Genomic DNA, 55,782 nt, shown 5'->3' with positions numbered 1-55,782 from the left:
TCGGCAGCGCCCGGCGCGGCGAGGGGCTGCGCGAACTCGGCGCCGACGAGGTCGTGGTCGGCCTGGACGGCGTCCGGGCGCCCGTCTTCGGCGTGCTGGACAACGTGGGCGGGCCGCTGCTCGCGGAGGCGTTCTCCCTGGTCGAGCCCGGAGGCTCGGCCCTGTCCATCGGCAAGGCGTCCCGCCGGCCGACCAGCATCGACTTCGAGCGGGAGCGGCTGGCAGGGGGCGACAGGCGGCTCGAACCGTTCGTCGTGCGGTCGCCGTTCGGCCCGGACCTGGCGTATCTGGCGGGCCTGGTGGCCGCGGGGCGGCTCGACCCGCAGATCGGCTGGCGCGGCCCGTGGGAGCGCGCGCCGGAGGCGGTGGCGGCGCTGCTGGGCCGCCGGGTGCGGGGGAAAGCCGTGCTGGACGTCAAGGGTCAGGGCTGACGCGCCGTCCCGGAGGACTTCGGGACGGGCTCGGACGAGGACTTCGCGGCGGGCTTCGCCGGGGGCTTCGGGGCAGTCTTCGCGGCGGGCTTCGCCAGGGACTTCGGGGCGAGCTTCGGCGGGGTCTTCGTGGCGGTCTTCGTGGCGGTCTTCGCGGCGGTCTTCGCGGCGGTCTTCGGCGGGGTCTTCCCGGTGGACTTCGGCGGGCACTTCTCGGCGTACGGCCCGGCGCCATCCCCCGGGCCGTACGCGGTCAGGAAGCGGTCCCGGAAGGTGTCCATCCGCCACACCGGGGTGTCCCGCCCCGGCCTGAGGCCGTCCTGCCATCCCCAGCCGGAGATCCGCTTCAGCACGGCCGGGTCGTGCGCGACGATCGCGACCGGCACGTCCCGACTGGCGTGGTCGCCGCTGACCCGCGCGAGCGGCTGGTGGTCGCCGAGGAAGACGAGCACGGTGTTCTTGTCGCCGTACCTCACCACGTAGTCGATGAGGCTGGTCAGCGAGTACTGGATGGACCTGCCGTACTCGGTGCGCACCTGCGTGGAGTCCGTGAACACGTCCTTGGGGTCCTTGCCCGCCTTCTTGATGCCGTCGTAGACCGAGCCGTCCCCGACCTCGTCCCAGCCGATCATCCTGGGGATGGGCGCCCAGGGCTGGTGGCTGGAGGTCAGGATGATCTCCGACATCAGCGGCTTGTCGTGGCGCCTGCCGTGCTCCAGGCGCTCGAAGGCGGTCAGGGCGTACTGGTCGGGCATGGTCGACCAGCTGAACTTCGGCCCCCGGTAGCCGAGGTTCCGGGAGTCGTAGACGTGGTCGAGGCCGTAGAACCTCGCCTCCGGCCAGTTCTTGGTGACGCCCGGCATGATGCCGACCGTCCGCCAGGCGCCGGTGCGCTGGAAGGCGCGGGTGAGGGACAGGTGGTCGCCCGCGGTGACGGTGCGGTAGCGGTTCTGGTTGTCGATCCACAGGCCGGACAGGAAGGTCGAGTGGCCGAGCCAGCTGGAGCCGCCGTACGTCGCCGAGGTGAGCCAGCCGCTCTTGGCGGAGTATCCGGCGGCGCGCAGCTCCTTCGTCTTCTCGTCGAGCAGCGCGTCCACCCCGGGCGCGATCAGCGGGTCCTCGATCGCGCTGCGGCCGTAGCTCTCGATGAAGGTGAAGATGACGTCCTTGCCGCGCAGCCCGGTCAGCAGCCGGTCCCCCGGGGTGTCGCCGAAGGTGTCGACCGCCGCGACCTTGGCGAACTCCCGCTCGTCCCGCAGGGTGGCCTTCACCCGCTGCACCCGGTCCTCGACGCGCTGGGTGGTGCTCCTGGAGGCGACCGGCAGGCCGGCCACCTGCACGCCGAATGTCGCGCACACGACCCAGGCGGTCCCGAGCACCAGGACCGTGCGCGTCGCCACGGCGCTGTTCCGGGCCATCACCTCGCCGAGCCGCAGACACGCCAGGGCCATGAGGGCGAGCAGGACGAGGACGAGGACCCCGGCCCCGATCGCGGCGGCCGTCGCGGTGGCCGAGCCGAGGGAGTCCTCGAGGTACGACTGGGCGTCGTCCAGCAGGATCCAGTCGAGCACCACGTTGAACCCGCGGCCGAGGAACTCGTTGAAGCCGATGTCGAGGAGGTTGAGTACGGTCAGCAGGCCGAGGAACACCCCCACGAGCACCGCCGCCACCCGCCTCGGCCTCCGCGGCAGCATCAGCAGCACGGCGGCGCCCACGACCGCCTCCACCGGGATGTGCGCGAAGGCGCCGGGCGTGACGAGCGCGAGCCGGTTCGGCAGGAGGAGGGCGCCGAGCACCAGCGCGGCGGAGACGGCGGTCGTCCCCCACGCCACGGCCCGCGCCGCGACCCGGCGCGCCTTCGCCTTGTCACGGACCGGCAGTTGACGAAAGCGTGTGAAGGGCGGCACCCCGAAGTTCCTTCCGTACGCGCGAAGCCTGATGGTGGCACGGCGGACCGGTCTCGGGAGGTCGGAGCCGCCACTGTCCCTTACGGCTCGCGGGCGGCTCCGGTTCAAAAGTGCGGTCCAAGGCGCCGCGTTGGGTTCCCGACTGTCATGCCCACGGCTACAGTCCAGAAATGGGAGCGCTCCCATATGCTCCCGTACCCCCGAACCCCCTCGTGCTCACGGACCCACCGACGAAGGCCCCGAAGGAGTCCCCCATGGCACCGTACGTACGCACCCTCGCGGCCACGGCCGCCTCGCTGGCCGTGACGGCGGCCCTCACCACCACCGCCGCCACCGCCGCGCCCACGCCCTCGTCCCCGTCCCCGTCCTCCTCCGCGCCCGCGCGGGCGGCGGCCGCGTGCTCGGCCAACGGCTTCTGCGAGGACTTCGAGTCCCAGACCGGGACCGTGCCCTCCGGACGCTGGACCACGAGCGTGGCCAACTGCTCGGGCACCGGCACCGCGACCGTGGACGCCACCGTCGCCCACGGCGGCACCAAGTCCGTCCGGGTGACCGGCAGGGCCGGGTACTGCAACCACGCCTTCGCCGGCACCTCCCTGTCCGGCGTGCCGGGCGGCTCCGAGCTGTACGCGCGCTTCTGGGTCCGGCACACCACCGCGCTCCCCGCCCAGCACGTCACGTTCGCCGCCCTGCGGGACACCAACGACGGCGGGAAGGACCTGCGGATGGGCGGGCAGAACAAGGCGCTGCAGTGGAACCGGGAGTCCGACGACGCCACCCTGCCCGCGCAGAGCCCGGCGGGGGTGGCGCTGTCCACCCCGCTGCCGGTCAACACGTGGACGTGTCTGGAGTTCCGGCTCGACCGCTCGGCGGGCCGCCTGGACACCTGGGTCAACGGCTCCCTCGTCACCGGTCTGGTGGTGGACGGCACCCCGACCCAGGACGTCGACCAGCAGTGGCTGGCGAGGGGCGGCTGGCGCCCCGCGCCCACGGACCTGCGGCTGGGCTGGGAGAGCTACGGCGAGGGCGATGACACGCTCTGGTACGACGACGTCGCCGTCGGGACCTCGCGGATCGGCTGCGGCTGAAGTCAGAGCCGAGGCCGGGCTGAGGCCGAGCTGAGGCCGAGCTGAGGCCGAGCTGAGGCCGAGCTGAGGCCGAGCTGGGGTCAGAGTTGGGGTCAGAGCTGGGGTCAGAGGGGCGGGCTCTCGTTCTGCGCGCGGTAGCCGCCGGGAGTGCACCCGAACGCGCGGCGGAACGCGTCGATGAAGGCGCTGGCCGAGGACCACCCGCAGCGGTGCGCGACCGCGGTGACGGTGACGCCGTCGGAGAGCAGCAGCAGCGCGTGGTGCAGCCGCAGTTGGGTGCGCCACTGAGGGAACGTCATCCCCATCTCCGCCCGGAAGAGCCGGGTGAGCGTACGGGCGCCGGCCCCGGCGCGGGCGCCCAGCTCGGCCAGCGGGCGGGGGTCGGCGGGGTCGTCCTGGAGGATGGCGCACACGGCGGCCAGGCGCGGGTCGCGGGCCGTGGGCAGGTGCAGGGGCTGCTGGGGGGCGTGCCGCAACTGGTCGAGCAGGACCGCGAGCAGCCGGCGGGACTCGGCAGCCTCCGGGTCGGCACCCGGGCGGCTGTACTCGATGATCAGCTCGCGCAGGAGGGGGCCGACCGCGAGCACGGCGGGCCGGTCCAGGCCCAGCGGGTTGGCGTCCATGGGCAGGCCGACGCCGTGCAGCACGGTGCGCCCGTAGGCCCGGTGTTCGTGCAGGGTGCCGACGGGGACCCAGATGGCCCGGGTGGCCGGCGCCACCCAGCTTCCGGCCTCAGTGGTCACCGACAGCACCCCCCGGCCCGCGTAGACGACCTGGTGGACCTCGTGGCGGTGGGCGGACACTCCGGTGCCCGGCGCCAGGAAGCGGGTCGTCGTCGGCGTGTGCGACACCCGGACCGGGACGGCCCCGCCGGGGGCTTGGCGGGAGCGGCCGGGGGCTTGGCGGAATACCGACATCACCTGGCAGTTTATCGGAAGTGCGCCAGCCGCCGCCCGCCGAGGATCGTGGGGGTGACCAAGAAGGACCACTCAGTTTCCAGACCCGTCGTCATGATGGCCGTCGGCCACGCGACCGTGGACTTCTACCAGGGGGCCGTGCCCACGCTGGTGCCATTCCTGGTGGCCGAGCGCCACTACGGCTATGTGGCGGCGTCCGGCATCGTGCTGGCGGCCACGCTGCTGTCCTCGATCGTGCAGCCGTTGTTCGGGGCGCTGACGGACCGCTGGACGATGCCCTGGCTGATCCCCGCGAGCTCGCTCGGCGCGGGTCTCGGCATCGCGCTGTCCGGGCCGGGCGACTCGTATGTGCTCACCTGGCTGGCGGTCGCCCTCTCCGGCATCGGGGTCGCCGCCTACCACCCCGAGTCGGCGCGGCTGGCCCGGACGGCGAGCCGCGGCAGCCATGTGGCGATGGGCTGGTACTCCCTCGGCGGCAACATCGGCTTCGCCCTCGCGCCCGTCGCCGTGTCCCCGGTGCTCTCCTCCGGCGGGCTGGACGCGTCGTGGTGGCTGGTGGCGCCCGCGGTGGCCGGGGTGGCGCTGACGGCCTCGGTGATCCGGTCCCTGGCCCGGCGCGCGGCGGTGGAGCGGGCCGCCGGGCGGGGCGCGGGCCGGGACGACTGGCCGGTGTTCGTGCGGCTCTCGGCGGTCGTCGTCTGCCGTTCGATCATCTTCGTGGGGCTGAGCGCGTTCATCGCCCTGTACGCCCAGCAGCGGGTGCCCGGCGGCTCCGCGACGGGGTCGGCGGCGCTGTTCACGCTGTTCGCCGGGGGCGCGGTGGGCACCGTCCTGGGCGGCCCGCTGGCCAAGCGCTGGGGGCGGGTCCGCACGCTCCGCGCCGCCTACGGCGCCGGGGTGCCCGCCGTCGCCGGGCTGGTGTTCATCCCCGGGCCGGCCCTCTACGTCTTCGCCGCCCTGACCGCCGCCGCCCTGTACGTGCCGTTCTCGCTGCAGGTCACCCTGGGCCAGGACTACCTCCCGAACCGGGTCGGCACGGCCAGCGGCGTCACCCTGGGTCTGGCCGTCAGCGTGGGGGGCGTGGCCAGCCCGGGCATCGGGGCCCTCGCCGACCTCGTCGGGCTGCGCGCCGCGCTCGCCCCGCTGATCGCCGTGTGCGCCCTGGCCTGGCTCGTCGCGGGCACGCTCACCGAACCGGACGCCGACACCGACGCCGGCTCAGGGCCCGCGCCCCGTTCCGCGGTCGAACCGGGGGCCGAAGCCCCCGGCGCCCGCTGATCGAACGGCTCCTCACGCCGCGGGGAACGGGCGGTCGCGCCGGGCGTCGTGGAGGACCGAGCCCCACCACTGGAGCTGGTCCAGCATCGCCTTGGCCGCGGCGGCCGGGCCCTGGGGCTCGGTGAGGGTGCCGTCGGGGCCGAACAGCTCGTAGTAGCGGGGGAAGGAGACGTAGTCGCGGACCGTGTGGGCCTGCAGCTCGTTGAACACCTGCCGCAGTCCCTCGATGGCCAGCAGGCCGCCGCTGGCCCCGCTGTAGCCGACGAAGCCCACCGGCTTGGTCTGCCACTCGGTGTAGTGCCAGTCGATCGCGGCCTTCAGCGCGGCCGGGTAGGCGCGGTTGTAGTCCGGTGTCACCACGACGAACGCGTCGGCCGCCGCGAGCCGCGCGGTGAGGTCCGCCATCTCGGCCGGGCGGCGGAGGTTCGGGTCCATCGCGGGCGGCACGGGCGGCAGGGCGAGCGGCAGCGAGGTGTCGGCCAGGTCGATGAGGTCCACGTCGAACCCGCCGTGCGCCCCGGCCTGTTCGGCGAACCAGTTCGCGACCGTCGGGCCGAACCGGCCCTCCCTGACGCTGCCGAGGATCACCGCGAGCTTGAGGTTCTGGCTGGACATGGGTGGGTCACTCCTTGCGTGAATTCCTGGGCGGCCGGGTGGTCGCCGGTGTGGCCGGGAGGGCCACGCCCTCAAACCTGCCGGGCCGCGCCGGGGCCAGGAAGGCCGGGCGGAGACTGGTAGTGGCAGGGCCATCATCCGGCTCAAAGCGGCTGCTACGTTCGGGGCGTGAGCGACAACGAGCTGGGCATGTTCCTGCGCCTGCGCCGGGAAGCGGTCACCCCCGCCGAGGTGGGGCTGCCCACCGGCCCCCGCCGCCGCACGCCCGGCCTGCGCCGGGCCGAACTGGCCACCCTGGCCGGGGTCAGCGTGGAGTACGTGACCCGGCTGGAGCAGGGGCGCGACCGCCGGCCCTCCGCGCAGGTGCTGTCCGCGCTGGCCGACGCGCTCCGCCTCACCCCCGCCGAGCGCGTCCATCTGCACCGGCTGACCAAGGGCGCCGAGAGCGGCTTCACCTGCCGGGGCGACGCGGGCCCGGCCCGCGCGGTCCGCCCCACCGTGCGGGCCCTGCTGGACCGCCTGGAGCCCGCCCCGGCCGTACTCGTCAACCGGCTCAGCGAGATCCTCGCCCACACCTCCGGCTACGAGCGGCTGGCCGGCCCCGTCGGCCTGCTGGACGGCGACCCGCCCAACCTCACCCGCTTCGTCTTCACCGACCCCCGCGCCCGCACCGCCTTTCCCGACTGGGCCCGCGTCGCCGACGACCAGGTCGCCGCCCTCAAGCAGGGCCCCTTCCGCACGGACCCCCATGTCGCCCATCTCGCCGACGAGTTGACCGTCACCGCCGGCGACGCCTTCGCCGAGCGCGTGGCCACCCTGCCCGGCCTCCCCAGGGCCAGCGGGATCACCCGGCTGTGCCACCCCGAGGCGGGCGGGCTGCGCCTGGCGTACGAGACCCTCGACCTGCCCACCGACGACGACCAGCGACTCATCGTCCACCTCCCCGCCGACGACGCCACCTCCGCGGCCCTCGACCGACTCACCGGCCGCCACCCGGGGGCGCTGCGGGCGGTGGCCGGCTGAGGTTCCCCGCCGCCGCCCTCGTCCGCCACGATGGGCGTCATGTGGTGCGCTCCGACGACGACCGGCGCGCTGCTGACCCAATTTGGTGTGCAGCGCGGAGAAAGCCGGCTTCACGGGTCTCCTGGTGGTGCTGGCCCGCACCGCGGACGCCCCGGCGCAGTTGCGCCAGCCGGGCCCCTCGGCGGCTGCCACACTGATCGCGTGTTCGACTTCGGGATCGAGGGTTACCGGCCGCACTGGCTGAGCGGCCCCCGCGCGGTCGGGAAGGCCCACGGGGCCCGGCTGCGGGCCCTGGCCGGCCGCACCCTGACCCGGCTGTGGGTGGTGTGGGACGCGGCGGACGACGAGTGGTTCCCGGACTGCCCCGTGCTGCTCGACTTCGACGGTGAGCAGGTGGAGGTCAACCACTGGAAGCTCGACCAGCTGTCCCTCACCTGGAACTCCATCGAGCCGCGCCGCCCCATCCAGTGGCCGGGCTTCTCCCTGCGCTGGCGCGACGACGCGGTGCCCGAGGCGGCAGCGCCCCTGCTCGGCAGCCCCCTGCGGGACGTACAGCTCCTCGAATGGACCGGTCACGACGCGGCCCGGGGCACGGTCGAGGTCGGCTTCGTTTTCGCGCGGGGCCGGATCACCGTCCACAACGCCCTCGACGAGAACGGTCTGTCCTTCGACCCGCCGGATCCCCGGTCCCGGCCGTACCCGGTCGGCTGATGCACGGGGGGCGCTCCCCCGTGGCGGAATAATCCCGGGTGCCCGGAGAGCTGGGAAGACAGGAGCCGACAAGGACAAGGGTGTGCGGATGCACGGTGAGTACAAGGTGCCGGGCGGGAAGCTCGTGGTCGTGGACCTCGGGGTCGAGGACGGGAGGCTGCGGGACGTCCGGGTCGCGGGTGACTTCTTCCTGGAACCCGACGAGGCGCTGCTCGCCATCGACCGCGCGCTGGAGGGCGCGCCCGCCGACACCGACGCGCGCGGGCTCGCGGCCCGGATCGAGGCGGCCCTGCCGGAGGACGCGGTCATGTTCGGGTTCACGGCCGAGGCCGTGGGCGTCGCCGTGCGGCGGGCGCTGGCGCACGCCACCGACTGGACGGACTACGACTGGCAGTTGATCCACGAGGGTCCGCAGTCGCCCGCGCTGCACATGGCGCTGGACGAGGTGCTGACGGAGGAGGTCGCGCTGGGGCGGCGGCCGCCGACGCTGCGGGTGTGGGAGTGGGCCTCGCCCGCCGTGATCATCGGTAGTTTCCAGTCGCTGCGCAATGAGGTGGACCCGGAGGGCGCGCGGCGGCACGGCATCGAGGTGGTGCGGCGGATCAGCGGCGGCGGGGCGATGTTCGTGGAGCCCGGCAACACCATCACGTACTCGCTGTACGTGCCCGAGTCGCTGGTGTCCGGCCTGTCCTTCGCCGACTCGTACGCGTATCTCGACGACTGGGTGCTGGGCGCGCTCGGCGACATGGGCATCGCGGCGTGGTACCAGCCGCTCAACGACATCGCGACGGACGCGGGGAAGATCGGCGGCGCCGCGCAGAAGCGGGTGGTGACCGGGTCGGGGGCGGTGCTGCACCACGTGACGATGTCGTACGACATCGACGCGGACAAGATGCTGGAGGTGCTGCGCATCGGCCGGGAGAAGCTGTCGGACAAGGGGACCAGGAGCGCGAAGAAGCGCGTGGACCCGCTGCGCCGGCAGACCGGGCTGCCGCGCGCCGCCGTCATCGACCGGATGATCGACTCCTTCCGGGAGCGGTACGGGCTCGCGGGCGGCACGGTGACGGAGGAGGAGACGGCGCGGGCGCGGCGGCTGGCGAAGGAGAAGTTCGGCTCGCCGGAGTGGACCGCGCGGGTCCCGTGACGGGACCGCCGCCCCCGCTCAACCGGCCGACGCCGGGATGAGGCGTCCGCGCCCCCGCTCAGCCGGCCAGCGCCGGGATGACGCGTTCGCCGTACGCGTCGATGGTCGCCTCCTTCGCGTCGTGCATGGCGTAGACCGCGAACTGGTCGACGCCCAGGGCCCGCAGGGCGCGCAGCTTCTCGATGTGCGCCTCGGGCGGGCCGAGCAGGCAGAAGCGGTCCACGATCTCGTCGGGGACGAAGTCGGTGCTGGGGTTTCCGGCGCGGCCGTGGTGGCTGTAGTCGTAGCCGGCGCGCTCCTTGACGTACGCGGTCAGGGACTCGGGGACGGCGTCGGAGTGTTCGCCGTAGCGGCTCACCAGGTCGGCGACGTGGTTGCCGACCATGCCGCCGAACCAGCGGCACTGTTCGCGGGCGTGGCCGAGGTCGTCCCCGACGTAGGCGGGCGCGGCGACGCAGATGGTGACCGCGTCCGGGTCGCGCCCGGCCTCGGCGGCGGCGGTCCGTACCGCCCCCACCATCCACTCCGTCAGATACGGGTCGGCGAGCTGGAGGATGAAGCCGTCGGCCTTCCGACCGGCGAGGGCGAGCGCCTTGGGGCCGTAGGCGGCCATCCAGACGGGCAGCTTGCCGCCGGTGACCCAGGGGATGCGCACGGGGGTGCCGTCGACGACCGCCTCCCGCCCCTCGGCCAGGCCGCGGATGGCGTCGATGGCCTCGCCGAGGCGGGCGAGGGTGTTGGGTCTGCGGCCCGCCACCCGCATGGCGGAGTCGCCGCGGCCGATGCCGCACACGGTGCGGTTGCCGTACATCTCGTTGAGCGTGGCGAAGGTGGAGGCGGTGACCTCCCAGGTGCGGGTGGACGGATTGGTGACCATGGGGCCGACGATCAGCCGCTCGGTGTGCTCCAGCACGCGGCTGTAGATGACGAACGGCTCCTGCCACAGCACGGCCGAGTCGAACGTCCAGCCGTGGCTGAAGCCGGCGTCCTCCGCGCGCTTCATCAGGCCGACGACCGCCGACGCCGGCGGATCGGTCTGCAGGACGAGTCCGAAGTCCATACCCGCTCCCAGCTAGTCCAGGTATTGGCAGGTGTCGCGCGGGAGGTACCGTCCGTGGCCCGCGCGCCCGGTGAACCGCCGCCGGTCGATGACGGTCTCGCCGCGCGAGAGCACGGTCTCCACCTGTCCGGTGATCCGCTTCCCCTCGTAGGCGGAGTAGTCGACGTTCATGTGGTGGGTCTCGGCGGAGAGCGTCTGCTGGGCCCGCGGGTCGTAGACGACGAGGTCGGCGTCGGCCCCGGGGGCGATGGTGCCCTTCTTCGGGTAGAGGCCGAACATCCGGGCCGGGGTGGCGCAGGCGATCTCGATCCAGCGGCGGCGCGAGATGTGGCCCTCGACGACCGCCTGATGGAGGAGGTCCATCCGGTTCTCCACGCCCGGCAGCCCGTTGGGGATCCTGGAGAAGTCGCCGCGGCCCAGCTCCTTCTGGCCGGTGAAGCAGAAGGGGCAGTGGTCGGTGGAGACGACCTGGAGGTCGCCCGTGCGCAGACCCCGCCACAGCGCGGCCTGGTGCTCGCGCGGCCGCAGCGGGGTGGAGCACACGTACTTGGCGCCCTCGAAGTCCGGCTCGGCGAGGTTGTCCGTGGACAGGAAGAGGTACTGGGGGCAGGTCTCCCCGAAGACGGGCAGCCCCTTGTCGCGGGCCTGGGCCAGCTCCGCCACGGCTTCCTCGGCCGAGACGTGGACGACGTACAGCGGGGCGCCGGCCACCCGGGAGAGCTGGATCGCGCGGTGGGTCGCCTCGGCCTCCAGCAGCACCTTGCGGACCTCGCCGTGGTAGCGGGGGTCGGTCCTGCCCTCGGCCAGGGCCTGTTCGACGAGGACGTCGATGGCGATGCCGTTCTCGGCGTGCATCATGATCAGCCCGCCGTTGGCCGCGCCGCGCTGCATGGCGCGCAGGATCTGTCCGTCGTCGCTGTAGAACACGCCCGGATAGGCCATGAAGAGCTTGAACGAGCTCACCCCGAGCCCGACGAGGGTGTCCATCTCCTTGAGCGAGGACGTGGTCACATCGGACATGATCATGTGGAAGCCGTAGTCGACGGCGCACTTGCCGTCGGCCTTCTCATGCCAGGTGTCGAGCCCCTCGCGCAGGGAGTGGCCCACCGACTGGACGGCGAAGTCCACGATGGTGGTCGTCCCGCCCCAGGCGGCGGCGCGGGTGCCCGTCTCGAAGGTGTCGGAGGCGTGGGTGCCGCCGAAGGGCAGCTCCATGTGGGTGTGCGCGTCCACGCCGCCCGGGATGACGTACTTGTCGGTCGCGTCGATCGTACGGTCGGCCGTCCAGCCCTGGGCGTACGCGCTGTCGGGGGCGGCGAGGGCGGCGACGCGGCCGTCCTCGACCAGGACGTCGGCCCGGGTCTCCTCGGCGGCGGTGATGACAAGGCCGCCGCGGATCACGGTGCGGGACATCAGGGTGCGCTCCTTCCGACGTCTTCGGCCACTTCCTCCGAACCGTCCGCCATGGCCTGCGCCGTGCGCAGCGCCGCCGCGAGGACCTCCGCGCCCTCCTCCGCCTCGGCGGCGGTCAGGCTCAGCGGCGGGGCGATGCGCAGCGCGCTGGTGTTGTGGCCGCCGCCCTTGCCGATCAGCAGCCCGCCCTGACGCGCGGCCTCCAGGACGGCCGAGGCCGCCTCGGGCGAGGGCCTGCCGGTGCCCGGCTCGACCACCTCGATGCCGATCATCAGCCCCCGGCCGCGCACCTCGCGTACGACGTCCAGGCCGGCGCAGGCGGCGCGCAGCCGCTCCATGAGCAGTGCGCCCACGCGGCGCGCGTTGCCCTGGAGGTCGTGTTCGAGGAGGTGGGTGAGGTTGGCAAGGCCGGCGGCCATGGTGACCGGGCTGCCGCCGAAGGTGGAGATGGAGTTGGCGCCCAGGCAGTTCATGATCTCGGCGCGGGCGACGACGCCGCCGATGGACATGCCGTTGCCGACGCCCTTGGCGAAGGTGAGGAGGTCCGGCGGGCCGGAGGCGGCGTGCGCCTGCCAGCCCCAGAAGTGGTCGCCGGTCCGCCCCCAGCCGGTCTGCACCTCGTCCGTGATCCACAGGATGCCGTGCCGGTCCAGGACCTCACGGAACGCGGCGAACAGCCCGTCCGGCGGGGAGGTGAACCCGCCGACGCCCTGCACCGGCTCCGCGATCAGCGCCGCCACCTGGCCGTGCGCCTGGCCGAGGACGTCCTCCAGATCGGCGACACACGCCTTGACGAACTCGGCGTCCGACAGCCCGGCGTACGGGCCGCGGCCGCGCACCCCGCCGTGCACGAACAGCGTCTGCAGCGCGGACAGGCTGGTCGGCGACCAGGAGCGGTTGCCGGTGATGCCGACGGTCGAGAACGACCGGCCGTGGTAGCTGTTGCGCATCGCCAGGATCTGGTTGGAGCGGCGGTACGTGGTGGCCAGCAGCAGGGCGGTGTCGTTGGCCTCCGTGCCGGAGGTGGTGAAGAACACGCGCGGGTCGGGGATACCGGACAGCTCCGCGACGCGCTCGGCCAGCTCCACCATGGGGCGGTCGAGGTAGAGGGTGGAGGTGTGCAAAATCCGCGCCGCCTGCTCGCTGACCGCCTTGGTGACCTCGGGGAGGGCGTGGGCGGTCATGGTGGTGAGGATGCCGCCGAAGAAGTCGAGGTAGCGGTTGCCGTCGGCATCCCAGACGTGGCGGCCCTCGCCGTGGGTGATCTCGATCGGCCGCTCGTAGTAGAGGGCGAGCCAGTCGGGCAGGACGGCCCTGTGCCGCTCGTACAGCTCGCCGCTCACGGTTTCACCAGCCCGTCGTACGCGTCGGGCCGTCGATCCCGGTAGAACGCCCACTGCCGGCGCACCTCGTCGATCAGGCCGAAGTCCAGGTCCCGGACGATCAGCTCCTCCTCCTTGTCGCTGGCGGCCTCGCCGACGAGCCGGCCGCGCGGGTCCACGAAGTAGCTGGTGCCGTAGAAGTCGTTGTCGCCGTACTCCTCCACGCCGACGCGGTTGATCGCGGCGACGAAGTACTCGTTGGCGACGGCGGCGGCCGGCTGCTCGAGCTGCCACAGGTACGCCGACAGGCCGCGCGAGGTCGCCGAGGGGTTGTAGACCAGTTGGGCGCCGGCCAGGCCCAGCTCGCGCCATCCCTCGGGGAAGTGGCGGTCGTAGCAGATGTAGACGCCGACCTTGCCGACGGCGGTGTCGAACACCGGCCAGCCCAGGTTTCCCGGCTTGAAGTAGTACTTCTCCCAGAACCCCTTGACCTGCGGGATGTGGTGCTTGCGGTACTTGCCGAGGAAGCTGCCGTCCGCGTCGATCACGGCGGCGGTGTTGTAGTAGAAGCCGGACTGCTCCACCTCGTACACCGGCACCACCATCACCATGCCGGTCTCCCGGGCCAGCTCCCGCATGCGGCGGACCGTCGGCCCGTCCGGGACCGGCTCCGCCCACCGGTAGTGCTCGGCCTCCTGCACCTGGCAGAAGTACGGGGCGTTGAACACCTCCTGGAAGCCGATCACCCGCGCGCCCTGGGCGGCGGCCTGCCGGGCGTACTCCTCGTGCTTCGCGATCATCGATTCGGTGTCGCCCGTCCAGCTGCACTGGACGAGCGCGGCACGTACGACATTGGCCATGATCAGCTCCCTCGCGGGCGTCTACGCACGTAGATCCGGGCTGTGGGAAGAACGTAGAAGCGCACGGACCACTCTGGCAATACCGCGGCGGTTACTCAACGAAGACGCCCATGTTTCGTGTTATGTCAGGCGACGTCGGTACGTCGGCTTCCGGCCTCGGGGCCGCTGCACCGGCTTCCGGCCTCGGGCGGGGCCGCTGCACCGGCTTCCGCCCTCAGGCGGGGCCGGGTACGCCCGGCAGGCCCGCGACGCGCAGGGCGTGCGCGAGGTCGTGGTGGCTGCTGGAGGACACCCCGCTCGCGGCGTCCAGCAGCAGCGGCACCAGCTCGGCCGGCGCGTCGGCCGCGGCCCGCGCCGCCTCGTCGGGCCTGCGCGCCCTCACCAGCGCCTCGAGCAGGAACGCCGCTTCCGCGCGGCCGCCCGCGGCCAGCAGGGCGAGCGCGGTCTGCGCCACCTCGGTGACCGGGCGGGCGACGCTCTGCCGCAGCAGCCGCGCGCCGTCGTCGCCCCGCCCGGCGGCGGTGAGCGCCCGCGCGGCGGCGGCCAGCGCGGGGGGCGGCAGGCAGGCCGCCGCCCACAGCAGGGTGGCGACGTCCGCCGCGAGGCCGGCGCGCTCCAGCTCGGCGGCGAGCAGAGGGAGCCAGGACGCGGGCCGCGCGGCCGCCTCGCACAACAGGACGTGGGCCTCCCCACCCCGCCCCTCCGCCCGCAACCGCGCCAGCCGCCCCACGGCCTCGACAGCCCCCCGCTGCGCCTCGGCACCTCCCGCGGCCTCCCCGCGCCGCCGCGCCTCGGCACCTCCCACGGCCTCCCCGCCCCGCCGCGCCTCGGCACTCCCCGCAGTTTCCCGCGCGGCGTGCCGCCGCGCCTCGTTACCTCCCGCAGCGTCCCGCGCGGCGCCCCGCCCGGCTTCCTCCTCCCGCGCTTTGCTCCGTCCGCGCCGCCGAGCGCCGCTCTGCCCCTCGTACGCCCCGGCGAACCGCGCTCCCCGAGGCGTGGCCGGGGGGCCGGCCGCGCCCGGGGGTGCCACCGGCTCCCCGCCCACTCCCCGGGCCGTGGCCCGCTCCCCGTCCGGTACCCCCACGGCCTCGCCGGGCGGGCCCGCCACCGCCCCCGCGAACCGCGCCCCGCGCGGAGGCGCCACGCCGGCGGACTCCTCCACCCCGGCAAACCGCGCCCCACGCGGCCGAGGCCCCCCGCCACCCGCGCCGCCGGGGCCCACGGCCCAGTCACCGTGCTCGGCACCCGCCGCGCCGGGGCCCGCCGGCACCCAAGGGCCGGGGGCCGCGCCCTCGGCCCACCCGGGCGCGGGCTCGGCGGGCGCCTGCCCGCCGTCCGATTCGTCGGACGGCGGGGCGAACCGCAGGCTGCGCGGGCCGGCCGGCGAAGCGGAGGTGGCGGCCAGCGCGGCGAGGCGGGCGCGGAGTTCCTCGCAGCGGGCGGTGGCGCGTTGGCGGTCGTCGCGGGCCCAGGCGAGGTCGGAGGAGAGTCGCTCGCGGGCCTCGGCGTCGTCCTGGGCCGCGGCGGCGCGCACGGCGGCGTGGAGTTCGCGTTCGCGCCGGGCCGCGTGCCGCTGCTCGCGGAGCATGGCCTGGAGCCGGTCCCGGAGGGCTGCGCGGTCGCCGACCGTGGTGTCGTGGGCGGTGACGGAGGCGCGGTAGAGGACGGCGGCGCGGGCGGCGGCCTCCTGGGCCGTGTGGGGACCGCGCTGGGCGGAGAGGTCCTGGAGGAGGGCCTGAACGAGGTCCCAGGGCGGCACCTCCCGGCCGTCCAGACAGGCGCGTACGCCCTCCGGGTCGCGCTGCGCGAAGACGGCGTACCAGCCCTTCGCCGGGTCCAGCCGTCCGGTCAGGGCGCGGAGGTAGCGCGCGAACTCCACGACCTCGGCCGGGAGTCGACCGCCTGCCATGGTCATCCCTCTCCCCCCTGGGCGCATCCCCCGACGAGTCCCCCGCCACGTTCCCCGACGAGCCCCCCGCCGAGTCCCCGAGGCCCCGAGTCCCCAAGGCCCCGAGGCCCCGAAGGCTCCGGCGTATCCCCCGCCGAGTTCCCCGCCGAGTTCTCCTCGGTGCGCACGCATTCGACACCCTGCGTGTTACGGGAACGGTTACGAACGTGCTACGGGCGTTTTTCCGGCTCCGCACACACCGGCCGGACCGCACCTGTCCGCCCGGTGTGTGCGCTGCGCCCGGCCGCGCCGGGCGCGGCCGTCACTTCTGCGGGGTGACCACCATCGCCGAGCCGCCCCCGCGCCGTACGGTCTCCGCCGCGGCCAGCCAGCGTCCGCCGGGCAGCCGCTGTACGCCCGTGGCCGCCCCGATCTCCGGGTTCTGCTTGAAGGAGTGGCCCAGCGCCGTGAGCTGTCCGCGCACCGGGCTGTTCCACAGCCCCGGTTCCAGCTCGGTCTGCGCGGCGTTGCGCTGGCTGGCGCGCGGCGCGGCGATCGCGTCGACCAGGGGCATGCCGCGGTCCAGGTGGTTGAGCAGGGTTTGCAGGACGGTGGTGATGATGGTGGCGCCGCCGGGCGAGCCGAGGGCGAGCACCGGGCGGCCCTTGTCGGTCACGATCGTCGGCGACATGGACGAGCGCGGCCGCTTGCCGGGGCCGGGCAGGTTCGGGTCGTGGACGGCGGGGTTGGCGGGCGCGAAGGAGAAGTCGGTGAGTTCGTTGTTGAGCAGGAAGCCGCGGCCGGGCACGGTGATACCGCTGCCGCCGGTCTGCTCGATGGTGAGGGTGTAGGCGACGACGTTGCCCCACTTGTCGGCGACCGTCAGGTGCGTGGTGTTCTCGCCCTCGTACGTGGTGGGGGCCGCGGTGCCGCCGCTGTCGCAGCCGGTGGGCCGGCTGGGGTCGCCGGGCGCGACCGGGCTGGTCAGCACGGAGTCGGCCTTGATCAGGCAGGCGCGGGAGTCGGCGAACCGCTGGGAGGTGAGGCCCTTGGTCGGCACGTCCTCGAAGGCCGGGTCGCCGACCCAGCGCCCCCGGTCGGCGAAGGCTATCCGGCTGGCCTCGATGTAGCGGTGCAGGTAGTCGCGGTCGCTGAGCTTGGTGAGGTCGGTCTTCTCCAGGATGTTGAGCGCCTCGGCGACGGTGGTGCCGCCGGAGGAGGACGGGGCCATGCCGTACACGTCGAGGCCGTGGTACGAGGTCCTGGTCGGGGCCTGGCGCTTGACCTCGTACGCGCGCAGGTCGCGCTCGGTGAGGTCGCCGGCCCGTACGACGCGCCGCGCGGCGGGGTCCACGGGCGGCTTGCGGACCGTGTCGACGATGTCGCGGCCCAGCTCGCCCTTGTAGACGGCGCCGACGCCCTTCTTGGCCAGCAGCGCGTAGGTGCGGGCCAGATCGGGGTTGGTGAAGGTGGAGCCGACGACGGGGAGTTCGCCGCCGGGCAGGAACAGCTTGGCGGTGTCGGGGAAGTCCTTGAAGCGGGCCTGGTTGTCGGCGGTCTGCTGGCGGAACGTCGCGTCGACGGTGAAGCCGTCGCGGGCGATGCGCTCGGCGGGCTTCAGCACCTGGGCGAGCGAGCGGGTGCCCCAGGTGTCCAGCGCGGTGTCCCAGGTGGCGGGGGTGCCGGGGGTGCCGACGCTCAGCCCGCTGGTGACGGCGTCGGCGAACGGGATGGGCTTGCCGTCCTTGTCCAGGAAGAGCTTCTCGTCGGCGCTGCGCGGGGCGGTCTCGCGCCCGTCGAGGGTGAACACCTTGTGCTGCTTGGCGTTGTAGTAGACGAAGTATCCGCCGCCGCCGACGCCCGCCGAGTACGGCTCGGTGACGCCGAGCGCGGCCGCGGTGGCCACGGCCGCGTCGACCGCGTTGCCGCCGTGCCGCAGCACCTCGATGCCGGCCGCCGAGGCGTCGGCGTCCACGCTGGAGACCGCGCCGCCGTAGCCGACGGCCACGGGCGTCTTGGCGGGCGTCTTCCCGGGCGTCGGGGCGGCCGAGCCGGCCGGGGCCGTCCCGCCCGCTGCGCCGGCGTGCGCCCCCGCCGGGGCGATGCCGAGGGCGAGGACCAGACCGGCCGTGGCGGCGAGGGCCGGCAGTCGGCGCAGCGCGGTGGACGTGGCGGTGGACGTGGCGGTGGTGGCGGCTGGTGTCGAAGACGACGCGGCTGGTCTGGCGGCGTGTTGCATCCGGACCTCCATGCAGGCGACAGGGGGCCGGAGCCTACCCGTGATCGTCCCGGATACGACAGGGGGCGCGCGAAGGGCGAGCGCGCCCGCATGCTCGAACAGACACCCGGTTCGCGGCTACGATGCGCGGCCATGACTGACACCGTGCAGGACCTGATCGCTTCCGCCGCGGCCCTGGTCGTGGGCCTGGCCCTCGGCTGGGCCGTGCACTCGGCCCACGCACGCCGCAAGCGGACGCGCGAGCAGCGGTTCTTCGGTCTGCCGGACGGCTCCGAGTGCGTCCTGGTGACGCACCGCGACAGCACCTCCGCGCACTGGAGCATCCCGCGCCATGACGCGCTCGCGCTGCTGGGCCTGGCCGCCGTCATAGAGAACTGCGGCGCGCACGCGGAGGTGGCGCCGCACGACACCGGGTTGCAGGGGTTCGGGGCGCGCACCGAGTTCTGCGTCGGGGACCCGACCGCGCACCGCAGGCTGGCCGCCCATATGGCGAATCTGCTGCCGGGTGTCGCGGTGCACCAGGGCGACGAGACCCAGGAGCGGGGCGCGTTCACCATAGGCGGGACCGAGTACCGGCCGGAGCCCGGCGCGGTGGAGCATGTGCTGCTGGCCCGGCTCACGGCGGCCGACGGCGGCCGCCCCGTCTTCCTGGCGGCCGGTCAGCGCCCGGTCACCCACCGGGCGGCGATCCGCCACCTGGTGCGCAACCGCGCCCGGCTGGCCCGCAAGTACGGCGCGCAGGGCTCCTTCTGCCTGCTGCTGAAGGTCGTCAACTCGCAGGCGTACGGCCCGGATGTGGTGGAGCTGGTCGCGGACGTCACCAAGGCCGCGACCGCGGCCCCGGGCCGCTCGCGCGCCGCGCACAAGTCGGAGTGAGCGCGTTTGCGCTCAGGCGGGGAAGCCGGGGGTGTGCCACAGCTCGCCGGTGGCGGTGACCGCCAGGGCCTCGTGGGTGTCGAGGGCGGCGGTCCAGGCGCGGGCGCCGTGGCCCATCGCGAAGGCTGCCGTGGCCAGGGCGTCGGTCCAGGTGAGGCCGGGGCCGGTCAGGGTGAGGGAGGCCAGGGCGGTGGCGGGCTCGTCGGTGTGCGGGTCGAGGACGTGGGGGCCGCGTTCGGCGGTGCCGGAGGTGGCGACGGCCAGGTCGCGGCCGGTGACGACGGCGCACAGCGCGCCGGGGCGCAGCGGGTGGGCGATGCCGACGCGCCAGGGGACGCCGGGCGCGGCCTCGCCCCGCAGCTGGATGTCCCCGCCGCCGTTGACGCAGGTGTTGTGCGCCCCCGCCTCGTACAGGATCCGCGAGGCGCGTTCCACGGCCCAGCCCTTGACCATCCCGGACGGGTCGAGCCGGCCGCCGGGCGTAGGGGTGAACCAGCCGCCGGTGGCGCGCGCCGCGGCCTCGCACAGCTCCAGCACCTCGGCGACCTCGGCCCCGCACCGCTCGGGGGCGAGCTCGCCGCGGCCGAGCCGGCTGACGGTGCTGGCGGGGCGGTAGGTGGAGAACACCTCGTCCACGTGGTGCAGCCAGGCCACCGCCTCCCGGAGGGCCCGTCCGACGGCGGGGGTGGCCGGGTCGCGGATGTCGAAGGAGACGACCGTGCCCATGACGTGCTCGGCGTGGCGCACCCCGCGCCGCCCCTCAGACACCGGCCTTGTCCAGGGCGCTCTGCAGGGACTGGACATAGCCCTCGCTGGTGTAGGTGGCGCCGGACACCGCGTCGATCCGGGCGCTCTGGGCGCTCAGCGTCTCGCTGGTGAGCTGGGGTACGGCGTAGGAGGCGATCTGCTGGGAGCGGCCGTCGCCGGACGGGGTCTGCAGCGCCTTCACGGCGGTGATCTTCCCCTGGGCGAGGGTGACGGCGAGTTGCACGGGGCCGTAGCGGGTGGTGAAGGTGGCGCCGGTGTAGGTGCCGGTCGGGCTCGCGGACGTGGTGCGGGAGGTGGACGGGGACGGTGACGGCGCGCCGCTCGACGGGGCGGACGACGGGGCGGACGGGGAGGGGGCCGCCACCGCGGGGGCGGCGTTGACGTGGGGTTTGAGCGACAGCAGCAGGACCACGCCCGCGACGGTCGAGACGGTGGTGACGGCGGCCTTGCGCACAGCCGGACTCCTTTTCTCTGGGCTGGAACGGCGAACGACGCGGCTAGAACGCGAATGACTCGTGGTGGACGCGGTGGCGCGGCACCCCGGCCCCCCGCAGGGCCCGCTTGGCGGCCTCCGTCATCCCGGGCGGCCCGCACAGGTACACCTCGCGCTCGGCGAGGTCCGGGACCAGCCGGCGCAGGGCGTCCGGGGTCAGCGGGGAGGAGTACACGGCCGGCTCGTCCACGACGTAGTGGACGACGGCCCTCCGCGCCGCCGCGAGGTGGTCGAGCTCCGCGCGCAGCGCCAGATCCTCGGGCCGGCGGGCGCGGTAGATCAGCGTCACGTCGCCGGGCAGGGTCTCGAACAGCGCCCGCAGCGGGGTGATGCCCACCCCGCCGCCGAGCAGCAGCACCTTGGGGGCGCGCCGGCGGCGGGCGGTGAACGCCCCGTACGGGCCCTCGGCCAGCACCCGGGTGCCGGGCGCGAGCCGGGCCAGGGCGGCGCTGTGGTCGCCGGCCGCCTTGACGGTGATCCGCAGGTACGAGGGGTGGGCGGCGGCCGAGAGGGAGTACGGGTTGGCGGCCCGCCACAGGCCGGGGGCGAGGAAGCGCCAGCGGAAGAACTGGCCGGGCTCGGCGCTCAGCTCCTCCAGCCGGTCGCCGGTCACATACACCGAGACGACGCCGGGCGCCTCCGGCCGGACCTCCAGGACCCGCAGCCGGTGGCGCAGGGCCCGCCGTACGGGGACGGCGAACCGGAACCACAGCAGCAGCGCCGCCACCGAGCCGTACAGCGCGTACCAGGCGAGCTGGGCCGGGCGGTCGCCGACGAAGTCGGCGCCGTTGGAGAGCTGGTGTCCGAAGACCAGGAAGACCGCCAGGTAGGTGGCGAGGTGCAGCAGGTGCCAGGTCTCGTACGAGACGCGGCGGCGCACCGCGCGGGCGGACAGGACGCCGGTGGCCAGCAGGAGCAGGAAGCCGGCGGTGCCCTTGAGGAGGTCGGGGTAGTGGAGGACGAGGGTGGTGGTCTGGTCCACGACGCCGGTGTGCGAGGTCAGCGCGTACCCCCAGATGATCAGCAGGGTGTGCGCGAGGGCGAGGGAGACGGTGTAGCGGCCGCCCATGGCGTGCCAGCGGGCCAGCCGGTCGCTGCCGACGTGGCGGTCCAGGAGCGGCACCCGGGCCATGAGCAGCAGCAGGACGGCGCAGGCGTAGCCGGCGAGCAGCCCGGTGATGCGCCCGGCGCCGGTCAGCCAGCCCGCCGCGCCGACCACGGAGGCGGTGTGGCGCCACCACAGGGCGAGGACGGCGGCGGCGCCCGCCCAGATGGCGAGCCGGGTGAGGGCCGGGACGAGGCCGGGCGGCCCCGGGGCGGGCCGCCGGGCGCGCCGGGTGGCGGCGCGCCGGTGGGTGACGGTGGTGGCCACGGGGGTTTCCTTTCGCAGGCGGCATGGCTGTGCTCGGAGCCGTCAGCTTCACAAGGGTTCTTCTGAGGAGCCTCTGAAAAGCCTTTGAAGTGCGGCTTGAGCCCGTGATTCAGAGGAGACTCAGAGCGAACTCAGAGGGTCCGGAGAGCCCGCCGGGCCGGGGGCCGAGAGATGCTGGATGTGCCATGGAGAACGACGTCACCAGCCCCTTCCTGCTCCGCGCCGACGGCACCCCCGTCCGCGTCCTCGTCGTCGACGACGAGCCCGACCTGACGGAGGTGGTGTCGGGCGCCCTGCGCTACGAGGGCTGGGAGGTGCGTACGGCGTCGGACGGCGCGTCCGCGCTGGCCACGGCCCGCACGTTCCGTCCCGACGCGGTGGTGCTCGACTGGATGCTGCCGGACACCGACGGTCTGACGGTGCTGCGCGGGCTGCGCGCCGAGCTGGAGGGCGTGTGTGTGCTCTTCCTCACCGCGCGCGACGCCGTGGAGGACCGGATCGCGGGGATCACCGCGGGCGGCGACGACTACGTGACCAAGCCGTTCAGCCTGGAGGAGGTGCTGGCCAGGCTGCGCGGGCTGCTGCGCCGGGCCGGGATGGCGCGCGGGCCGGACCTCCAGCAGGCCGACCGGCTGGTGGTGGGCGATCTGGTGATGGACGAGAGGGCGCGGGAGGTCACCCGGGGCGGGGTGGTGGTCGAGCTGTCCCGCACCGAGTTCGAGCTGCTGCGGTTCCTGATGCGCAACCCGCGCCGGGTGCTGTCGAAGGCGCAGATACTGGACCGGGTGTGGTCGTACGACTTCGGTGGCAAGGCGCATGTGGTGGAGCTGTACATCAGCTATCTGCGGAAGAAGATCGACGCGGGGCGGACCCCGCTGATCCACACGGTGCGCGGGGTCGGGTACGTGCTGAAGCCGGACGCGCCGTGAGGCGCCCGCCGCTGCCGCGGGCGCTGCGGGCCGTGCTGCCCCGGACGCTGCGGGCCCGGCTCACCGCGGGGCTGGTGGTGCTGCTGGCGGTGGCGTCGCTGGCCGTCGGGCTGACCACGGTGCTGGCCCTGGAGGGCTTCCTGGTGCGCCGCCTGGACCAGCAGCTGGTGGCGGCCGGGGGCCGTTTCCCGGCGAGCCTGGAGCACGGCGAGCGGCCGGACGCCGACAACGGCCCGGATACGCGCGGCCAGTCCGCGTACACCTTCGGCGCCCGGCTGAAGGGCGGGGAGACGACGCGGGCCGCGGTGGTGCGGGACAACACGGACGCCCATGTGCCGCTCACCGACGCCGACCGGCGGGCCCTGGCGGGCCTGCCCCCCGATGGGCGCGGGCACGACGTCCGGCTGTCGGCGATCGGCGCGTACCGGGTCCTCGCGGTCCCGGGGGACGACGGCGATGTGCTGGTCACCGGCCTGCCGCTGCGTCCGGTGGAGGAGACGGTGCACCGGGTGGTGCTGGTGGAAGGCGTGGTCTTCGGGTCGGCGCTCGCGGTGACCGGGGTGGTGGGGGCGCTGTGGGTGCGGCTGTCCCTGCGGCCGCTGCGGCGGGTGACCGCCACCGCGGCCGGGGTGGCGCGGCTGCCGCTGGCCAGCGGGGAGGTGGCGATGCCGACGCCGGTGCCGGACACCGATCCGCGCACCGAGGTCGGCCAGGTGGGCGCCGCGCTGAACCGGATGCTGGGGCACGTCGGCGACGCGCTGGCCAGCCGGCACGCCGGCGAGGAGCGGCTGCGGCAGTTCGCCGCGGACGCCAGCCACGAACTGAGGACGCCGGTGGCCACCGTGCGCGGCCACGCCGAGCTGGCGCTGCGCCACCCGGGGCCGGTGCCCGGCCAGGTGCGCCACGCGCTGGAGCGGATCCAGTCGGAGTCGGAGCGGATGAGCGCGCTGGTCGACGATCTGCTGCTGCTCGCGCGGCTGGACGCGGGCCGGCCGCTGGCCCGCGGGCCGGTCGATCTGACGCGGCTGGTGCTGGACGCGACGGGCGACGCGCGTGCCGCGGGGCCGGAGCACCGCTGGACGCTGGAGCTGCCCGAGGAGCCGGTGACGGTCACGGGTGACGAGCACCGGCTGCAGCAGGTGGTGGCCAATCTGCTGGCCAACGCGCGGGCGCACACCCCGCCGGGCACGGAGGCGGCGGTCGGTCTGGTGGCGCGCGCGGGGCGGGTGGAGCTGACGGTGGCGGACGACGGGCCGGGCATCCCCGAGGCGCTGCTGCCGGAGGTGTTCGAGCGCTTCGCGCGCGCCGACCCCAGCCGCTCGCGGGCGGCGGGCGGCTCCGGCCTGGGGCTGTCGATCGTACGGGCGGTGGTGGCGGCGCACGGCGGGACGATCGGGGTGACGAGCCGGCCGGGCAGGACGGTCTTCCGGGTGACGCTGCCGGAGGCGCGGGAGGCGGAGGCCGGGCTGCCGATCGTTGCCCAGGCGTAACGGGGCGGGGCCGGTCAGGTCTGGGTGTCGCCCGGGAGCACCGTGGCGGGCGCGGCCGGGGCCACCTCCACCGCCCCGGTCTTCACGCTGCGCCGCTCGCGCTTGGCGACCCAGGTGGCGAGCCAGGACAGCAGCATGCACATGCCGATGTAGACCGGGGAGATGATCATGACGACCGGGATGAAGGGGAGGCCGTAGTCGAGGTTGCCGGCGATGAGCTTGCCGGCGTGGAGGAACTCCTCGTAGGTGATGAGGAAGCCGAGCGAGGTGTCCTTCAGGGCCACCACCAGCTGGCTGATGATGGCCGGCAGCATCGCGCGCACCCCCTGCGGCACCAGGACGTGCGTCATGACCTGCGTCTTGTTCATGCCGAGGGAGTACGCGGCCTCGCGCTGCCCGCGCTCGACGGAGTTGACCCCCGCCCGGAACACCTCGGCGAGCACCGAGCCGTTGTAGAGGGTCAGTCCGGTGACGAGCGCGGGGAGCGGCTGCACCTTCAGCGCCACGAACACGAAGAAGATCATCACCAGCAGCGGCATCGCGCGGAAGAACTCCACGACCAGGGTGGCGACCCAGCGCACCGGGCGGTGGTCGGAAAGTCGCCCGGCGGCGAGGACCCCGCCGAGGGCGAGGGAGAGGACCGCGGCGAGGCCGAAGGCCTTGAGGGTGTTGCCGAGCCCGCGCAGCAGCAGGAGCTGGATGCCCTTGTACTCGAAGGGCCGCCACTTCTCGGCCGCGAACTGGCCGGTGTCGACGAGCGCGTACCCGACCCAGCCGAGCAGGAGCAGCAGGACGAGGCCGGCGAGGAGGGCGTAGAGGCGGTGGCGGGCCCGCGCGTGGGGGCCGGGGATGTCGTAGAGGGCGCTGGCGGCGGTCATCGGGGCACTCCCCAGCGGCGCTCCAGCACATGGAAGAGCCCGCTGATGGCGAGCGTGATGATCAGATAGCCGACGGCGATCCAGAGGAAGGTCCAGATGATGCTGTAGCCGAGTTCGTTGAGCGGTTTGTAGGTGCCGAGCAGCTCGGTCACGCTGAACGAGCCGGCGATGGCGGAGTTCTTGGCGAGCGCGATCAGGGTCGAGCCGATGGGCGGGATGACCGTGCGGAACGCCTGCGGCAGGACCACCGCGCCGAGGGTCTGGGGGAAGCTCATGCCCAGGCTGCGGGCCGCCTCGCCCTGCCCGAGCGGCACGGTGTTGATGCCGGAGCGCACCGCCTCGCAGATGAAGGCCGAGGTGTAGCAGCCGAGGGCGAGTACCGCGAAGGTGAAGAACGGCAGGACGAGCCCGAAGCGGGGCAGGCCGAGCATCACCGCGAAGAACAGCAGGGTCAGCGGGGTGTTGCGGAGCACCGTGACCCAGGCGGTGCCGAAGGCCCGCAGCGGGGCGACCGGGGCGACGCGGAAGCCGGCCATCAGGACGCCGAGCCCGAGCGCGAGCAGCGAGGCGTAGACGGTGAGCTGCACGGTGCCGAGGAAGCCCTCGCCGTAGAGGGAGAAGTTCTGCGTGAGTACGTCCATGGGGGTGGGTCCTGGTCTGGTGTTGGTACTGGTGCTGGTGCTGGTCTTCCGGTTCGGGGGGTTCTCAGCGCGCCGGGTAGCGGTCGATGCGGGGCGGCCTGGGCGCGGGCACTCCGGAGCGGCCCAGGGTCGCGTTGTACGCCCTCCGCCAGTCGCCGTTGCGCTCACGGGCCCGGATGGCGTCGTCGAGGGCGAAGCGCAGCGCGGTGTCCTTCTTGGGCACGCCGATGCCGTACGGCTCCTTGGAGAAGGGTTTGCCGACGACCTTCAGCTCGCTCGGGGCCTTGGCCGCGTAGCCCAGCAGGATGGTGTTGTCGGTGGTGACCGCGTCCACCTGGAGGCTGATCAGGTTGTCGACGCAGACCGAGTAGGTGTCGTACGCGACCGCGCGGGCCTTGGGGTAGTCGGCCTGGAGGCGCATCAGCGGGGTGGAGCCGGCCACCGAGCACACGGTCTTGCCGGCGAGGTCCTGCGGGCCGTGGATGTCGTTCTCGTCCTTGCGCACCAGCAGCGACTGGCCGGCCATGAAGTAGGGGCCGGCGAAGCCGACCAGGCGTTTGCGCAGGGGGTTGATGGTGTAGGTGCCGACGTAGTAGTCGATCTGGCCGTTCTGGAGGGCGGTCTCGCGGTTCGCCGACGCGATGGTCTTGAACCTGATCGTTTTGGGGTCGAAGCCGAGCGAGGCGGCCATCATCTTGGCGATCTCGATGTCGAAGCCGGAGTAGCGGCCGGTGGCCGGGTCCTTCTCGCCCAGGTACGGCTGGTCCTCCTTGACGCCGACCACCAGGTATCCGCGGCGCTTGGCCTTGCGCCAGGTGGGCGAGGCGGGCAGCCGGAAGCCGGTGGCCACCTGGTAGGCGGGCAGCGCCTCGGGTTTGGGCCCCTTGACCGGGGGGCTGCCCTCCTTGCCGCAGCCGCCGGCGGCGAGGAGGGTCAGGGCGAGGGCCAGGGCCGCGAGCGTGCGGCGGATGCGCGTCATGGGATCCACCCGGGACTCAGTGCTTGAGGATCTTGGAGAGGAAGTCCTTGGCGCGCTCGGTGCGCGGCGCGGAGAAGAACTCGTCGGGCGGCCGGTCCTCGACGATCGCGCCGCCGTCCATGAAGACGACGCGGTGGGCGGCGTAGCGCGCGAACCCCATCTCGTGGGTGACCACGACCATCGTCATGCCCTCGCGGGCCAGTTGGCGCATGACCTCGAGCACCTCGTTGATCATCTCCGGGTCGAGGGCGGAGGTCGGCTCGTCGAAGAGCATCGCCTTGGGGTCCATGGCCAGCGCGCGGGCGATGGCCACCCGCTGCTGCTGGCCGCCCGACAGCTGGGCGGGGTACTTGTCCGCCTGGTCGGCGAGCCCGACCCGGCCGAGCAGCTCGCGGGCGCGCCGCTCGGCCTCCTGTTTGGTCCGGCCGCGCACCTTGAGCTGGGCGAGCATCACATTGGCCAGCACGGTCTTGTGCGCGAAGAGGTTGAAGGACTGGAAGACCATCCCCACGTCGGCGCGCAGCCGGGCGAGTTCCCTGCCCTCCTCGGGCAGCGGGACCCCGTCCACGGTGATGGTGCCGGAGTCGATCGCCTCCAGGCGGTTGATGGTCCGGCACAGGGTGGACTTGCCGGAGCCGGAGGGGCCGATGACGACCACCACCTCGCCGCGGCCGACGGTGAGGTCGATGTCCCGCAGGACGTGCAGCGCGCCGAAGTGCTTGTTGACCTCGCGCAGCTCGATCAACGGTTCGCCGACGGCCATACCCGGCCCCACCCACTTTCAGCTGTGTCGCGCTCAGCGCAAACTATCCGCACAAAAGCGGCGCTCCGTCGACGACACGCATCAATGGGTACTTAACCCTCGGGCGACCGGGGGACGCGGCTCAGATCTCCGCGACCTCCGCGTACACACGGGAGAGCTCGGGCGCGCCGTCGGCCGCCCACTCCTGCCCCGCCCCCACCACGTCGATCTCCCGCCCGGAGGCGAGCCGGACCACCGGCCGCCCGTTGGGCCACACCTGCCACAGGGCGCCGGGCACGGTACGGATGATCACCGTGCCCAGGTACAGCCCGGCGTCGTTGCCGAGCCACGTCAGCTCCTCGGGGTCGTCGCGCCAGCGCGGCAGCAGCTGGTCCAGCGCCTCGAGGGAGGCCGCCGAGTCGTCGAGCCCCACCCCCGCGGACGCCGCCCGGGCGCGCAGCAGCTCACACTCCGACAGCAACTGCGCCACGCCCTGTGGATCCGCCTCCCGGGTGGCCATGACAGCCGTACCGCGCGCCAGGTCGTATCGCTTGCGCCAGTTGCCCAAGAAAGGGATGTTCATACCGCTCAGCGTGGCATCCCCGCGCTCGGCGCACCACAGGGCGCGCGGAGCCCGTTTCCCGATCATTGCCTTGACGCCACCCACCCGTCTCCCTACGTTCGTCCCGCACCTGTCGGATCGCCGGTTGGGTTGGTTGCGAGAGGGGACACACGCATGCTCGTCGGCAGACGGTGGACAGCGACCGCGTTCGTCACGGGAGGTGTCGCCCTCTCCTTCGCCTGGCCGGCGGCGCCCGCGGGCGCCGCCACGCCGGGGCCGCCCGGTGAAGAACCCCGAAAGCCGCTCCCCTTGGAGCGGCTCTTCGACAACAGGGCGGTCAGCGACGACGCCGACCCCGGCGGGGCGGACTTCGACGGCACGGGCGACTCGCTGTCCGCGCAGGACCTGCGGGCCGCCGGCTGGACCCCGGGCCGCACCCTCACCATCGACTCGGCCCGGCTCACCTGGCCCCGAGCCGCGCGCCCCGGCGGCGCCCGCCCCGACAACGTACGGGCCGACGGGCAGGCGGTACTGCTGCGCGGGCGCGGCGACGCGCTGTCCTTCCTGGTCGCGGGCACCGGCGGCGAGGCGAGCGGCACCGGCACGGTCCGCTACCGGGACGGGTCGAGCAGTACGTACACCCTCACCGCCCCGGACTGGCGCTCGGGCCCGACGGCCACCCGGGCCGTCGCCCTCCCGCACATCAACAGCGGCGCCGGGCAGCGGGTGGAGACCGCGCGGCTGTACGCGGTGACGGTGCCGGTGGAGCGCGGCCGGGACATCGCCTCGGTGGTGCTGCCCCGGGACCCGGACGCGGCCGATCTGCATGTGTTCGCCGCCTCGGTGCGCCGCGCCGCCGACGGCTGGACCGGCAGTTGGGCGGCGAGCACCAGCGGATACCCGGCGGTCGGCCCGTGGAGCGACCAGACACTGCGGCTGGTGGTGCACACCAGCGCGGGCGGGCCCACGGCCCGGATCCGGCTGGCCAACACCTTCGCGGCCGCCCCCGTGCGGATCGGCCGGGCCAGCGTGTCCGTGCAGGCCGAGGGCGCGGCGGCGGACGGCGACCCGGTGCCGCTGACCTTCGGCGGCCGGGACGGGACCGAGATCCCGGCGGGGGCCCAGGAGTTCAGCGACCCGGTCGGCTTCGACGTCCCGCCGGACGCGAATCTGCTGGTGAGCATCCATCTGCCGGACGCGGTCCGGGCGGTGCCGGTGCACAGCCAGGCCACCCAGCGCTCGTATCTGAGCCCGCCCGGCAGCGGCGACCACACGGCCGACGCGGACGGCGGGGCGTACACCGGCACCCTGACCACCTGGCCCTTTCTGACCGGGGTGGACGTCGGCGGCGGGCCGGGGTCGGTGGTGACGCTCGGCGACTCGATCACCGACGGCACCAAGTCGACCGCCGACGCCAATCGCCGCTGGCCGGATGTGCTGGCCCGGCGGCTGCGGGAGCAGTCGGAGGTCCCCGCGTACGGGGTGCTCAACCAGGGCATCTCCGCCAACCGCGTGGTCACCGACCGCTACCCGGGCGAGGGCGTCAGCACCGACACCGGCGGGGTGAGCGCCCAGCACCGGCTGGAGCGCGATGTGTTCGCCCAGACCGGGGTGCGCACGGTCGTCGTCTTCGAGGGCGTCAACGATCTGCGCTGGGGCGCCTCGGCCGAGGAACTGACCGCCGGGCTGCACGCCATCGCCCGGCGGGCCCACGAGCGGGGGCTGCGGGTGGTGGTGGCGACGATCGCGCCCTGCGAGGGCGAGTCCCTGTGCACCGCCGACGTGGACGCCCGGCGCTCCGCCGTCAACGCCTTCATCCGGGGCGGCGGCGCCGGGGAGTTCGACGCGGTCCTCGACTTCGACGCCGTGGTGCGGGATCCGCTGCGGCCGCAGCGGATCCTGCCGGCCTACGACAGCGGCGACCACCTGCACCCCGGGGACGCGGGGCTGCGGGCGATGGCCGACTCGATCGACCTGCGGCGGCTGGTGGGCTGACGGGCCGACGGGCCGACCATGTGACACGGGCGGCCCGGCGGCCACGGTCCGGGCGGTCTCACGTCTCCGGGGAGACGTGGCCGCGGGCTCGGGTCAGATGGGCGTAGACCACGACGTTTCCCCGGTAGCCGGACCCCGGGGTGTAGCCGCCACCGCAGGTGATGAGGCGCAACTGCGGGCGCCGGGTGGGACCGTAGACGCGGTCGGCGGGGATGGCCCGCTTGGGGTGGACCTCGATGGCGTCGACGGTGAACTCGGCGGTGGTTCCGTCGGCGCGGGTGACCTGGACCCGGTCCCGCCGGTGCAGGGCGCCCAGCCCGTAGAAGACGGCCGGGCCCCGCGCGGTGTCGACGTGGCCGTCGATGACGGCGTTCCCCGCGCTGCCGGGGGTCGGGCTCTCCACGTACCAGCCCGCCACGTTCGGCTTGGCGGCCGGTGGGGCCTGGAGGTATCCGGACGCGTCCAGGCCGACGCCGGCCACCGGCGCGTCGACTCCGATCCGGGGGATGCGGATCCGCGTGGGCCGCGACAGCGGCATCGGGGATGCGACCGGTCCCCCGGCGGCGGGCCCGGTGGCGGCGGGCCCGGTGGCGGCGGGCCCGGCCGGCCACGCCTCGGCCGCGGAGGGGCTGGGCGGCGCCTGCACGTGGGTGCCGGCCTGCACCATTCCGCAGCCGAGCCAGAAGGCGACCCCGGCCGCGGTGAGGGTCAGGCGGGTGCCGCGCGGGAGAGGACCGCGCGGGGCGGTGCCGTGGGCGAAGGGACGTCGCACCTGGCTCGCCTTCCGTGGGTCGGGGGTGACGGGAGCGGGACGGAGCGCGGATCAGGGCCTCCCCTCCCCCGGCGGGAAAGGGCTCGGTGGGGCCCGGGGAGGCCCTGACCGCGTGGTGGCTACCCGGTCAGCCGGTCAGGCGCCCGCGTCGCCGCGGCGACGGCGCAGCGCCACCGCACAGCCCGCGATGGCGGACGCCACCAGCGCGCCCCCGGCGAGGGTCTCGGCCGTGTTGACCCCGGCCACCGAGCCGCCCGAGCCGGCGAGCACTCCCTTGGGGACCCGCGCGTTCGTTGTGGGGAACCCCTCCTTGCCACAGGTGATGACGGCGCTGGCGCCGCGGACGGTCACCTCCACGGTGCCCTTGCGCAGCGTCTCGACCTCGGTCCCGGCCGGCGTGGTGAACTCCGTGCCCTTGCCGTCGGTCTTGTGCTCCACGCCCTTGGTGTCCTCGACGCGGACGTCGCCGACGCCGGCGCAGGCCACGATGTCGCCGTTGACGAGTTCGAGGCTGCCGCCCTCGGTACGCCCCTTGATGGGGGTCGCCCCGCCGCCGGCCCCGCCCGCGTACGCGGGGGCGGCGAGGGCGGCGACCATGGCGAGCGCGCCGCCGGCCGTGGCTATGGCATATGTCTTCCTGCTGTTCGCAGCCGACATCAATTCCTCCTCAAGGCTTGAAGCGCCGACGGATACCGTCGGTGCTTGGCCTTGAGCTTTGCCGCTGATCCGGACATATGCCCAGATATCAGGGACAAACGGGTGACATCGGGTCACTCTGCGTAGTGACGCGACGCCTGGAGGCGTGGCTCAGACGTCGAGGTCGACGACCACCGGGGCGTGGTCCGAGGCGCCCTTGCCCTTGCGCTCCTCGCGGTCCACATACGCGTCGCCGACGGCCTTGGCGAAGGGCTCGTTGCCGTAGACCAGGTCGATCCGCATGCCCCGGTTCTTCGGGAAGCACAGCTCGCGGTAGTCCCAGTACGTGAAGGGGTGGTCGTACTTCAGGGGGCGCGGCACCACATCGGACAGGCCCAGCTCGCGCAGGGCGGCCAGCGCGTCCCGCTCCTTGGTGGTGACATGCGTCAGGCCCTCGAAGAACGACGGGTCCCACACGTCCTCGTCGGCCGGCGCCACGTTGAAATCGCCGAGGACGGCGAAGGGGCGGCCGCCCGCGGCGTCGGCCGCGGCGGAGGTCCGCAGCGCCTCCAGCCAGCGCAGCTTGTAGTCGTAGTGCGGATGCCCGATCTCCCGGCCGTTGGGCACGTACACCGACTGGACGCGGACCGCGCCGCAGGTCGCGGCGATGGCGCGGGGCTCCTGCTCGCCGTCGTAGTCCGGGCCGCCGGGCAGGCCGGGGCTCACGTCGGCCAGGCCGACCCGGGAGAGCACCCCCACCCCGTTCCACCGGCCGGTGGCGTTGACCGCGGCCTCATAGCCGAGCTCGCGCAGCGGCTCGTAGGGGAAGGCGCTCTCGGCGCACTTGATCTCCTGTATGCACAGCACGTCCGTGCCGCTGCTCTCCAGCCAGGCGAGCAGGCGGGGCAGCCGCGCCGTGATCGAATTGACGTTCCAGGTCGCGATGCGCATAGGGGACAACCTACCGCGCGGGTCCGACAGCGCGGCCCCGGCGGCTCACAGGGTGATGCTCTCCCCCGGCGCCAGCCGTACGTGCTCGGCGCCGATCCCGGGGCCCTCGGGACCCAGCATCCGGCCGTAGACCAGCGGCGCGACCTCGGACAGCAGGGCGTCGTGGACGTCGAGCGCGCGGTCCGGCCCGACCTCGCGGACGTAGTCGACGAGCTCGGCGAGCTTGTTCCACGGCGCGTGGACCGGCAGCAGCAGGGTCTCCACCGGCCGCCCGGGCACGGTGAGCGCGTCGCCGGGGTGGAAGACCGAGCCGTCCACCACGTACCCCACGTTGGTGATCCGCGGGATGTCCGGATGGATGACGGCGTGGAGCTGCCCGTGGACCTCGATGTCGAATCCCGCGGCGCTGAAGGTGTCGCCCTCGCCGACGGTGTGCACCCGCCCCGGGAAGGCGCCCGCGATCCGGTCCGCCACACTGGCGAGCGTCCAGATCCGCGCGGCGGGCTCGGCCTCCAGCGCCGCCCGCAGCCGCCCCTCGTCGAAGTGGTCCATGTGCTCGTGGGTGACCAGGATCGCCTCCGCGCCGACCGCGGCGTCCTCCTCGCTGAACGCGCCGGGGTCGATGACGAGCGACCGCCCGTCCTTCTCCAGCCGGACGCAGGCGTGGCCCTTCTTGGTGAGCTTCATGAGGATCATTGTGCTCCCCCCGGGCACACGGGCCCGCCGTGCCCCGCTACCCCCTCGCCCGCATACCCCCCTCGCCCGCGTCACCCCTCGGGCGTGGTCTCCTCGCGGATGACGCGCTGGGCCACGGAGAACGCCGAGTTCGCGGTGGGCACCCCGCAGTAGACGGCGGTGTGCAGCAGCACCTCCTTGATCTCGGCCGGGGTCAGCCCGTTGCGCAGCGCGGCGCGGGTGTGGAAGGCCAGCTCGTCGAGATGGCCGCGGGCGGCGAGCGCGGTGAGGGTGATCACGCTGCGGGTGCGCCGGTCGAGGCCCGGCCGGGTCCACACCTCGCCCCAGGCGTAGCGGGTGATGAACTCCTGGAAGTCGCCGGTGAACTCGTCGGCGCCCGCCTGGGCTCGGTCCACATGGGCGTCGCCCAGCACTTCCCGGCGCACCCGGAGCCCCTTCTCGTACGTGTCCGCACGGCCGTCGGCGACGGCCGGGACGGGCTCGGCGGTGTAGGCGATCTCGGCGACCGGGGCGCCGCTGGGCGGCGCGGTGGCGAGCGCGGCCCGCGCCGCGGGGGCGGGGATCGCGGTCATCCCGGTCGGCTGGTCGGCGGGGAGCCAGGAGGTGGTGAAGTGGCGCACCAGAAGGTCGGTGACGGCGGCGGGCTGCTCCACCGGCGCCAGGTGGGAGGCGCCGGGGACCAGCGCGAGCCGGGCGTCGGGGATCCCGGCGACGAACACCCGGGCGTCGGCCGGCGGGGTCACCTCGTCGTCGGCGCCCACCACGACCAGGGTGGGCACGCCGATGCGGCCCAGCTCGGCGCGGATGTCGAAGGCGGCGAGGGCCTCACAGGCGGCGATGTAGCAGCCGGGGTCGGTGGTGCGGACCATCTGGACGGACCAGTCGACGATGGCGGGCTGCCCGGCGGCGAAGGCGGGGGTGAACCAGCGCTCGGGGGTGGCGCGGGCGATCGGGTCGAGGCCGTTGGTGCGGACCACGACGCCGCGCTGCCGGTAGGAGTCGGCGGTGCCGAAGCGCGGTGAGGCGGAGACGAGCGCGAGGGAGCCCACTCTGAGCGGATGTCTGAGGGCCAGCTCCGCGCCGACGGCCCCGCCGATCGAGCAACCCGCGTAGCCGAAGCGGTCGACACCCAGCCCGTCGAGCGTGGCCAGGAGCCGCTCGGCGAGGTCGGAGACGGCGGCGGCGGGGTGGGCGGGCGCGCCGCCGTGCCCTGGCAGGTCGAAGCGCAGCACGCGCCAATGGCGGGACAGCTCGGGTATCTGGCGATCCCACATGTGCCAGGTGGTGCCCAGGGAGGGCCCCAGGATCAGGACAGGGGCGTCTTCCGGCCCGTCAAACCGGTACTGCAGGGTGTTCGGTCGGGTCTCGCTCACCCGTCTGACCCTCTCATGTGTCATGAAATCCCACATCGCCGGTCCGAACCTAACGTCCTTTTCCCTCCTGCTGCGAGCCGCGCTCCGGACGCTGTCGGTGGCGGGTGGCAGCATCGCGCGTATGACGGACATCACGGCATTCGACTGGCGGTCCTTCCTGCTCGGATGGAGCGGGGAGTGGGCGGATTCCCTGCCTGACGGCGAGACGCGGGGCGAGGACGACGAGACCGCGCGGCGGGCGCGGTGGCTGGGGTTCCCGCCCGCGTCCGAGGAGCGGATCGCGGACATGGAGGAGCGCCTCGGCCGGCGGATGCCCCCGTCGTACCGGGAGTTCCTCAAGGTCAGCGACGGGTGGCGGCACGCGGGCGGGTTCGTGCGGCTGCTGGCGGGGACCGGGGACGCGCGCTGGCACAACGACGCGTCGGGGCTCGCGGTCGCCTTCGAGGGGTATCTGGACGAGAACGCCGGGCCCGAGGAGTGGCGGGAGGCGGACCTCTGGCGGCGCGGGTTACAGCTCGACGTCGAGTCCGACATCACCTACGTGCTCATGGATCCCGAGGACGTGGACGAGGACGGTGAGTGGGCCGTCTACACGTGGTCGAGCTGGCTGGCCGCGCCGCCCAAGCGGCACGCGAACTTCCTGGAGTTCATGCGGGCCATGCACCGGCAGTTCCACAGCCTGGAGGCGCACAGCGGCGACGGGGAAACGGAGTTCGCCAACGACACAACGCGAGAGCTGGACATCCAGGTGGAGGAGGCCCGGCTGGAGGCGCTGCGCGGCGGCTGGGAGCGGGCCGCGAAGGCGCTGGACGAGGCCAAGGAGTACGGCAGACCGCGGGCCGCCGGGCTGGGCGACCAGATACGGCGCCTGCTCGGACAGACCTACATGGTGCGCTTCAAGGGCTTGGTGACGGACCCGCGGTACGCGCCCGAGCTGTTGCCTCTGTTGATCGCCGAGCACGCGGCGCACTCGTACCGGGACGACTCCTCGCTGACGTTCCATCTGCAGGGCGCCGACGACGAGCTGGTGTCCCTGGCATACGCGATCCTGGAGGAGGTGCGGCGCGGCACGTACCGGTACACGGCGGCGGGGCCGTTCGGGGCGGCGGTCGAGCGGGCGCGGGAGCTGGCGCGGTGGGGGGACACCGACGGGGCGTGGCGGACGCTGATGAGCGCCGTGCCGCTGTGGGAGCCGCTGGGACCGGACCACCTGGCGCCGCTGGGGTGGGTGGCCGACCCCGTGCTCGGGCCGCTGCTGACCCCCGAGCGGGGCCGCGAGCTGCTGTCCACTCCACGGGGCGGGCAGCCGGGCGAGGCGCCGGGCCCGGCCGCCGGGCTCGACCCGGGCGGCCTGGCGTGGCTCGCGGAGCCGGACCCGGGCGGCAACCGCACGTCCTACCGGTTCGTCCTGGTGGAGGGGGTGGAGCCGGAGGAGTTGCCCGGACGTCTCGCGGACGGGGACGACGCCGTGCTGAGCCGACCCATGACCTTGTGGGAGGCGCGCCACGCGCTGCGGGACAAGAGGGAGTTCTCGTCCTACGACGACCGGGCCCTCATGGCGGTCGGCCGGGCCGGCCCCGGCTGGAGCTTCGCCTTCGACGGCGATCCCGCCCCGTTCGGTCGGCAGCGGTTCGTCTCCCCGGCCGCGGCCGCCGGCGCGGGCACCCGCGCGGTGGTGGTGTGGAGCGGTCTGAGGGCATGGTACGGCGAGTCGTTCTTCCACCTTTCCGTGGCGCTCGACGGGGCGGAGCAGTACGCGTTCACCTATGCCGACGGAGAGCTCGAACAGAGCGGGGAGATACCGCGGGCGCTGGATCCGAGCCGGTTCTTCGGCGGCCAGGACGACGTGGCCGAGGTGGAGCGGTCGCTGCTGGAAGCGGTGGCGGGGGAGTTCGGCGCGTCTCTGCCGCGTCATGCTCTCGTGAACGGGCGGCTGCACACATTCACCTCCCGTTCCTGGACGCGGCCGCCGAGGGACGGCGAGACGTACGCGGTGGTCCGGATCGGTTGAGCCGCCAGAGGGTGGCCCCCGCCCGGCCGGCCCGCCGGCGGGGGGCTGCGGCCGGCCGGGGGCTACGGGGTGACAGTGGAGACGACGTAGACCTTGGGATGGCGCCGGTTGTCGAAGTCGACGGTGATCTCCAGTTCCGGCTGGGGTTGCTTCTGGGTGAAGACCGTGCCGGCCCAGTCCTCGTCGCCGCCGAGCCGCCAGCCGACCTTCTCGGCCTCGTCGGCGTCGATGGTGATCTCGCCGTTCTTGAGGGCGGCGCGGTCGGTGCCGACGTTGACCAGGAACCGGTCGAGGCCCTGGACGGAGGTGACGAACTGCACGTACAGCGAGCTGCTCTTCCAGGCGTTGGTCTCGTAGTACGCCACGTCGGCGGAGTAGCCCGGGATCGGCACGTCGTAGATGCGCCGCTGCACCTTGCTGGGCCAGCCGGCGGTGAGGCCGGTGGCCGAGGCGTTCTCCTGCTTGTCCTCGCCGCTGTCGCGGCTCTGGAGCGCGGAGATGACCAGATAGCCGGCCGGGATGGTGATGAGCAGGAAGACCGCGAGCGCCTTGAGCCAGCGGCGCGGCGGGCGGCCGGCGGGGGGCGTGGGGGACTCGGTGGCGCGGTCGGTGCCCCGGCCGGGCGGTGAGCCGGTGCCCGGACGCTGGTCGGCGGCGGTCACTCGCGCCCCGCCTGTCCGCGCGACGCCAGCCGCAGGGGGCCGGTCCCGGTGCGCTCGTAGCGCTCCACGCGGCGCCGGTTGGCGCGGCGGAACCGGCGGGCGACCAGCCGGGCCAGGTCGGCGGCGCCGACCATGCCCGCCTCGGGGCCGAGCTGGGCCCGGGCGATACGGGCCTCCGGCCGGTAGCCGCGGCCGGTCAGGGTGCGCCGGAAGGCGTCCCGGGCCGGGCCGATCAACAGGTCGTCGGCGGCGCTGACGCCGCCGCCGATGACGAAGCAGGAGGGGTCGAGGGCGGCGGCCAGGTTGGCGATGCCGACGCCGAGCCACTGGCCGATGTCCTGGAGCAGCTCGACGCACATGGCGTCGCCCTCACGGGCCAGCTCGGTGATCAGCGGCCCGGTGATCTCCTGGATGTTGCCGCCGACCCGGTCGATGATCCCGTACGCGACCGGGGACTCGGCGGCGGCCAGCTCGCGGGCCTCCCTGACCAGCGCGTTTCCGGAGCTGTACTGCTCCCAGCAGCCGCGGTTGCCGCACGGGCAGCGGTGGCCGCCGGGCACCACCTGCATATGGCCGAACTCGCCCGCCACCCCGTACTTGCCGCGCTTGACCTGGCCGTCCTCCAGGATGGCGCCGCCGATGCCGGTGCCGAGGGTGATCATGACCAGGTGGTCCTCGCCGCGTCCCGCGCCGAAGCGCCACTCGGCCCACGCGGCGGCGTTGGCGTCGTTGTCGACCATCACCGGGACCGCGAGGCGCTCGGCGAGGCGGTCGCGCAGCGGCTCGTTGCGCCAGGACAGGTGGGGGGCGAACAGGACGCGGTTGCGGTCGGCGTCGACCCAGCCGGCGGCGCCGATGCCGACCGCGTGCACGTCGTGCCGGTCGGAGAGGTCCAGCACCAGCTCGGTGATGGTGTCCTCGACGACCTTGGGGCTCTTGGACTTGTCGGGCGTCTCGGTGCGGACCTTCTCCAGGATCTCGCCGTCGGCGTCGACGACTCCGGCCATCACCTTGGTGCCGCCGATGTCGATGCCGACGGTGGGCACGCGGGGCGCGGTGAGGTGCGAGCGGCGCTCGCGGGTGCCGACGGTGCGCAGCACGGTCGCCCGGGCCGACCCCCGGTGCACCCTTTCACGGTAGAGGCTCATCGGCTCGCCCCCTCGCCGAGGTCGGAGCCGCCGAGGCCGGAGCCGCCGCGGGCGGGGCCGACGGCCTCCCGGCCCGGGCCGGGAGGACCCGCCGGGGCGGCGGCGCGGGCGTGGGGGGTGCGGTCGCTGCGGGTGCGCAAGAGTTCGTCGTCCCTGCGGGGGTCTCGGGAGGCCGGGGCCTCGGCGTGCGTGGTCGTGGCGGGGTGGGACCCGCCGTGCGATTGTGCCTCACGCGCACCGGGCGCCGCATGGCGAGTCCCGCCGGGGGCGGGTCATCGCGCCATGCGGCGCCCGGGGTGCGCGGGGTGGCAGGCCTCGGCCGGGCCCCTCGGCCGAGCCTCTCGGCCGGCCCCTCGCACGGATCTCGCTCAGACCTCGCTCGGGCTCGCGCGGGCCTCGCTCAGACCTCGCTGGGCCCCGCTCAGACGTCGCTGGGCCTCGCTCACACCTCGCTGGGCCCCGCTCAGACCTCGGTCGGGGTGTCCCTGGCCGAGGGGCGGGCGAGTTCGTGGCTGAGCTGTTCGAGCTCGCTGCCGCCCGCCATCTGGCGGGTGAGCTCGTCGAGGGCGATCTCCGTCTTGAGGTGGCTGCCGGCCATCGCGCCGCGCTTGAGGAGGACGAAGCGGTCGCCGACGAGGTGGGCGTGGTGCGGGTTGTGGGTGATCAGAACCACACCGAGGCCCGCGTCCCGGGCCGCCGCGACGTACTTGAGCACCACCCCGGACTGCTTGACGCCCAGCGCCGCCGTCGGCTCGTCCAGCACCAGGACCTTGGCGCCGAAGTGGACGGCGCGGGCGATGGCCACGCACTGCCGTTCGCCGCCGGAGAGGGTGCCGATGGGCTGGTCGACGTCGCGCAGGTCGATGCCCATGCGCAGCAGGGCGGCCCGGGTGGTGGTGCGCATGGTCTCCACGTCGAGCCGCTTGAAGGGCCCGCGGCCCTTGGTGGGCTCGGAGCCCAGGAAGAAGTTGCGCCACACCGGCATCAGCGGCACCACGGCGAGGTCCTGGTAGACGGTGGCGATGCCGCGGTCCAGGGCCTCGCGCGGCGAGCCGAGCCGGGTCTCCTCGCCCTCGATCGTGAGGCTGCCCGCGTCGTGCCGGTGCAGCCCCGCCACGATCTTGATGAGGGTGGACTTGCCCGCGCCGTTGTCGCCCAGGACGCAGGTGATCTCCCCGGCGTGCACCTCGAGGGAGACCCCCTGCAGCGCGTTGACGTTGCCGTAACTCTTGCTGACCTCGCGCAGTTCGATCAGCGGCGTCCGGGCGGAGGTGCCCGCGGAGGTGTCTGTCGTGGTCATGCGCCGGCCTCCGCCCGCTTGCGGACCCACCAGTTGAGCAGCGTGGCGAGCAGCAGCATCGCGCCGAGGAAGAACTTGAACCAGTCCGCGCTCCACTGCGCGTACACGATGCCCTTGTTCGCCATGCCGAAGATGAACGCGCCGACGGCGGCCCCGATCGCCGAGCCGTAGCCGCCGGTCAGCAGGCAGCCGCCGATGACGGCCGCGATGATGTAGAGGAACTCGTTGCCGACGCCCTCGCCGGACTGGATGACGTCGTAGTTGAACAGCAGGTGCTGTCCGGAGATCCAGGCCGCGAAGGCGACGCCCATGTACAGCCCGATCTTGGTGCGCTCGACGGGCACGCCGACCGCGCGGGCGGCCTCCTTGCCGCCGCCCACCGCGAAGATCCAGTTGCCGGCGCGGGTGCGCAGCAGGATCCAGGTGGCCAGCGCGACGAGCCCGAGCCACCACAGGACGGTGACCTGCAGATCGACATCGCCGATGGTCAGGTGGGAGGCGAAGACGTCCTGGGCCTCGGGGAAGCCCTCCATGTCGCCGATGGACTTGGTGGAGACCGTGTCGCTGATCAGCTTGGTGAAGCCGAGGTTGCAGCCCTGGAGGATCAGGAAGGTGCCGAGCGTGATGATGAAGCTCGGCAGCCCGGTGCGCACCAGCAGGAAGCCGTTGAAGAAGCCGATGGCGAGGGTGGCCAGCAGGGACACCCCGATGCCGACCCAGACGTTGGCCGTCATCTGGTACGAGAACATCGAGGAGATCAGCGCCGAGGAGGTGACCATCACCCCGGTCGACAGGTCGAACTCGCCGCCGATCATCAGCAGCGCGACCGGGGTCGCCATGATGCCGATGGTCGAGGAGGCGTTCAGCACCGTGCTGAAGCTGGACCACTGCAGGAAGCTGTCGGCGACGACGGAGAAGAAGACGAAGACGGCGACGGCCCCGACGATCGCGCCCAGTTCGGGCCGGCCGGCCAGGCGGCGCGGCAGGGAGCGGCGGGCCAGCCGCTCATCCTTGGTCGCGGGCAGCGCGTCCGCGCTCATCGGGTCCCCCGGTCGGTGTACTTGGCCAGGTCGGCGGCGTCGTCCTTGGTGATGATCTGGGGGCCGGTGAGGACCGGCTTGCCGCCGCCGAGGACATCGGCGTTGTAGTGGTAGAGCCACAGCAGGTCCACGGCCTCGTACCCCTGGAGGTACGGCTGCTGGTCGACGGCGAAGCCGAGCGTGCCGTCCTGGAGCGACTTGGCGACCTTGGCGTTGAGGTCGAAGGTGTCGATCTCCGCCTTGCTGCCCGCCTGCTGGGCCGCCTTGGCGGCGGTGGCGGCGAAGGGCGCGCCGAGCGTCACGACGGTGTCGATGTCCTTGTCGGACTGGAGCTTCGCCTCGATGCTCGACTCGACGTCGGGCATGTTGGTGCCCTCGACGTAGATCTTCTCCATCTTGCCGTCGAAGGTCTGCGCGGCACCGTCGCAGCGCTGCTCGTGGCCGACGTTGCCCTGCTCGTGCAGCACGCACAGGGCCTTCTTGCGGCCTCGCTTGTTCAGCTCCTCGCCGACCGCCTCGCCCGCGATGGTCTCGTCCTGGCCGACGTGGGTGAGCGCCCCGAAGTCCTTGGACTCCTCCGACCCGGAATTGACGGTGATGACCGGTATGCCAGCCTTCTCCGCCTTCTTGACGACGTCCTTCATGGCGTCGGGCTTGGCGAGCGTGACGATCAGCCCGTCGACCTTCTGGTCGATGTAGGTCTGCACCAGCTGCGCCTGGTCCTTGCCCTCCTCGTGGTGGGCGTAGAGGAACTTCACGTTGTCCTTGACCGCGGCCTGCTTGGCCCCGCTCTGGACGATGTCCCAGAAGGTGTCGCCGTCGCCGGAGTGGGTGACCATCGCGAAGGTCATCCTCGGGGTGTTCACCGCCGCGCGCCCCGAAGCGTTCGCCGCCTGCTCGGCCCGCTCCTCGGCGCGCTTGCCGCCCGTACTGCTGCATCCCGCCGAGGCGAACCCCAGCACCGTCGCCAGCACGGCGGCGGTCAACGCGCGTGCCCCTGTCCCAACCGTGGCCACGAAGACCCAGCCCTTCTCGAAGACGTCCCGTTCGGCGGCGCCCGGACATGCGTCATCGGCTCGGGCGCCGCCCAAGTATCCGTCACGGTGTACGGCCGGGGTCCAGAGGGTGGTCGGGACCTGTTTCGCACGGGAGGCGCCTCAGGGGCGTACGAGCAGCTGGAACTCGAAGGAGTAGCGGGAGGCCCGGTAGGTGTGCGAGCCGAATTCGACGGCCCGGCCGGTGTCGTCGAAGGCCGTGCGCTCCATGGTCAGCAGCGGCGCGCCCGCCGGCTCGCCGAGCCGCTCGCCCTCCTCGGCGGTGGCGGCGCGGGCGCCGACCGTCTGGCGGGCGCTGTGCAGGGTGATCCCGGACGCGCGCATCAGCCGGTAAAGACCGGTCTCCTCCAGCTCGGCGCTGTCCAGCTTCAGCAGGCCCGCCGGGAGGTGGTTGCACAGGTGGGCCATGGGCTCACCATGGGCCAGCCGCAGCCGCTCGATCACCACCACCTCGGTGCCCTCGGCGACCCCGAGGGCCGCGGCGACCTCGGCGGTCGCGGGCTCGGTGGTGTTGCGCAGGACCCGGGTGGCGGGGCGCTGCCCGGCCGTCTCCAGGTCGTCGTACAGGCTGCTCAGCTCGAGCGGGCGCTTGACCTGGCTGTGCACCACCTGGGTGCCGACCCCGCGGCGGCGCACCAGCAGCCCCTTGTCGACCAGCGACTGGATGGCCTGGCGGACGGTGGGCCGGGACAGGCCGAGCCGTCCGGCGAGCTCGATCTCGTTGCCGAGCAGGCTGCCGGGCGCCAGCCGCCCCTGCTCGATCGCCGCTTCGAGCTGCTGGGACAGCTGGAAGTACAGCGGGACGGGGCTGCTGCGGTCCACGCTGAACTGGAGCGTCTCCGCCGAGCCGGCCGGGCCGGAGGAATCTTCTTCCTGCTTTGCCACGGGGCGAGCGTAGCCGGATGAGCACATGACGGGAAGTCGTGAAGTTCTGTTGTCCGGACAAACTACGCACAACTCGGTCCGGGACCGCCGACAACGCTGTCAGCCGCGCCCGTGCCGTTCCGCGCCGCCGCTGGACGCACCGCTGGACCCGGCGGTGCCCTCCGCGGTGCCCCCGGCGGTGCCCTCGGCGGCGGACCCGGCGGTGCCGGCGCCGGCACCGCCGGGCAGCCAGCACAGGGCCCGGTGCCCGGGGCCCACCTCGGCCTCCGGGGGCCGCCGGGCGCAGGCGTCCACGGCCAGCGGGCAGCGCGGCCGGAACCGGCAGCCGTCGCCGACCACGATCTCCCGCCGCTCGGCGTCCCGCCGCGCCCGCGCCGCCAGCCGGGCCGCCCGCGCCGCGCGGGCCTCCTCGCGGCTCACCCCGGACCCGGTCGCGGCCGAGGCGAGCAGTCGGGTGTAGGGGTGCCGGGGAGCGAGGATCACCTCGTCGCTGGGGCCGCGCTCGACGATCTCCCCCCGGTACATCACCATCACCTCCGAGGAGAAGTGGCGCGCGGTGGCCAGGTCGTGGGTCACATACAGCAGGGCCAGACCCCGCTCGTCCTTGAGCCGGTCCAGCAGGCCCAGGATCTCCAGCCGGATCGAGACGTCCAGCATCGACACCGGCTCGTCGGCCAGCAGCACCTGCGGGCCCGGCGCGAGCGCCCGGGCGATGGCCACCCGCTGCCGCTGGCCGCCGGACAGCTCGTGCGGCCGCTTGCGGGCCACGTCGGCCGGGGGCGTGAGGTTCACCGACCGCAGCAGTTCCTCGGCCTTCCGCTGTACGTCGGCCCCGCGCCGCGCCTTGCCGTTGACGAGCAGCGGCCGGTGCAGATGGTGGCCGATGGTGTGGGCCGGGTTGAGGGAGGCGAAGGGGTCCTGGAAGACCATCTGGACCGCGCGCCGGTAGTCCGCGCCGCGCGTGCGGCGCGCCCCGCCGAGCCTGATCTCCCCCTCGGTGGGCTTCACCAGCCGGGACAGGGCCCGTACGACGGTCGACTTGCCGCTGCCGCTCTCCCCCACCAGCGCCAGGGTGCGGCCCGCGCGCAGCGAGAAGGAGACCCGGTCGACGGCCCGGAAGGGCCGCCCGCCGGGCTGCGGGAAGTCGACGGTGAGCCCGGTGACGTCCAGTGCGGTCACGACTGGCTCCCTTCATGGAGCGGCCCCGCCGCCGCGGCGATGTGGTCCGGGTCGTGCAGATGGCAGGCCGCGTAGCCCCCGCCGGGCAGCGGGACCGGCCGGGGGGCGACCGTGCGGCAGGGCTCGAAGGCCCGCTCGCAGCGGTCCGCGAAGGGGCACCCGGTCAGCTCCCCGCGCAGGTCGGGAGGCGAGCCGGGGATGCCGCGCAGCGCGCGGCGCTCGCCGGTCAGCTCGGGGAAGGAGCGCAGCAGACCCTGGGTGTAGGGGTGGCCTGCGCCGGCCGCGATGCGCTCACAGGGCCCGTACTCGACGATGCCGCCCGCGTACATCACCGCCAGCCGGTCGCTGATCTCCAGCAGCAGGGACAGGTCGTGGGTGATGAAGACGACGCTGAAGCCGAGCTCCTCGCGCAGCCGCTCCACCTCGTCGAGGATCTCCCGCTGTACGACCACGTCGAGGGCGGTCGTCGGCTCGTCCATGATGACGACCTCGGGTTCCAGGGCGAGCGCCATGGCGATGACGACGCGCTGGCGCATGCCGCCGGACAGCTCGTGGGGATAGGCGCGGATCCGGGCGGGGTCGATGCCGACCATGTCGAGCAGGGCGCGGGCGCGCTCCTGGCGCTCGGGGCCGGACATGCCCGGCCGGTGCGCGCGGAAGATGTCGTCGAACTGCCGGCCGACGCGGGTCACCGGGTTGAGGGCGTTCATCGCGCTCTGGAAGACGATGGACAGCTTGTTCCAGCGGAAGGCGCGCAGCGCCTCGCCCTCCAGCGCGAGCAGGTCGGTCTCGCCGCCGTCGCGGCCGTGGAAGGTCACGGAGCCGGCGGTGAGGCGGGCGGGGGGCTGCAGACAGCGGGCGACTGCGTAGGCGAGGGTGGACTTGCCACAGCCCGACTCGCCCGCGATGCCCAGCAGTTCGCCGCGGCGCAGCTCGAAGCCGACGTCGCGGACGGCCCGGGTGGGGCGGGCCCCGCCGTATCCCTCGTAGGCGACGTCGATGTGCTCGGCGCGCAGCACCATGTCGTTCACCGTGCTGTTCTTGGTCGCGCTGTGATGCGTCGCGCTGTCGTTCATCGCGCTCCCTTCCGGGGCCGGCGGGTGCGCAGCCTGGGGTCCAGGACCTCGTCGAGGCCGAAGCTGACGAGGGACAGGGCGGTGCCGAGGAGGGCGATGCACAGCCCCGGCGGGACGAACCACCACCAGGCGCCGCCGGTCAGGGCCTCCGCGTTCTGGGCGAAGTAGAGCATCGTCCCCCAGGTGAGGTAGGCGGGGTCGGCGAGGCCGAGGAAGGCCAGGCCGGCCTGGGTGAGCACGGCGAAGATCACGGCGTGGATGAACTGGGACACGATGATGGCCAGTTCGTTGGGCAGGATCTCCACGAGTACGATCCGCCACCGCTTCTCCCCGTAGACGCGCGCGGCCAGCACGTAGTCGCGGCCGCGCAGCGAGAGGGTCTGGGCGCGCAGCACCCGGGCGGAAGCGGCCCAGCTGGTCAGGGCGATGACGAGGACGGTTGAGAGGACCCCGTCGCCCTTGACGTACGCCGCGACCACGATGACCAGCGGCAGCCCGGGGATGACCAGGAAGACGTTGCTGACGAGGGAGAGCGTCTCGTCGGCGACGCCGCCGAGGAAGCCGCCGCCGATGCCGATGACGACGGAGACGACCGTGGCGATGACGGCGGCCGCGGCGCCGATCACCAGGGTGCCGCGGGCGGAGACGACGAGCTGGGCGAAGACGTCCTGGCCGGTCTGGGTGGTGCCGAGCCAGTGGGCCCCGGAGGGGGCCTGGCCCAGGTCGACGCTGACGGCGTCGGGGTCGCTTGCGAGCCAGGGGCCGATCACCGCGGTCAGCGCGAAGACCGCGAGGACGCCGAGGCCGAGGGCCAGCCGGCGGGAGCGCAGCGCCAGGCGCAGCAGGCCGCGGCCGGCGGCGCGTTCGGGGGCGGCCGGGGTAGCGGTGGGGAGGGTGGCGGTCATCGGGCCTGCCTGGTCCGGGGGTCGACGAAGCCGTACACCAGGTCCACCAGGAAGTTGGCGGCCAGCACGGCGAAGGTGATGACGAGGAAGACCGCCTGCATCAGGGGGTAGTCGGTGTTCTCGACGGCCTGGAGCAGGGTGAAGCCCATGCCGGGGTACGAGAAGACGATCTCCATCACGAGCGAGCCGCTGACGATGAAGCCGAGCGAGATGGCGAAGCCGGCGACGGACGGCAGGACGGCGTTGCGGGCGGCGTAGCCGACCATGACGGTGCGCGGGCGCAGCCCCTTGGCCTCGGCGGCGGTGACGTAGTCCTCGGCGAGGGTGGAGACCATCATGTTGCGCATGCCGAGCATCCAGCCGCCGACCGAGCTGAGCACGATGGTGGCGGCGGGCAGCACCGCGTGTTCGAGGGCGGAGGAGAGGAAGTCGCCGTTCAGCCCGATGTCCAGGGTCTCGTCGTAGCCGCCGCCCAGCGGCAGCACCCCCCAGACCTGGCCGAAGAGGTAGAGGAGCAGCAGCGCGAGCCAGAAGTAGGGGATGGCGGCCAGGAAGGTGGTGGAGGGGACGAGGGAGTCCAGCCAGCTGCCGCGCCGCCAGCCGGCGAGGGTGCCCAGGGTCAGGCCGAGCACGAAGCTGATGAGGGTGGCGGCGCCGACGAGGACGAGGGTCCAGGGCAGGGCGTCGTGCAGCACGTCGGTGACGGGGCTGGGGAAGTAGGTGACGGAGAGGCCGAAGTCCAGGTGGACCACGGAGGACAGGTAGTCGGCGTACTGGGTCAGGAGGTTGCCGTGGCTCAGGCCCAGCATGGCGGCCAGGGCCTCTTCCTGGCCCGGTTCGACGGGCCCGGACTGCGACATCCGGGCCATCATCAGCTGCACCGGGTCGCCGGGGATGAGCCGGGGCAGGAAGAAGTTGACGGTGACGGCCATCCAGGCGGCGACGGCGTAGAAGCCGAGTTTTCGCAGTACGTACCGCACGCTGCCGCGCCCTACTGACCGGATTTCGCGGGCTTGATACGGGCGGCCACCCAGCCGCCGTCGGGGTCGAGCCAGATGGAGGGGGCCGCGTAGAGGTTGTCCTCGGTGGGATATCCGGTGACGCGGTTGCCGTTGAACTCCTGCTCGTTCTGGCCGTAGAAGAGCGGGATGGCCGGCATGTCCTTGATGAACTCCCGCTGGATCCGGTAGTACCAGCGCTTCTGCTTCGCCAGGTCCTTGCTGGCGGCGATCTCGTCCAGGGCCTTGTCCATGACCGGGTTGGAATAGCGTCCGAAATTGCCGACGTTGGTGGATTCGCCGATCTTCGGCGGAATGGAGCTGTCCAGCAGCTGGGCGTAATAGGCGCGCGGGTCCGGGGTGTAGCCGCTGTTGTCCAGCAGCATCTGGAACTGGCCGCGGGCGCGGTTGTTGGTCCACTGGGCGTACGACTCGGCCTTGACGACCAGTTCGATGCCGGCCTTCTTGAGCTGCTGCTTGGCCAGCTGGGCGACGCTGACGTAGTCGGTCCAGCCGGAGACCAGCTCGACGCTCACGGACAGCTTCTTGCCGTCCTTCCGCCACATGCCGCCCGACCTGGTGTACCCGGAGTCGGTCAGGTACTTGTCGACCCTGTCCTGGCCGGTCTCGATCACGGCGTCCTTCAGGGACGGGTCGAGCACCGACTCGTAGTTGGGGAGCAGCAGCGCCATGGGGTTGGCGACGGGTGCCTGGCCGTCGTACACGCTCCGGTTCATGAACTCGCGGTCGAGGGCGGCGCTGATCGCCTTGCGGACGTTGACGTCGGCCGTCGGGCCGCGCTGGGCGTTGGGCACGAAGAACGTGGTCGCCAGGGGGATGTTGACGAGTTCGAAGTTCTTGTCCTTGGCGAGGTAGTTCTTCTTGATGTCGGGGATGAAACCGCCGCCCCAGTCGATCTGTCCGGAGGTGACCGCGGCGGTGACGCCGCTGTTTCCGGTGAAGGACCGGTAGCGCAGGACCTTGAAGTGCGGAAGCCCCTTGAAGTAATAGTCGTCCCGGGCCACGAGATCCATGGTCATGCCCTTGACGGACTTCACCTTCCACGGGCCGGTGCCCACCGGGTTGGTGTTGAGGGTGGTCGCCCGCTCCTTGTCGGGGATCTTCGACCAGATGTGCTTGGGGAGCATTTTCATCTTGCCGAGGATGAAGTACTCCTTGGTGTAGGCGGACTTGGTGAAGGTGATCACCGCCGTGTACTTGCCCTCGGTGCTCGCGGAGGCGATGGGGAGGGCGTACTGGTTGAGCGCCTTGTCGTCCTTCGCCATCTGGAAGGTCCAGGCGACGTCCTCGGCCGTGAAGGGCTTCTTGTCGTTCCAGGTCGCGTTGGAGCGCACCGTGACCCGGAGCTTCCTGCCCCCGTCCGACCAGGTGTACTTGGTGGCCAGCCAGGGCTCGATCTCGCCAGCCTTCGCCGCGTTCAGGTGGAACAGCGGCTCGTAGATCATTCCGTGGGTGGCCTGGAGGGGCTGCGGGGCGAAGGGGTTGAAGTTCCGGACGAAATTGCCCGTGGAGCCCGTGGCCACGGTCAGCACCCCGCCCCCGCCGGCGTTGTTGTTCTCGCCCCCGCCGCAGGCGGCGAGCGTGGCGGTGAGCGCGAGCGCGGCCCCGGCGGCGAGCGCGCGGCGCGGACCGGCCGTTGTCCTCGTGATCATGGGTTCCCCTCGCTGTGCGGGTTCGAGCCGTGCGGGATGAGCCGTGTGGCATGAGCCGTGCGGGTTCGAGCCGTGCGGGATGAGCCGTATGGCATGAGCCGAATGGCGTGAGCCGTGCGGGATGAGAAGGACGGGCGCCGGGCGGCGGTCCGCGCACCACCGGCGCCGTGAAATTAAGGGGGCCCGGAAGAGGGTGTCAATAGGAGCGACGCGGCTCCCTCGCTGAACCGGACTAGTCGAATCGTCGAACACCCAGGTCCCGGCGGGAAACCGTGCTGTAGAGCCGGATTTTGCCGATCCCGTTCCGCGCTCCACCATGCGTACGGACCCTGTCCGGAGGGTTGACACTAAACCGGTAAAGCCGTTCACTGCTTGCTGCGCGGCACCGCCCGTCCGCAACGGGCCGCATCCCTGACACCCCCTGCCTGAGGGAGAGTTCGCAGATGCAGCGCACGTCCGCACGGCTCACCGTCGGCGACCATCCGGTCATCTGGCTCGGCGCCAACTACTGGTCACGCACCGGCGGCCCGCTGATGTGGCGCTCGTACGACCCGGACGTGGTCGAGGCCGAGCTGCGCGTGCTGCGGGACCACGGGCTCAACATGACCCGGTCGTTCTTCTACTGGCCGGACTTCATGCCCGCCCCCGACCGCCTCGACGAGGAGCTGTGCGCGCGCTTCGCCGACTTCCTCGACCGCCACCGGGCGCTCGGCATGACCACCGTCCCCACCTTCCTCGTCGGCCACATGTCCGGCGAGAACTGGGACCCGTCCTGGCGCGGCGACCGCGATCTGTACAGCGATGTGTGGCTGGTGTCCCGCCAGGCGTGGTTCGCCCGCGAGACGGTGCGCCGCTTCGCCGGGCATCCCGCGGTGGCCGGCTGGCTGGTCTCCAACGAGATGCCGATCTACGGCCGCCGGCCCGGCGAGCGGTCCGGCGCCGGGCCCGCCGAGCGCGAGGCGGTCGCGGCCTGGGCCCAGATCGTCGTGGACGCGGTCCGGGCCGGGGGCGGCACCCAGCCCGTCTCGCTCGGCGACGGCGCCTGGGGCCTGGAGAACTCCGGCCACGACAACGGCTTCCGGGTCCGGGACACCGCCGACCTGTGCGACTTCCTCGGCCCGCACGTCTACCGCATGGAGGACGACGCGGTCCGGCAGCACTACGCGGCCGCCTGGGTGTGCGAGCTGACCGGCACCTTCGGCCGGCCCGTGGTGCTGGAGGAGTTCGGCGTCAGCTCCGACTTCGCCTCGGGCCCCGGCGCCGCCCGCTACTACCGGCAGACCCTGCACAACAGCCTGCTGGCCGGGGCCACCGGCTGGATCGCCTGGAACAACACCGACTACGACAACCTCAGCGAGCAGCGCCCGTACCACCACCACGCCTTCGAGATGCACTTCGGCCTCACCGACACCGCGGGCACCCCCAAGCCGCAACTGCTCGAACTGCGCGCCTTCAGCGAGGTGCTGCGCGCGGTGGACTTCCCCCGCTGCCACCGCGCCGACGCCGACACGGCCCTGCTCGTCTCCTCCTACCTGGACACCCTCTACCCCTTCACCCGCGCCGAGGACCGCTCCTACGTCCAGCAGACCGGCCGCCAGGCCTGGGTGGCCGCCCGGCTCGCCGACGCCCCGGCGGCGGTGGTGCGCGAGAGCGACGGCGCGCTGTCCGCGGACGTACGGCTGTGGCTGGTGCCCTCCACCAAACAGCTCCTCTCCCCCACCTGGTACGAGCTGGAGCGCCGGGCCCGGGAGGGCGCCACGGTCTACGTCTCGTACTCCCCCGGCGCCCACGACGAGCAGCGCGGCCCCTGGTACGCCCACCTCAACGAGCTGTTCGGCGTCCGCCACCAGCTGGAGTACGGCCTGGTCGACCCGGTCGAGGACGACGAGGTGACCTTCATCCTCACCCGCGCCTTCGGCACCCTCCCCGAGGGCGCGAGGCTCACCTTCCGCGCGGCGGGCACCGAGAACAGCCGGGTGTTCCTCCCCGTCGAGCCCGACGGCGCCCAGGTCCTCGCGGTCGACGGGCGCGGCCGCCCCGCGCTGCTGCTGCGCGAGATCGGCGAGGGCGGCGTGGTCTTCTGCACCTATCCGATCGAGCACATGGCGGCCGTCACCCCCCGGGTAAACCCCGAGGCGACCACCACCCTGTACGACGCCCTCGCCGCGCACGCCGGGGTCCGCCGCCCGGTCACCGTCCCGGACCCCCGGGTCGCCGTGGACCGCCTGGTCCACGAGAACGGGCGGGTCTTCGTCTGGCTGGTCAGCCAGGCCGCCGAGGAGCTGTCGGTCGAGCCGGCGGTGGCCGACGGCCGGCTCACCACCCTGGACGGCTCCCCTGCGGACACGGTGGTGCTCGCGCCGTACGGGGTGCGGGTGCTGCGGCTGGAGCGCTGAGCGGCGGCCCCCCGGGGCACCGGGTCGCGGGTCAGCGGGCCGCCGGGTGGCCGAGCCGCCGGGTGGCCGAGCCGCCGGGTCGCGGGCCCCCGGGCCGCCGGGTGGCCGAGCCGCCGGGTCGCGGGCCCCCGGGCCCCTGGGCCGCCGGGTGGCCGGGGGCCGGGTGGCCGGGCCCCTGGCCGCCGGGGAGCGGCCGTCCGGCGCGGCAGCGGGTGCCCGGCGCGGCAGCGGGTGCCCGGGGGCCGGGACGGCCGGTGTGATAACGATCGGCTATGGACGCTCATGTGCGCGACCTGCGGTACTTCCTCGCCGTCGCCGAAGAACTCAACTTCACCCGCGCCGCCGAGCGGATGTTCGTCTCGCAGCCGGCGCTCAGCAAGCAGATCCGCCGGCTGGAGGAGCTGCTGCGGGTCAGGCTCTTCGACCGCGACCGCCGGACGGTCGCCCTCACCGCCCCCGGCCGGGCCCTGTTGCCCAGGGCCCGCGAGCTGGTCCGGGTCTGGGACGAGGCGCGGCGGGCGGTCGGCGAGGCGGCGGCCGCGGAAGCGGCCGTGCTGACTGTGGGCGTCTCCAGCAGCGTGGGCCGCGGCCTGCTGCCGGCGGCCCGGGCCCGCTTCGCCGAGCGGCGCCCGCACTGGCGGATCCGGGTGCGGCAGGTCGACTGGGAGGACCCCACGGCGGGCCTCGCGGGCGGCGGCGAGGCGGACCTGGCCCTGGTGTGGCTGCCGGTCCCCGGACAGGAGGACCTGAGCGTGCGGGTGGTGGCGACCGAGCCGCGCTGGGTCGCGCTGCCCGCCGGGCACCGGCTGGCCGGGCGCGCCGAGGTGTCCTTCTCCGAACTCCTCGACGAGCCGTTCCTCGCCCTCCCGGAGAGCGCCGGTCCGCTGCGCGACTTCTGGCTGGCCCTGGAGGAGCGGGCAGGGCACCCGGTCCGTATCGGCTCGGTCGTCTCCAACGCGGACGAGACCTTCGAGGCCGTCGAGGAGGGCAGCGGGGTGGTGCTGCTGGCCGCGGGCAACGCCGCGATCTACCGGCGGCCGGGCGTGGTCACCCTCCCGGTCGGCGGCCTCTCGCCGAGCCGGCTGGCGCTCGCCTGGCGGCCGGACGACCACCGCCCGGCCGTCCGCGACTTCGTCGACGCCCTCCTCGACGCGGCGGCCGGGCTGACCCGGGACGGCCTTCCCTGAGGCGAGCAGGCCGGGCCCTCAGCAAACCCGCTCCTGCACATGCCCGCTCCCGTTCAGTTGTTTTCTCCGGAGGGTTCGGGATGGCGCGGCCTCCCGGCAGGTGGCCGTGGGAGGCGAGATGGCGCAGGTGAGGGCGGCTGTGGAGGCGGGGTATGGCTCGGGACTGAGCAATGCCCCGCCGATTTGCGGTCGGAAGTGTTGGTGATCAATCCCGATCGCCTGCTCGGGAGTGGCGTCCGATGGCTCAGAGCTAGGCTCTCGGCATGACTGATTTCCTTCAGGTGGCGACGGCGACGGAGACCCGCGAGGAAGCCGAGCAACTGGCGGGGGTCGGTGGTGACGGCTCGGCTAGCGGCCGGTGCGCAGATCGTCGGGCCGGTGGTCTCCGTCTTCTGGCATCAGGGTGAGTTCGGTACGGGGGAAGAGTGGCAGCTCTTGTTCAAAACCCGTGCCGACCGTTACGCCGAGCTTGAGGCGCACCTCATGGAGCATCACCCTTGGAAGAATCCTGAGGTGTCGGCTGTGCCGATCGTCGCGGCTTCGGATGCCTACCTGCGGTGGGTAGAGCGGGCCACTGATCCGGCCCCTGCGAGCTGACCCCCTCCGGTCCTGGCCTTCTCCAGACCTTCGGCCACGGCCGGAAGCTCGCAGTGGGCACTGAGCTGTTGGAGGATCGGGGTGAGACGCTGGCGTGGGCGGACGGAGGCCACTCCGGCCGAGAGTTCCAGAACGCGGCCCGTGATGGCCGTAGCCTGCTCGATCTCTCCAGCGGCAAGGTAGGAGTCAGCGAGCCACGAGAGGTAGAGGCTCTTGTCCCGTGCGTGGGTGTCGTCGTAGCGGGTGAGATTTGCTGAGGATGAGGACGCGAGGCAGAGTCAGCATCCGGGGCCGATCGGCGGAGACGACGTCAGGGCGAGGGCAGCGTTCCGCAGCTGGGCCGCCCACCCCTGCTGGTCAAGCCCCAACGTGTACTCGATGCAGCAATCGCATTGCGGGATCAGCGCCACGAACGATTGCTCCGCCGCGGTCTCGACCTCCGTCTCCCACCAGTCGTCCGTCGCCAGGTCAGCGGGAGTTATCTCTCCATCGATGAGCCTCGCCGCCATCCGACGCAGAGCGTGGCGCCGTGCCAGGCCCCGACCCGGCAACCCGATCCTCGACTCGGCAAGCGCTTGCTCGAACGCGTCCCGAATATCGCGGGCATCCGCGTTGCGAGGCCAACCGGCGAGCTCGCACATTGTCGGGGTGTCCAGTCCGGCTGCGAGCGCCTCAGCAGCGATCATCGGCAGATCCTCCGGGCGTATCTCATCCGCCTGATAACGGCACGCCACCTCACCCAGAGATGTGAGCCCACTCTGCATAGAGGTTTCCGGTTCCGGTGTCGTTCCTTCTGCTCTCATGACTCATACGGTGCCAGCACCGTTTCCAGCAGGTAGGCGCGGTTCGCGCGGGAGCCGTACGCCTTGTCGGCGCGAACCTTGTCCGGCCGGGTACGCGGACGGCCCGGCCCGAGCCGAGGCACCCGGATACGGCCCAGGACCACCTGGAACTGCAGGGAGTCACCGCGCTGTCCGGCCGTGATCATCAGCGACATCGGCTTCTGGGCCTGCTCGACCGCCAGGTGCAACTTGGTGGTCAGCCCACCCCGGGAGCGTCCGAGACCGTGGTCGTCCGGCTCGGTGAACAGACCACCGGGCGGCTCGATCTGCAGATCCCCTTTTTGCGGGCACCGGCCGCATGCTGGTGGGCGCGGGCGATGGTGGAGTCCACCGAGACATCCCAGGTGATCAGCCCCTCGGCATCGGCCCGGGCCTGCAGTTGCTCGAAGATGCGGTGCCAGGTGCCGTCCCGCTGCCAACGGCGGAACAGTCCGTACACCGTCCCCCATGGGCCGTACCGCTCGGGCACGTCCCGCCACGGAGCACCGGCGCGGGCGCGCCAGCGTGTGCCGTCTATCAGCTGCCGCTTGGTGTGTACCGGCGGTCGTCCGGGCTTCTTCCCAGCAGGGAGCAGGGGCTCCAGCTTCGCCCACTGCGCATTCGTCAGATCGCGCCTCCCCATGAAGTGGATCTTGACACATCAAGATCCACTTCTGAAAAACGCCCCGAGCCGCACAACCAGCCGCGTCCGCGGCTTGGCAATCGCATAGGGAGGTTCCCTAAACACGAGATCCACCAGAACTAAAGGGCTCTATGTCTTCTGAGCAGTCAGTTGTTGCACCTCAGTGTTGAGTCAATGAGCGTCGCGCTCTCTCCTCTTCCGACGGGCAGATGGCTGCCTTCGAAGCTGTACTCGGCCTCACTCAGGGGATCAGCACCACTACCAAGCGGGGGTTACCCCCATTACCTGCCGTGCCTCCACTGCGTAGCGTGATCGTCGTTCCCAGTTCTGTTCAATTTCGATGGAGGAATAGCGACAATGAGGTACAGGCTTCGTCGGCGGGGTGGTCAGCAAGGGAAGCGCCTCGCGGCCCTGGCGACGGTCACCGCAGCGATTGTTTCGGGGATGATGGTGTCGGGAAGTGGGCCGGCCGTCGCGCACGCAGTGGTGGAGCCATCCGTTCGCAGTGCCACCGCGTCACTGCGAAGTGACCTCGAGAAATATCTGGACGCTCAGGGCACCAAGGATCATTTCTCAGCGGTCTCCCTTCGGGTGACCTATGCCAATCAGCGACCTGATATCTCGGTCGATGCGGGGACGTCCCGCTACGGCGGTGGTCGACCGGTGAACAGCAAGGCGCTGTGGCAGATAGGCAGCAACACCAAGGCGTTCACGTCCGTGCTGCTGCTTCAACTGGAGGCCGAAGGAAAGCTGTCCATACGGGACAAGCTGGGAAAGTGGCTTCCCCAGTATCCGGCGTGGCGCGATGTCACCATCAAGCAACTGCTGTCGATGACCAGCGGCATCCCCAGCTACACCGAGCAGAATGCGTTCCTGAAGGATTTCGACGCCAATCCCTCCACGCGCTTCACACTGGAGCGCCTGATGTCCTATGTGGAGGGCCTGCCACTGGGTCCCGCGAAGTACGAGTACTCGAATACGAACTACCTCCTCGCGCAGATGATTGTCGAACGAGCGTCGCACGATACTTACCATGAGCGGCTCGCCGAGCGCCTCATCGAACCTCTCGGAATGAACGACACCTGCCTCCCCCCGGACTGCCCTCCGGACACGGCCTCGCGCATGCCGACGCCGTACTCCACCCATTCCGTCCTGCCGAAGCATCTCAACAAGTCACTTCCTCGGCTCCGCCTGTCCTGGGCGCAGGGGGCGGGTGGCCTGGTGAGTTCACTGCGAGACATGACGGCTTGGGACAGGGCGCTGTACAGCGGTCGACTGCTGCCCTCAGCGCAGCAGCGCGAGCTGGAGTCCCTGGTCTCGACGAAGACGAGTAAGCCCATCAAGAGCGTCACGGCCGACGATCCCATGGGTTTCGGGCTCGGTGTCGTGAAGTTCGTCCATCCTGTGGCCGGGACGGTCTGGGCCTATGAGGGGGCCACTTATGGAAACCGGGTGCTGCACATGTACTTCCCGAAGACTGGCATGATCATCGCCATTGCTGTCAACAGCGCCGTTGGCGAAGGGGACACGCTGCCCGACCTCGCCGGTACCGTCTACAAGAGTCTTTCGGCGCAGAAGGCACAGGCTCTCCCACGGCACCAGTAGCCCCGGAGCCAGCTGCGTGACTTCCAGGTAGCTGCACTGCGAGGTCTGAGCTCCCTCTTCCTGAGCTTGGCCTGTAACGTCGCAGGTCACTCGGCCTGCTGAGGCCCCGGGAATCGGCAGGCCGTGATGCGGCCATTCTTCGCGGTGGCGACGAGGTACGACAAGCTCGCCGTCCGCTATGAGGCGACCGTGCTGGTCGCGGCCATCAACGAATGGCTGTGACCAGCGCTTTCGAAACACGCTCTCAACTTGTTCTTTATAATCTGACCTGGTCACGTTCAGCGATAGTCTCGGGTCGTCTGACGGTTTTGCCCACGTCGTAGCGGGTGGCGGGGTACCGGTTCTTCGGGCCAAGGGGTCTGCCGGGGCCGGGCCGGTTGGGTTTCGGCGCATGGGCCGGACAAGACAGGTTCGGGCGGAGGTTCGGGGCTTGACCCTGGATCTTGGACACCCGAGAGACTTGGATCTTGAGTCCAGGAGAACGGATGTCCCGTGGTCATGAAGCACTATCCGCCGGAGTTCAAGGCGGACGCGGTCGCGTTGTACGAGTCG

At 72.7% G+C, this 55,782-nt stretch carries 51 protein-coding genes and 2 pseudogenes (1 of these 53 only partly in view); 15 read left to right on the top strand and 38 right to left on the bottom strand.

From position 1 onward, the window contains the following. A protein-coding gene (locus ABFY07_RS34280; RefSeq protein ID WP_346178233.1) for a zinc-binding dehydrogenase crosses the window boundary here: on the top strand, nt 1–431 show its 3' portion. The gene continues 493 nt to the left of window position 1, outside the view; only the last 431 of its 924 coding nucleotides appear in the window; the start codon falls outside the window, past its left edge; it ends in the stop codon at nt 429–431. Here ABFY07_RS34280 and ABFY07_RS34275 read toward each other — a convergent pair. Beyond that, complete coding sequence (locus tag ABFY07_RS34275) at nt 422–2,338, bottom strand: sulfatase-like hydrolase/transferase (protein WP_346178232.1); 1,917 nt, start codon at nt 2,336–2,338, stop codon at nt 422–424. The genes ABFY07_RS34280 and ABFY07_RS34275 overlap by 10 nt on opposite strands. Before the next feature lie 254 nt (nt 2,339–2,592). Between ABFY07_RS34275 and ABFY07_RS34270 the strand changes: the two genes are divergently transcribed. Beyond that, nucleotides 2,593–3,426 (top strand): hydrolase, encoded by an 834-nt coding sequence (locus ABFY07_RS34270; RefSeq protein ID WP_346178231.1) that lies wholly within the window; start codon nt 2,593–2,595, stop codon nt 3,424–3,426. Between the two features lie 104 nt (nt 3,427–3,530). Here the strand turns inward: ABFY07_RS34270 and ABFY07_RS34265 are convergent, their stop codons facing one another. Next, nucleotides 3,531–4,343, bottom strand: coding sequence for an AraC family transcriptional regulator (locus ABFY07_RS34265; protein WP_346178230.1), 813 nt, complete (start codon nt 4,341–4,343; stop codon nt 3,531–3,533). 93 nt (nt 4,344–4,436) lie between these two features. Between ABFY07_RS34265 and ABFY07_RS34260 the strand changes: the two genes are divergently transcribed. Then, complete coding sequence (locus ABFY07_RS34260; RefSeq protein WP_346178262.1) at nt 4,437–5,621, top strand: MFS transporter; 1,185 nt, start codon at nt 4,437–4,439, stop codon at nt 5,619–5,621. Between the two features lie 12 nt (nt 5,622–5,633). On the opposite strand, the gene ABFY07_RS34255 is transcribed toward ABFY07_RS34260, so the two are convergent. Continuing rightward, complete coding sequence (locus tag ABFY07_RS34255; protein ID WP_346178229.1) at nt 5,634–6,236, bottom strand: NADPH-dependent FMN reductase; 603 nt, start codon at nt 6,234–6,236, stop codon at nt 5,634–5,636. A 168-nt stretch (nt 6,237–6,404) separates the two neighbouring features. Here ABFY07_RS34255 and ABFY07_RS34250 point away from each other — a divergent pair, with 168 nt between their 5' ends. The 3 genes from ABFY07_RS34250 (at nt 6,405) to ABFY07_RS34240 (ending at nt 9,114) form a co-directional block, all read left to right on the top strand. Continuing rightward, entirely contained in the window at nt 6,405–7,259 is an 855-nt protein-coding gene (locus ABFY07_RS34250; RefSeq protein WP_346178228.1) for a helix-turn-helix domain-containing protein, read from the top strand. 201 nt (nt 7,260–7,460) lie between these two features. Next, nucleotides 7,461–7,970 (top strand): hypothetical protein, encoded by a 510-nt coding sequence (locus ABFY07_RS34245; RefSeq protein WP_346178227.1) that lies wholly within the window; start codon nt 7,461–7,463, stop codon nt 7,968–7,970. Nucleotides 7,971–8,058: 88 nt separating this feature from the next. Continuing rightward, the gene (locus tag ABFY07_RS34240) at nt 8,059–9,114 is read left to right on the top strand and encodes a lipoate-protein ligase LplAB (protein WP_346178261.1); all 1,056 of its coding nucleotides are present in this window, start codon (nt 8,059–8,061) and stop codon (nt 9,112–9,114) included. A 58-nt stretch (nt 9,115–9,172) separates the two neighbouring features. Here the strand turns inward: ABFY07_RS34240 and ABFY07_RS34235 are convergent, their stop codons facing one another. The 6 genes from ABFY07_RS34235 to ggt form a co-directional block, all read right to left on the bottom strand. Beyond that, complete coding sequence (locus tag ABFY07_RS34235) at nt 9,173–10,174, bottom strand: TIGR03842 family LLM class F420-dependent oxidoreductase (protein ID WP_346178226.1); 1,002 nt, start codon at nt 10,172–10,174, stop codon at nt 9,173–9,175. A gap of 12 nt (nt 10,175–10,186) precedes the next feature. Beyond that, complete coding sequence (gene hydA, locus ABFY07_RS34230) at nt 10,187–11,590, bottom strand: dihydropyrimidinase (RefSeq protein WP_346178260.1); 1,404 nt, start codon at nt 11,588–11,590, stop codon at nt 10,187–10,189. After that, complete coding sequence (locus tag ABFY07_RS34225) at nt 11,587–12,930, bottom strand: aspartate aminotransferase family protein (RefSeq protein ID WP_346178225.1); 1,344 nt, start codon at nt 12,928–12,930, stop codon at nt 11,587–11,589. The genes hydA and ABFY07_RS34225 overlap by 4 nt, the downstream gene beginning before the upstream one ends. Continuing rightward, a complete protein-coding gene (locus ABFY07_RS34220) occupies nt 12,927–13,769 on the bottom strand; it encodes a nitrilase-related carbon-nitrogen hydrolase (RefSeq protein ID WP_346178224.1) in 843 nt (280 codons plus the stop codon). The genes ABFY07_RS34225 and ABFY07_RS34220 overlap by 4 nt, the downstream gene beginning before the upstream one ends. 214 nt (nt 13,770–13,983) lie before the next feature. After that, nucleotides 13,984–15,678 carry a hypothetical protein gene (locus ABFY07_RS34215; protein ID WP_346178223.1) on the bottom strand — a complete coding sequence of 565 codons (1,695 nt, stop codon included), beginning with the start codon at nt 15,676–15,678 and terminating at the stop codon, nt 13,984–13,986. A gap of 301 nt (nt 15,679–15,979) precedes the next feature. Beyond that, nucleotides 15,980–17,896 (bottom strand): gamma-glutamyltransferase, encoded by a 1,917-nt coding sequence (gene ggt / locus ABFY07_RS34210; protein WP_346178222.1) that lies wholly within the window; start codon nt 17,894–17,896, stop codon nt 15,980–15,982. 132 nt (nt 17,897–18,028) lie between these two features. On the opposite strand from ggt, the gene ABFY07_RS34205 reads away from it, so the two are divergent. Further along, nucleotides 18,029–18,772, top strand: a complete 744-nt coding sequence (locus tag ABFY07_RS34205; protein ID WP_346178221.1) for a hypothetical protein — start codon at nt 18,029–18,031, stop codon at nt 18,770–18,772. Nucleotides 18,773–18,784: 12 nt separating this feature from the next. Here the strand turns inward: ABFY07_RS34205 and ABFY07_RS34200 are convergent, their stop codons facing one another. The 3 genes from ABFY07_RS34200 to ABFY07_RS34190 are packed head-to-tail and all read right to left on the bottom strand — an operon-like array spanning nt 18,785 to nt 21,405. Continuing rightward, nucleotides 18,785–19,498 (bottom strand): FAD:protein FMN transferase, encoded by a 714-nt coding sequence (locus ABFY07_RS34200; RefSeq protein WP_346178259.1) that lies wholly within the window; start codon nt 19,496–19,498, stop codon nt 18,785–18,787. Nucleotides 19,499–19,532: 34 nt separating this feature from the next. Further along, nucleotides 19,533–19,994: an FMN-binding protein gene (locus tag ABFY07_RS34195; protein WP_346178220.1), complete on the bottom strand. Its 462-nt coding sequence runs from the start codon at nt 19,992–19,994 to the stop codon at nt 19,533–19,535. Nucleotides 19,995–20,037: 43 nt separating this feature from the next. After that, nucleotides 20,038–21,405 (bottom strand): ferredoxin reductase family protein, encoded by a 1,368-nt coding sequence (locus ABFY07_RS34190; protein ID WP_346178219.1) that lies wholly within the window; start codon nt 21,403–21,405, stop codon nt 20,038–20,040. Nucleotides 21,406–21,590: 185 nt separating this feature from the next. Here ABFY07_RS34190 and ABFY07_RS34185 point away from each other — a divergent pair, with 185 nt between their 5' ends. After that, a complete protein-coding gene (locus ABFY07_RS34185) occupies nt 21,591–22,334 on the top strand; it encodes a response regulator transcription factor (protein ID WP_346178218.1) in 744 nt (247 codons plus the stop codon). 23 nt (nt 22,335–22,357) lie between these two features. Further along, entirely contained in the window at nt 22,358–23,824 is a 1,467-nt protein-coding gene (locus ABFY07_RS34180; protein ID WP_346178258.1) for a sensor histidine kinase, read from the top strand. Nucleotides 23,825–23,838: 14 nt separating this feature from the next. Here the strand turns inward: ABFY07_RS34180 and ABFY07_RS34175 are convergent, their stop codons facing one another. From ABFY07_RS34175 to ABFY07_RS34155, 5 genes are all read right to left on the bottom strand, one after another. Next, nucleotides 23,839–24,702 (bottom strand): amino acid ABC transporter permease, encoded by an 864-nt coding sequence (locus ABFY07_RS34175; protein ID WP_346178217.1) that lies wholly within the window; start codon nt 24,700–24,702, stop codon nt 23,839–23,841. Next, nucleotides 24,699–25,343, bottom strand: a complete 645-nt coding sequence (locus tag ABFY07_RS34170; RefSeq protein ID WP_346178216.1) for an amino acid ABC transporter permease — start codon at nt 25,341–25,343, stop codon at nt 24,699–24,701. Before ABFY07_RS34170 ends, ABFY07_RS34175 begins: the two co-directional genes overlap by 4 nt. A 64-nt stretch (nt 25,344–25,407) precedes the next feature. Beyond that, entirely contained in the window at nt 25,408–26,322 is a 915-nt protein-coding gene (locus tag ABFY07_RS34165; RefSeq protein WP_346178215.1) for a glutamate ABC transporter substrate-binding protein, read from the bottom strand. Between the two features lie 16 nt (nt 26,323–26,338). After that, nucleotides 26,339–27,085 carry an amino acid ABC transporter ATP-binding protein gene (locus ABFY07_RS34160; RefSeq protein WP_346178214.1) on the bottom strand — a complete coding sequence of 249 codons (747 nt, stop codon included), beginning with the start codon at nt 27,083–27,085 and terminating at the stop codon, nt 26,339–26,341. A 121-nt stretch (nt 27,086–27,206) separates the two neighbouring features. After that, entirely contained in the window at nt 27,207–27,647 is a 441-nt protein-coding gene (locus ABFY07_RS34155; RefSeq protein WP_346178213.1) for a DUF6278 family protein, read from the bottom strand. A gap of 153 nt (nt 27,648–27,800) precedes the next feature. On the opposite strand from ABFY07_RS34155, the gene ABFY07_RS34150 reads away from it, so the two are divergent. Beyond that, nucleotides 27,801–29,621: an SGNH/GDSL hydrolase family protein gene (locus ABFY07_RS34150; RefSeq protein ID WP_346178212.1), complete on the top strand. Its 1,821-nt coding sequence runs from the start codon at nt 27,801–27,803 to the stop codon at nt 29,619–29,621. A gap of 58 nt (nt 29,622–29,679) precedes the next feature. On the opposite strand, the gene ABFY07_RS34145 is transcribed toward ABFY07_RS34150, so the two are convergent. The 5 genes from ABFY07_RS34145 to pcaDC all read right to left on the bottom strand — a co-directional run bounded on the left by ABFY07_RS34145 (nt 29,680) and on the right by pcaDC (nt 34,049). Next, a complete protein-coding gene (locus ABFY07_RS34145; RefSeq protein ID WP_428837057.1) occupies nt 29,680–30,288 on the bottom strand; it encodes a class F sortase in 609 nt (202 codons plus the stop codon). A 240-nt stretch (nt 30,289–30,528) separates the two neighbouring features. Beyond that, entirely contained in the window at nt 30,529–31,050 is a 522-nt protein-coding gene (locus ABFY07_RS34140) for a hypothetical protein (protein ID WP_346178210.1), read from the bottom strand. A 150-nt stretch (nt 31,051–31,200) separates the two neighbouring features. Continuing rightward, nucleotides 31,201–31,980: an exodeoxyribonuclease III gene (locus ABFY07_RS34135; RefSeq protein WP_346178209.1), complete on the bottom strand. Its 780-nt coding sequence runs from the start codon at nt 31,978–31,980 to the stop codon at nt 31,201–31,203. Between the two features lie 45 nt (nt 31,981–32,025). After that, the gene (locus ABFY07_RS34130) at nt 32,026–32,667 is read right to left on the bottom strand and encodes an MBL fold metallo-hydrolase (protein WP_346178208.1); all 642 of its coding nucleotides are present in this window, start codon (nt 32,665–32,667) and stop codon (nt 32,026–32,028) included. Nucleotides 32,668–32,747: 80 nt separating this feature from the next. Beyond that, entirely contained in the window at nt 32,748–34,049 is a 1,302-nt protein-coding gene (pcaDC, locus tag ABFY07_RS34125; RefSeq protein WP_346178207.1) for a bifunctional 3-oxoadipate enol-lactonase/4-carboxymuconolactone decarboxylase PcaDC, read from the bottom strand. 121 nt (nt 34,050–34,170) lie between these two features. On the opposite strand from pcaDC, the gene ABFY07_RS34120 reads away from it, so the two are divergent. Beyond that, a complete protein-coding gene (locus tag ABFY07_RS34120; RefSeq protein ID WP_346178206.1) occupies nt 34,171–36,060 on the top strand; it encodes an SMI1/KNR4 family protein in 1,890 nt (629 codons plus the stop codon). A gap of 62 nt (nt 36,061–36,122) precedes the next feature. Here ABFY07_RS34120 and ABFY07_RS34115 read toward each other — a convergent pair whose 3' ends face one another. The 12 genes from ABFY07_RS34115 to ABFY07_RS34060 form a co-directional block, all read right to left on the bottom strand. Next, a complete protein-coding gene (locus ABFY07_RS34115; protein WP_346178205.1) occupies nt 36,123–36,722 on the bottom strand; it encodes a hypothetical protein in 600 nt (199 codons plus the stop codon). Further along, nucleotides 36,719–37,870, bottom strand: a complete 1,152-nt coding sequence (locus ABFY07_RS34110) for an ROK family glucokinase (RefSeq protein WP_065965669.1) — start codon at nt 37,868–37,870, stop codon at nt 36,719–36,721. Before ABFY07_RS34110 ends, ABFY07_RS34115 begins: the two co-directional genes overlap by 4 nt. Beyond that, nucleotides 37,867–38,010, bottom strand: coding sequence for a hypothetical protein (locus tag ABFY07_RS34105; RefSeq protein WP_346178204.1), 144 nt, complete (start codon nt 38,008–38,010; stop codon nt 37,867–37,869). Before ABFY07_RS34105 ends, ABFY07_RS34110 begins: the two co-directional genes overlap by 4 nt. Before the next feature lie 323 nt (nt 38,011–38,333). Beyond that, nucleotides 38,334–39,170: an ATP-binding cassette domain-containing protein gene (locus tag ABFY07_RS34100; RefSeq protein WP_346178203.1), complete on the bottom strand. Its 837-nt coding sequence runs from the start codon at nt 39,168–39,170 to the stop codon at nt 38,334–38,336. Next, the gene (locus tag ABFY07_RS34095) at nt 39,167–40,210 is read right to left on the bottom strand and encodes an ABC transporter permease (protein WP_065965667.1); all 1,044 of its coding nucleotides are present in this window, start codon (nt 40,208–40,210) and stop codon (nt 39,167–39,169) included. The genes ABFY07_RS34100 and ABFY07_RS34095 overlap by 4 nt, the downstream gene beginning before the upstream one ends. Next, nucleotides 40,207–41,196, bottom strand: coding sequence for a sugar ABC transporter substrate-binding protein (locus ABFY07_RS34090; protein ID WP_346178202.1), 990 nt, complete (start codon nt 41,194–41,196; stop codon nt 40,207–40,209). The genes ABFY07_RS34095 and ABFY07_RS34090 overlap by 4 nt, the downstream gene beginning before the upstream one ends. Nucleotides 41,197–41,367: 171 nt before the next feature. Continuing rightward, on the bottom strand, nt 41,368–42,087 hold the full coding sequence (locus tag ABFY07_RS34085) for a GntR family transcriptional regulator (RefSeq protein WP_428837056.1): 720 nt from the start codon (nt 42,085–42,087) through the stop codon (nt 41,368–41,370). A gap of 162 nt (nt 42,088–42,249) precedes the next feature. Next, entirely contained in the window at nt 42,250–43,329 is a 1,080-nt protein-coding gene (locus ABFY07_RS34080; protein ID WP_346178200.1) for an ABC transporter ATP-binding protein, read from the bottom strand. Next, the gene (locus ABFY07_RS34075) at nt 43,326–44,405 is read right to left on the bottom strand and encodes an ABC transporter ATP-binding protein (protein WP_346178199.1); all 1,080 of its coding nucleotides are present in this window, start codon (nt 44,403–44,405) and stop codon (nt 43,326–43,328) included. The genes ABFY07_RS34080 and ABFY07_RS34075 overlap by 4 nt, the downstream gene beginning before the upstream one ends. Continuing rightward, nucleotides 44,402–45,310, bottom strand: coding sequence for an ABC transporter permease (locus ABFY07_RS34070; RefSeq protein WP_346178198.1), 909 nt, complete (start codon nt 45,308–45,310; stop codon nt 44,402–44,404). Before ABFY07_RS34070 ends, ABFY07_RS34075 begins: the two co-directional genes overlap by 4 nt. Continuing rightward, on the bottom strand, nt 45,307–46,290 hold the full coding sequence (locus ABFY07_RS34065; RefSeq protein ID WP_346178197.1) for an ABC transporter permease: 984 nt from the start codon (nt 46,288–46,290) through the stop codon (nt 45,307–45,309). Before ABFY07_RS34065 ends, ABFY07_RS34070 begins: the two co-directional genes overlap by 4 nt. A gap of 11 nt (nt 46,291–46,301) precedes the next feature. Then, nucleotides 46,302–47,981: an ABC transporter substrate-binding protein gene (locus tag ABFY07_RS34060; protein ID WP_346178196.1), complete on the bottom strand. Its 1,680-nt coding sequence runs from the start codon at nt 47,979–47,981 to the stop codon at nt 46,302–46,304. A 443-nt stretch (nt 47,982–48,424) separates the two neighbouring features. Between ABFY07_RS34060 and ABFY07_RS34055 the strand changes: the two genes are divergently transcribed. From ABFY07_RS34055 to cutA, 3 genes and pseudogenes are all read left to right on the top strand, one after another. Continuing rightward, nucleotides 48,425–50,377 carry a cellulase family glycosylhydrolase gene (locus ABFY07_RS34055; RefSeq protein WP_346178195.1) on the top strand — a complete coding sequence of 651 codons (1,953 nt, stop codon included), beginning with the start codon at nt 48,425–48,427 and terminating at the stop codon, nt 50,375–50,377. Nucleotides 50,378–50,649: 272 nt separating this feature from the next. After that, nucleotides 50,650–51,564, top strand: a complete 915-nt coding sequence (locus ABFY07_RS34050) for a LysR family transcriptional regulator (RefSeq protein WP_346178194.1) — start codon at nt 50,650–50,652, stop codon at nt 51,562–51,564. A 263-nt stretch (nt 51,565–51,827) separates the two neighbouring features. Next, nucleotides 51,828–52,161: pseudogene (cutA, locus tag ABFY07_RS34045) on the top strand (divalent-cation tolerance protein CutA). A gap of 278 nt (nt 52,162–52,439) precedes the next feature. On the opposite strand, the gene ABFY07_RS34040 reads toward cutA, so the two are convergent. The 3 genes from ABFY07_RS34040 to ABFY07_RS34030 all read right to left on the bottom strand — a co-directional run bounded on the left by ABFY07_RS34040 (nt 52,440) and on the right by ABFY07_RS34030 (nt 53,625). Next, the gene (locus ABFY07_RS34040) at nt 52,440–52,847 is read right to left on the bottom strand and encodes a hypothetical protein (RefSeq protein WP_346178193.1); all 408 of its coding nucleotides are present in this window, start codon (nt 52,845–52,847) and stop codon (nt 52,440–52,442) included. A gap of 113 nt (nt 52,848–52,960) precedes the next feature. After that, nucleotides 52,961–53,191, bottom strand: coding sequence for a hypothetical protein (locus tag ABFY07_RS34035; protein WP_346178192.1), 231 nt, complete (start codon nt 53,189–53,191; stop codon nt 52,961–52,963). A gap of 8 nt (nt 53,192–53,199) precedes the next feature. Beyond that, nucleotides 53,200–53,625, bottom strand: a complete 426-nt coding sequence (locus ABFY07_RS34030) for an IS5 family transposase (RefSeq protein ID WP_346178191.1) — start codon at nt 53,623–53,625, stop codon at nt 53,200–53,202. A 357-nt stretch (nt 53,626–53,982) separates the two neighbouring features. Between ABFY07_RS34030 and ABFY07_RS34025 the strand changes: the two genes are divergently transcribed. Continuing rightward, a complete protein-coding gene (locus tag ABFY07_RS34025; protein ID WP_346178190.1) occupies nt 53,983–55,230 on the top strand; it encodes a serine hydrolase domain-containing protein in 1,248 nt (415 codons plus the stop codon). A gap of 256 nt (nt 55,231–55,486) precedes the next feature. On the opposite strand, the pseudogene ABFY07_RS43280 reads toward ABFY07_RS34025, so the two are convergent. Next, nucleotides 55,487–55,654 (bottom strand): annotated as a pseudogene (locus ABFY07_RS43280) (NF041680 family putative transposase); the annotation flags it as partial. Nucleotides 55,655–55,782: the final 128 nt, after the last annotated feature.

This window comes from Streptomyces sparsogenes subsp. cuspidosporus (genome assembly GCF_039532705.1).
In the GTDB taxonomy this organism is placed as follows: domain Bacteria; phylum Actinomycetota; class Actinomycetes; order Streptomycetales; family Streptomycetaceae; genus Streptomyces; species Streptomyces sparsogenes.
Note: the sequence above shows the minus strand (reverse complement) of the source record. Positions and strands in the feature narration are given on the sequence as shown.

Excerpts from the sequence above, each read along its gene's own strand:
- ABFY07_RS34150 (WP_346178212.1), top strand. The coding sequence starts at position 27,801 with ATGCTCGTCGGCAGACGGTGGACAGCGACCGCGTTCGTCACGGGAGGT.
- ABFY07_RS34175 (WP_346178217.1), bottom strand. The coding sequence starts at position 24,702 with ATGACCGCCGCCAGCGCCCTCTACGACATCCCCGGCCCCCACGCGCGG.
- ABFY07_RS34070 (WP_346178198.1), bottom strand. The coding sequence starts at position 45,310 with ATGACCGCCACCCTCCCCACCGCTACCCCGGCCGCCCCCGAACGCGCC.
- ABFY07_RS34220 (WP_346178224.1), bottom strand. The coding sequence starts at position 13,769 with ATGGCCAATGTCGTACGTGCCGCGCTCGTCCAGTGCAGCTGGACGGGC.
- ABFY07_RS34075 (WP_346178199.1), bottom strand. The coding sequence starts at position 44,405 with ATGAACGACAGCGCGACGCATCACAGCGCGACCAAGAACAGCACGGTG.
- ABFY07_RS34255 (WP_346178229.1), bottom strand. The coding sequence starts at position 6,236 with ATGTCCAGCCAGAACCTCAAGCTCGCGGTGATCCTCGGCAGCGTCAGG.
- ABFY07_RS34025 (WP_346178190.1), top strand. The coding sequence starts at position 53,983 with ATGAGGTACAGGCTTCGTCGGCGGGGTGGTCAGCAAGGGAAGCGCCTC.
- ABFY07_RS34100 (WP_346178203.1), bottom strand. The coding sequence starts at position 39,170 with ATGACCACGACAGACACCTCCGCGGGCACCTCCGCCCGGACGCCGCTG.
- ABFY07_RS34145 (WP_428837057.1), bottom strand. The coding sequence starts at position 30,288 with ATGGTGCAGGCCGGCACCCACGTGCAGGCGCCGCCCAGCCCCTCCGCG.
- ABFY07_RS34110 (WP_065965669.1), bottom strand. The coding sequence starts at position 37,870 with ATGAGCCTCTACCGTGAAAGGGTGCACCGGGGGTCGGCCCGGGCGACC.
- ABFY07_RS34265 (WP_346178230.1), bottom strand. The coding sequence starts at position 4,343 with ATGTCGGTATTCCGCCAAGCCCCCGGCCGCTCCCGCCAAGCCCCCGGC.
- ABFY07_RS34185 (WP_346178218.1), top strand. The coding sequence starts at position 21,591 with ATGGAGAACGACGTCACCAGCCCCTTCCTGCTCCGCGCCGACGGCACC.
- ABFY07_RS34260 (WP_346178262.1), top strand. The coding sequence starts at position 4,437 with ATGATGGCCGTCGGCCACGCGACCGTGGACTTCTACCAGGGGGCCGTG.
- ABFY07_RS34135 (WP_346178209.1), bottom strand. The coding sequence starts at position 31,980 with ATGCGCATCGCGACCTGGAACGTCAATTCGATCACGGCGCGGCTGCCC.
- ABFY07_RS34055 (WP_346178195.1), top strand. The coding sequence starts at position 48,425 with ATGCAGCGCACGTCCGCACGGCTCACCGTCGGCGACCATCCGGTCATC.
- ABFY07_RS34120 (WP_346178206.1), top strand. The coding sequence starts at position 34,171 with ATGACGGACATCACGGCATTCGACTGGCGGTCCTTCCTGCTCGGATGG.
- ABFY07_RS34095 (WP_065965667.1), bottom strand. The coding sequence starts at position 40,210 with ATGAGCGCGGACGCGCTGCCCGCGACCAAGGATGAGCGGCTGGCCCGC.
- ABFY07_RS34160 (WP_346178214.1), bottom strand. The coding sequence starts at position 27,085 with ATGGCCGTCGGCGAACCGTTGATCGAGCTGCGCGAGGTCAACAAGCAC.
- ABFY07_RS34235 (WP_346178226.1), bottom strand. The coding sequence starts at position 10,174 with ATGGACTTCGGACTCGTCCTGCAGACCGATCCGCCGGCGTCGGCGGTC.
- ABFY07_RS34140 (WP_346178210.1), bottom strand. The coding sequence starts at position 31,050 with ATGTCGGCTGCGAACAGCAGGAAGACATATGCCATAGCCACGGCCGGC.
- ABFY07_RS34215 (WP_346178223.1), bottom strand. The coding sequence starts at position 15,678 with ATGGCAGGCGGTCGACTCCCGGCCGAGGTCGTGGAGTTCGCGCGCTAC.
- ggt (WP_346178222.1), bottom strand. The coding sequence starts at position 17,896 with ATGCAACACGCCGCCAGACCAGCCGCGTCGTCTTCGACACCAGCCGCC.
- ABFY07_RS34240 (WP_346178261.1), top strand. The coding sequence starts at position 8,059 with ATGCACGGTGAGTACAAGGTGCCGGGCGGGAAGCTCGTGGTCGTGGAC.
- ABFY07_RS34170 (WP_346178216.1), bottom strand. The coding sequence starts at position 25,343 with ATGGACGTACTCACGCAGAACTTCTCCCTCTACGGCGAGGGCTTCCTC.
- ABFY07_RS34270 (WP_346178231.1), top strand. The coding sequence starts at position 2,593 with ATGGCACCGTACGTACGCACCCTCGCGGCCACGGCCGCCTCGCTGGCC.
- ABFY07_RS34165 (WP_346178215.1), bottom strand. The coding sequence starts at position 26,322 with ATGACGCGCATCCGCCGCACGCTCGCGGCCCTGGCCCTCGCCCTGACC.
- ABFY07_RS34030 (WP_346178191.1), bottom strand. The coding sequence starts at position 53,625 with ATGGGGAGGCGCGATCTGACGAATGCGCAGTGGGCGAAGCTGGAGCCC.
- ABFY07_RS34130 (WP_346178208.1), bottom strand. The coding sequence starts at position 32,667 with ATGAAGCTCACCAAGAAGGGCCACGCCTGCGTCCGGCTGGAGAAGGAC.
- ABFY07_RS34050 (WP_346178194.1), top strand. The coding sequence starts at position 50,650 with ATGGACGCTCATGTGCGCGACCTGCGGTACTTCCTCGCCGTCGCCGAA.
- ABFY07_RS34200 (WP_346178259.1), bottom strand. The coding sequence starts at position 19,498 with ATGGGCACGGTCGTCTCCTTCGACATCCGCGACCCGGCCACCCCCGCC.
- ABFY07_RS34205 (WP_346178221.1), top strand. The coding sequence starts at position 18,029 with ATGACTGACACCGTGCAGGACCTGATCGCTTCCGCCGCGGCCCTGGTC.
- ABFY07_RS34155 (WP_346178213.1), bottom strand. The coding sequence starts at position 27,647 with ATGAACATCCCTTTCTTGGGCAACTGGCGCAAGCGATACGACCTGGCG.
- ABFY07_RS34060 (WP_346178196.1), bottom strand. The coding sequence starts at position 47,981 with ATGATCACGAGGACAACGGCCGGTCCGCGCCGCGCGCTCGCCGCCGGG.
- ABFY07_RS34040 (WP_346178193.1), bottom strand. The coding sequence starts at position 52,847 with ATGATCGCTGCTGAGGCGCTCGCAGCCGGACTGGACACCCCGACAATG.